Origin of the sequence: Thermobacillus sp. ZCTH02-B1, assembly GCF_002159085.1 — a bacterium.
Classification (GTDB): domain Bacteria; phylum Bacillota; class Bacilli; order Paenibacillales; family Paenibacillaceae; genus Thermobacillus.
In genome coordinates, this window is record NZ_LZRU01000012.1 from 400106 (window position 1) to 445425 (window position 45320).

The 45320-nt window shown below is 64.3% G+C and carries 38 protein-coding genes, 1 pseudogene and 1 riboswitch (1 of these 40 cut by a window edge); of the genes and pseudogenes, 11 read left to right on the forward strand and 28 right to left on the reverse strand.

What is annotated here, in order from left to right; translation table 11 throughout:
• Positions 1-521, forward strand: partial view of a class I SAM-dependent methyltransferase gene (locus tag A9Z00_RS06770; RefSeq protein ID WP_296975398.1) — the 3' portion only. It extends 253 nt beyond the left edge of the window; the window shows 521 of its 774 coding nt (coding positions 254-774); its start codon lies beyond the left edge, outside the window; the stop codon is at positions 519-521.
• 51 nt (positions 522-572) lie between these two features.
• Here the strand turns inward: A9Z00_RS06770 and A9Z00_RS06775 are convergent, their stop codons facing one another.
• Complete coding sequence (locus A9Z00_RS06775; protein WP_296975399.1) at positions 573-2468, reverse strand: PrkA family serine protein kinase; 1896 nt, start codon at positions 2466-2468, stop codon at positions 573-575.
• A gap of 264 nt (positions 2469-2732) precedes the next feature.
• Here A9Z00_RS06775 and A9Z00_RS06780 point away from each other — a divergent pair, with 264 nt between their 5' ends.
• Positions 2733-3560 (forward strand): DUF2161 domain-containing phosphodiesterase, encoded by an 828-nt coding sequence (locus A9Z00_RS06780; RefSeq protein WP_296975400.1) that lies wholly within the window; start codon positions 2733-2735, stop codon positions 3558-3560.
• 393 nt (positions 3561-3953) lie between these two features.
• Here A9Z00_RS06780 and A9Z00_RS06785 read toward each other — a convergent pair whose 3' ends face one another.
• The 3 genes from A9Z00_RS06785 to serC form a co-directional block, all read right to left on the reverse strand.
• A complete protein-coding gene (locus A9Z00_RS06785; protein ID WP_296975455.1) occupies positions 3954-4202 on the reverse strand; it encodes an AbrB/MazE/SpoVT family DNA-binding domain-containing protein in 249 nt (82 codons plus the stop codon).
• A 152-nt stretch (positions 4203-4354) separates the two neighbouring features.
• Entirely contained in the window at positions 4355-4819 is a 465-nt protein-coding gene (gene trmL, locus A9Z00_RS06790; RefSeq protein ID WP_296975401.1) for a tRNA (uridine(34)/cytosine(34)/5-carboxymethylaminomethyluridine(34)-2'-O)-methyltransferase TrmL, read from the reverse strand.
• A 228-nt stretch (positions 4820-5047) separates the two neighbouring features.
• Entirely contained in the window at positions 5048-6136 is a 1089-nt protein-coding gene (serC, locus tag A9Z00_RS06795; RefSeq protein ID WP_296975402.1) for a 3-phosphoserine/phosphohydroxythreonine transaminase, read from the reverse strand.
• 132 nt (positions 6137-6268) lie between these two features.
• On the opposite strand from serC, the gene thpR reads away from it, so the two are divergent.
• Positions 6269-6835, forward strand: coding sequence for an RNA 2',3'-cyclic phosphodiesterase (gene thpR, locus A9Z00_RS06800; RefSeq protein ID WP_296975403.1), 567 nt, complete (start codon positions 6269-6271; stop codon positions 6833-6835).
• Between the two features lie 129 nt (positions 6836-6964).
• Here the strand turns inward: thpR and glnA are convergent, their stop codons facing one another.
• The 19 genes from glnA to metA all read right to left on the reverse strand — a co-directional run bounded on the left by glnA (position 6965) and on the right by metA (position 30580).
• Positions 6965-8389 (reverse strand): type I glutamate--ammonia ligase, encoded by a 1425-nt coding sequence (gene glnA, locus A9Z00_RS06805; RefSeq protein ID WP_296975404.1) that lies wholly within the window; start codon positions 8387-8389, stop codon positions 6965-6967.
• 331 nt (positions 8390-8720) lie between these two features.
• Positions 8721-9782: a 3-deoxy-7-phosphoheptulonate synthase gene (aroF, locus tag A9Z00_RS06810; RefSeq protein ID WP_296975405.1), complete on the reverse strand. Its 1062-nt coding sequence runs from the start codon at positions 9780-9782 to the stop codon at positions 8721-8723.
• A 153-nt stretch (positions 9783-9935) separates the two neighbouring features.
• Complete coding sequence (locus A9Z00_RS06815; protein ID WP_296975406.1) at positions 9936-10886, reverse strand: 4-hydroxy-3-methylbut-2-enyl diphosphate reductase; 951 nt, start codon at positions 10884-10886, stop codon at positions 9936-9938.
• Between the two features lie 26 nt (positions 10887-10912).
• Positions 10913-12412 carry a sensor histidine kinase gene (locus A9Z00_RS06820; RefSeq protein WP_296975407.1) on the reverse strand — a complete coding sequence of 500 codons (1500 nt, stop codon included), beginning with the start codon at positions 12410-12412 and terminating at the stop codon, positions 10913-10915.
• Positions 12412-13104 carry a response regulator transcription factor gene (locus A9Z00_RS06825; RefSeq protein ID WP_296975408.1) on the reverse strand — a complete coding sequence of 231 codons (693 nt, stop codon included), beginning with the start codon at positions 13102-13104 and terminating at the stop codon, positions 12412-12414. Before A9Z00_RS06825 ends, A9Z00_RS06820 begins: the two co-directional genes overlap by 1 nt.
• A gap of 113 nt (positions 13105-13217) precedes the next feature.
• A complete protein-coding gene (locus tag A9Z00_RS06830; RefSeq protein WP_296975409.1) occupies positions 13218-14987 on the reverse strand; it encodes a S1C family serine protease in 1770 nt (589 codons plus the stop codon).
• Between the two features lie 252 nt (positions 14988-15239).
• Positions 15240-15659: a YugN-like family protein gene (locus A9Z00_RS06835; protein WP_296975410.1), complete on the reverse strand. Its 420-nt coding sequence runs from the start codon at positions 15657-15659 to the stop codon at positions 15240-15242.
• 297 nt (positions 15660-15956) lie between these two features.
• Entirely contained in the window at positions 15957-16628 is a 672-nt protein-coding gene (locus A9Z00_RS06840; protein WP_296975411.1) for a response regulator, read from the reverse strand.
• Positions 16612-17661: a HAMP domain-containing sensor histidine kinase gene (locus tag A9Z00_RS06845; protein WP_296975412.1), complete on the reverse strand. Its 1050-nt coding sequence runs from the start codon at positions 17659-17661 to the stop codon at positions 16612-16614. Before A9Z00_RS06845 ends, A9Z00_RS06840 begins: the two co-directional genes overlap by 17 nt.
• Positions 17662-17668: 7 nt before the next feature.
• Positions 17669-18736, reverse strand: coding sequence for a cell wall-active antibiotics response protein LiaF (liaF, locus tag A9Z00_RS06850; RefSeq protein ID WP_296975413.1), 1068 nt, complete (start codon positions 18734-18736; stop codon positions 17669-17671).
• 178 nt (positions 18737-18914) lie between these two features.
• A complete protein-coding gene (locus A9Z00_RS06855; RefSeq protein WP_296975414.1) occupies positions 18915-20348 on the reverse strand; it encodes a methyl-accepting chemotaxis protein in 1434 nt (477 codons plus the stop codon).
• A gap of 175 nt (positions 20349-20523) precedes the next feature.
• Positions 20524-21063 carry an RNA polymerase sigma factor gene (locus A9Z00_RS06860; RefSeq protein ID WP_296975415.1) on the reverse strand — a complete coding sequence of 180 codons (540 nt, stop codon included), beginning with the start codon at positions 21061-21063 and terminating at the stop codon, positions 20524-20526.
• 194 nt (positions 21064-21257) lie between these two features.
• Complete coding sequence (locus A9Z00_RS06865) at positions 21258-21833, reverse strand: 3D domain-containing protein (protein ID WP_296975416.1); 576 nt, start codon at positions 21831-21833, stop codon at positions 21258-21260.
• A gap of 75 nt (positions 21834-21908) precedes the next feature.
• The gene (thrS, locus tag A9Z00_RS06870) at positions 21909-23846 is read right to left on the reverse strand and encodes a threonine--tRNA ligase (RefSeq protein ID WP_296975417.1); all 1938 of its coding nucleotides are present in this window, start codon (positions 23844-23846) and stop codon (positions 21909-21911) included.
• Between the two features lie 454 nt (positions 23847-24300).
• The gene (gene ytxC / locus A9Z00_RS06875) at positions 24301-25389 is read right to left on the reverse strand and encodes a putative sporulation protein YtxC (protein ID WP_296975418.1); all 1089 of its coding nucleotides are present in this window, start codon (positions 25387-25389) and stop codon (positions 24301-24303) included.
• Positions 25390-25537: 148 nt separating this feature from the next.
• Positions 25538-26671 carry a cyclic dehypoxanthinyl futalosine synthase gene (gene mqnC, locus A9Z00_RS06880; RefSeq protein ID WP_296975419.1) on the reverse strand — a complete coding sequence of 378 codons (1134 nt, stop codon included), beginning with the start codon at positions 26669-26671 and terminating at the stop codon, positions 25538-25540.
• Between the two features lie 294 nt (positions 26672-26965).
• Positions 26966-28222, reverse strand: a complete 1257-nt coding sequence (locus A9Z00_RS06885) for a MalY/PatB family protein (protein WP_296975420.1) — start codon at positions 28220-28222, stop codon at positions 26966-26968.
• A gap of 190 nt (positions 28223-28412) precedes the next feature.
• Positions 28413-29573: a PLP-dependent transferase gene (locus tag A9Z00_RS06890; RefSeq protein WP_296975421.1), complete on the reverse strand. Its 1161-nt coding sequence runs from the start codon at positions 29571-29573 to the stop codon at positions 28413-28415.
• An 89-nt stretch (positions 29574-29662) separates the two neighbouring features.
• A complete protein-coding gene (gene metA, locus A9Z00_RS06895; protein ID WP_296975422.1) occupies positions 29663-30580 on the reverse strand; it encodes a homoserine O-acetyltransferase MetA in 918 nt (305 codons plus the stop codon).
• 110 nt (positions 30581-30690) lie between these two features.
• Positions 30691-30800: riboswitch (SAM riboswitch) on the reverse strand.
• 574 nt (positions 30801-31374) lie between these two features.
• Here metA and corA point away from each other — a divergent pair.
• Complete coding sequence (corA, locus tag A9Z00_RS06900; RefSeq protein ID WP_296975423.1) at positions 31375-32307, forward strand: magnesium/cobalt transporter CorA; 933 nt, start codon at positions 31375-31377, stop codon at positions 32305-32307.
• Between the two features lie 76 nt (positions 32308-32383).
• On the opposite strand, the gene A9Z00_RS06905 is transcribed toward corA, so the two are convergent.
• Positions 32384-33688: an MFS transporter gene (locus tag A9Z00_RS06905; protein WP_296975424.1), complete on the reverse strand. Its 1305-nt coding sequence runs from the start codon at positions 33686-33688 to the stop codon at positions 32384-32386.
• A gap of 243 nt (positions 33689-33931) precedes the next feature.
• Between A9Z00_RS06905 and A9Z00_RS06910 the strand changes: the two genes are divergently transcribed.
• The 4 genes from A9Z00_RS06910 to A9Z00_RS06925 all read left to right on the forward strand — a co-directional run bounded on the left by A9Z00_RS06910 (position 33932) and on the right by A9Z00_RS06925 (position 36980).
• Entirely contained in the window at positions 33932-34834 is a 903-nt protein-coding gene (locus A9Z00_RS06910; protein ID WP_296975425.1) for a LysR family transcriptional regulator, read from the forward strand.
• 40 nt (positions 34835-34874) lie between these two features.
• The gene (locus A9Z00_RS06915; protein WP_296975426.1) at positions 34875-35684 is read left to right on the forward strand and encodes a histidinol-phosphatase; all 810 of its coding nucleotides are present in this window, start codon (positions 34875-34877) and stop codon (positions 35682-35684) included.
• Positions 35685-35983: 299 nt separating this feature from the next.
• The gene (locus tag A9Z00_RS06920; protein WP_296975427.1) at positions 35984-36592 is read left to right on the forward strand and encodes a hypothetical protein; all 609 of its coding nucleotides are present in this window, start codon (positions 35984-35986) and stop codon (positions 36590-36592) included.
• Between the two features lie 79 nt (positions 36593-36671).
• Positions 36672-36980, forward strand: coding sequence for a winged helix-turn-helix transcriptional regulator (locus A9Z00_RS06925; RefSeq protein ID WP_296975428.1), 309 nt, complete (start codon positions 36672-36674; stop codon positions 36978-36980).
• 65 nt (positions 36981-37045) lie between these two features.
• On the opposite strand, the gene sdhB is transcribed toward A9Z00_RS06925, so the two are convergent.
• From sdhB to A9Z00_RS06940, 3 genes are read right to left on the reverse strand one after another with little or no spacing between them, the layout of a single operon-like run.
• Positions 37046-37810, reverse strand: a complete 765-nt coding sequence (sdhB, locus tag A9Z00_RS06930; RefSeq protein WP_296975429.1) for a succinate dehydrogenase iron-sulfur subunit — start codon at positions 37808-37810, stop codon at positions 37046-37048.
• Between the two features lie 6 nt (positions 37811-37816).
• Positions 37817-39574 carry a succinate dehydrogenase flavoprotein subunit gene (sdhA, locus tag A9Z00_RS06935; RefSeq protein WP_296975430.1) on the reverse strand — a complete coding sequence of 586 codons (1758 nt, stop codon included), beginning with the start codon at positions 39572-39574 and terminating at the stop codon, positions 37817-37819.
• Between the two features lie 24 nt (positions 39575-39598).
• Positions 39599-40267: a succinate dehydrogenase cytochrome b558 subunit gene (locus tag A9Z00_RS06940; protein ID WP_296975431.1), complete on the reverse strand. Its 669-nt coding sequence runs from the start codon at positions 40265-40267 to the stop codon at positions 39599-39601.
• 288 nt (positions 40268-40555) lie between these two features.
• Here A9Z00_RS06940 and A9Z00_RS06945 point away from each other — a divergent pair, with 288 nt between their 5' ends.
• Positions 40556-41470, forward strand: coding sequence for a LysR family transcriptional regulator (locus A9Z00_RS06945; protein WP_296975432.1), 915 nt, complete (start codon positions 40556-40558; stop codon positions 41468-41470).
• Here the strand turns inward: A9Z00_RS06945 and A9Z00_RS06950 are convergent.
• Positions 41460-42791: a TrkH family potassium uptake protein gene (locus A9Z00_RS06950; protein WP_296975433.1), complete on the reverse strand. Its 1332-nt coding sequence runs from the start codon at positions 42789-42791 to the stop codon at positions 41460-41462. The genes A9Z00_RS06945 and A9Z00_RS06950 overlap by 11 nt on opposite strands.
• Positions 42792-42975: 184 nt before the next feature.
• Between A9Z00_RS06950 and A9Z00_RS06955 the strand changes: the two genes are divergently transcribed.
• A complete protein-coding gene (locus A9Z00_RS06955; RefSeq protein ID WP_296975434.1) occupies positions 42976-44904 on the forward strand; it encodes a CPBP family intramembrane glutamic endopeptidase in 1929 nt (642 codons plus the stop codon).
• Between the two features lie 162 nt (positions 44905-45066).
• Positions 45067-45320: pseudogene (locus A9Z00_RS06960) on the forward strand (IS1380 family transposase); the annotation flags it as partial.

Sequence of the window (45320 nt, forward strand, 5' to 3'; positions counted from 1 at the left end):
AGCGGGCGGGGATCGGCAACCTCGCGTTCGCGGAAGGGAACGCGGAGCGGCTCCCTTTCGCGGACGGCTCGTTCGATCTCGTTATGTCGCGGTTCGCGTTTCACCATTTTCCCGATCCGGCCGCGGTGCTGAGGGAGATGGGGCGGGTATGCCGGGAGGCCGGAACGGTGGCCGTCGTCGACATCGTTGCGCCGGACGATCCCGAACTGAAACGTTCGTACAACCGGTACGAGCGGCTGCGGGACCCGTCGCACGCGGAGGCGCTGGGCAGGGCGGAGCTTGCGGCGCTGTTCCGCGAAGCGGGGCTTGCCGTGGAGATCGCGGAAGGGATCGACGTGCCGGTCGACTTCGACCGCTGGATCCGCCTGACCGGGACGGACGAGCGAACGGCGGAGGAGATCCGCTTCGACCTGGAGGCGGAGCTTGCGGGCGGTCCGCCGACCGGCATGCGGCCGTTCGTGCAGGACGGCCGGCTGCACTTCACCCACGCCTACTGCAAGGTGATCGCCCGCAAAACATGAACGAATCCCCGCCGGGCCCCGTTCGAAGCCCGCGGGGATTCGCCGCTTCCGTCACCGATTCAGCAGGCTGCCGACGTAGCGCAGCAGCTCGTTCGCGCAGATCGGGCAATAGCCGTGCTCGTCGATCAGCCGCTTCGTCACCTCGTTGATCCGCTTGAGCTGCGTCTCGTCCGGCGTCTTCGTCGTCGTCGTGATCTTCACGATGTCCTTCAGATCGGCGAACAGCTTTTTCTCGATCGCCTCGCGCAGCCGCTCGTGGCTCTTGTAGTCGAACTTCTTGCCGCGGCGCGAATACGACGACATGCGGATCAGGATCTCCTCGCGGAACGCCTTCTTCGCGTTCTCCGAGATGCCGATCTGCTCCTCGATCGACCGCATCAGCCGCTCGTCGGGGTCGAGCTCCTCGCCGGTGAGCGGATCCTTGATCTTCGTCCAGTTGCAGTACGCCTCGATGTTGTCGAGATAGTTCTCGAACAGCGTCTTCGCCGATTCCTCGAACGAATAGACGAACGCCTTCTGCACTTCCTTCTTCGCGAGATTGTCGTATTCCTGACGGGCGATCGAGAGGAAGTTCAGATACCGCTCGCGCTCCTCCTTCGTGAGCGAGGGATTCTGGTCGATCCCCTCCTTGAGCGCCCGCAGCACATCGAGGGCGTTGATGCAGGCGAGATCCTGCCGGATGAGCGCGCTCGAGATCCGGTTGATGACGTGGCGCGGGTCGATGCCCGACATTCCTTCCTCGAGATATTCCTCCTGCAGTTCCTTGAGATCGGCTTCCTTGAAACCTTCGACCTCTTCCCCGTCGTACATCCGCATCTTCTTGACGAGGTCCATCCCCTGCTTCTTCGATTCCTTCAGCCGGGTGAGAATCGTGAAGATTGCGGCGGCGCGCAGCGTGTGCGGAGCGATGTGGATGTCCTTCATGTCGCTCTGGGCGATCAGCTTCGCGTAGATCTTCTCCTCCTCCGACACCTTCAGGTTGTACGGAATCGGCATCACGATCATGCGAGACTGAAGCGCCTCGTTCTTCTTGTTCGCGATGAACGCCTTGTATTCCGCCTCGTTCGTATGGGCGATGATCAGCTCGTCGGCCGAAATGAGCGCGAACCGGCCCGCCTTGAAGTTCCCTTCCTGCGTCAGCGAGAGCAGGTGCCACAGGAATTTCTCGTCGCACTTGAGCATCTCCTGGAACTCCATGATGCCCCGGTTCGCCTTGTTCAGCTCGCCATCGAACCGGTACGCGCGCGGGTCCGACTCCGAACCGTATTCCGTGATCGTGGAGAAGTCGATGCTCCCGGTCAGATCCGCGATGTCCTGCGACTTCGGGTCGGACGGGCTGAACGTGCCGATGCCGACGCGGTTCTCCTCCGAAATGATCACCCGCTCGACCAGGACTTTCTCGATGTCGCCGTTGTACTCGGTCTTCAGCCGCATCGCGCACGAGGGGCACAGGTTGCCCTCGATCCGGACGCCCAGCTCCTTCTCGACCTCCGGCCGAAGCTCGTGCGGGATCAGGTGAAGCGGCTCCTCGTGCATCGGACAGCCCTTGATCGCGTAGACGGCGCCTTTGTCCGTCTTCGAGAACTGCTCGAGCCCGCGCTTCAGCATTGTCACGATCGTCGACTTGCCGCCGCTCACCGGCCCCATCAGGAGCAGGATCCGCTTGCGCACGTCAAGCCGCTTCGCGGCGGAGTGGAAATACTCCTCGACCAGCCGCTCGAGCGCCCGGTCCAATCCGAAAAGTTCCTTTTCAAAAAACTTGTATCGCTTGCGGCCATTGACTTCTTCCACGCCGTGGGAGATCAGCATTTCGTAGACCCGCGCGTGCGCCGTCATGGCCGGCGACGGATCCTTGCGCAGCAGTTCGATGTAATCGCGGAACGTCCCGGTCCATTTCAGCTTCTCTTCCTCTGCTTTGTATTCCGCGATCCGCTTGAAAATATCCACAGCCGCACCTCCTCCCGACAATCGCCTTTCCGCCGATTCCGTGCCGCCGCGGAAGTCACTTTTCGGATTCGGGCCCGCCCCGCCTGCGGTGCGCCGCCCGTCACCACGCTGAAGTAGTACATAGATATGCATGGCCGCAGCCGAAATTGCTCCATATTTCCTTCGTCGATGATCCGCGATGCGCCCGGTTTCCCCCGCACCGCGCGCGCCTCTGGTATAATGCGGAGAAGATGAATGCGACGTGCGGGAAGGGAGCGGGCTTCGGTGGCCGTCCGACACGAGACCGAACTGTACGCGCCGGTGCGGGCCTTTTTCGAGGCGAGGGGGTATGAAGTCAGGGGCGAGGTGCTGAACTGCGATCTGGTCGCCGTGCGGAAGGGTGCGGACGGCGAGGAGGAGACCGTGATCGTCGAGCTGAAGCGTTCGTTCAACCTCGAGCTGCTGCTGCAGGGCATCGAGCGCCAGCGGCTGGGCGCCGCGGTCGTCCTCGCCGTCGAGCGGAACCGGAAAAAATCCGGCTCGGCCGGCCGGCGGTTGAGCGACCTGGCCGAGCTGTGCCGCCGGCTCGGGCTGGGGCTCATGACCGTCACCTTCTACAAGACGAAGGCGCCGCTGGTCGAGTGGCTCGCCGAGCCGGGCGAACCGCCGATCCGGGGCTTCCGCCGCAAGCGGAGCGAGCGGCTGAAGCGCGAATTCGCCGCGCGGAGCGGCGACTACAACGTCGGCGGCAGCGCGCGGCGCAAGCTGGTGACGGCGTACCGCGAGCAGGCGCTGCGCTGCGCGTGGGCGCTGGCCTCGGAAGGCGGCGAGGCGGCGCCCCGGCGCGTGCGCGAGCTCGCGGCCTGCGCCCGGGCCGGCGACATCCTGCGCGACAACCATTACGGCTGGTTCGACCGTCCGGCGAGGGGTGTGTACCGGCTGACCGACGAAGGGCGAAGGGCGCTCGACGAATACGCGGACGTCCTGAAGGCGTGGGAGAAACCGTTGACGGATGCGCCCGGCTCGCCGGCACCGACGGCCGGGCCCGGCTCCCCGAAGCCGGAGCGCGGACGCCGCCGCGGCGCGTCCGCCGTCCCGCCGTCGGACGCGTAACAGGATGTTCACAGGCGGACTCGTTTTCATTTGCCCGGCGATCGGGTATAATAAGGAAAGCTTGTTGGAGGTGTCCGCGATGAGTACCGCTTTCTGGATTGTGATGATCGTCATGCTGCTCATGATCGTGCCGATCCTGACGGCCGGATACAACGACGACAAGACGAAGGGACTTTGATGCCACCAGAACGGCGCGCGAAAGCTCCCCGGACGACGCGGGGAGCTTTCTGTTTGGCCCGGAGCACCCGCCGCCAAAGACGCCCCGAAGGAAACGCCGCGGATAAGCGATGGTTGCTCCCCCGTATCCCCGACCCCGCCGGCTCAGCCAAAAACAAAAAGCTCCCCGATCGCTCGGGAAGCTTTTCACGTGTGCAAACCTGCATCCTGCCGCCGTTATTTGCGGAGCGCGATCAATTCGCCGACGCAGTTCGCGCAGAGATGGCGTTCCTTGTACTCCCGGACCTGCTCCATCGAACCGCAGAACACGCAGCGCGGCCGATAGCGCTCCAGGATGATGTGGTCGCCCTGCACCAGGATCTCCACCGGATCGCCCTCGTTCATCTGATATCTTTTGCGCAGCGATTTGGGAAGGACGATGCGTCCCAGCTGGTCAACCTTGCGCACAACGCCTGCAGGTTTCACATGGATCACCTCTCCCGTTTCCATATCCGTCTCTCTTTTTTTGTACGTCTTTTTGTACGTCTGAAAACCTTGCATCATGTAAGACTTTCGATCCCGAAGCGGCTTTTCCTTCTCAAGCCAAAATTTTGCTTAATATCATGCAACGAATGTGTCTACCTCAACGCTGGAAATCCGAGCTGCCGGAGCGCCTCGTACAGGATGATCGCGACCGCGTTCGACAGGTTGAGCGAGCGCACCTTGTCCGAGATCGGGATGCGCATGCACCGCTCGGGATTCGCGTCGAGCAGCTCCTGCGGCAGCCCCTTCGTCTCCTTCCCGAACACGAAGAAATCGCCGTCGCGGAACTCGAAGTCGGTGTAAGGCTTGACGGCCCGCGTGCTGGTGTAGAAGAACCGCCCGTCCGGATACTTTCGGAGCACATCTTCGAACGAATCGTGGTGCTCCACATGCACCGCGGGCCAGTAATCGAGCCCGGCCCGCTTCAGCGCCGCGTCATCCGTGCGGAAGCCGAGCGGATGCACGAGATGCAGGTGGGCGCCGGTAGCGGCGCAGGAGCGGGCGATGTTGCCGGTATTGGCCGGAATCTCCGGTTCCACGAGCACGATGTGAAGCGGCATGGGTTCCTCCTTCCCTCGTTCATCAGGCCGAACGGCGGGCGATTGTTGCACGGAATGGACTTCGCGATGACGCTTCCCTGCCCCTACGCAGCATCGGATGCAAACCGGCCGGTCCGCCGGAGGAGCCGGCGACGGCGTGCATGCGCGCGAAGCCGCCCTCGCTCCGGTCGGGAGCCGAGGGCGGCCGTGCCTTCACGATGGAACTGTCAAATGGCCGATGACCCGGGATCAGCCGTGGCGGCGGCGGAAATCGGCCATGAATTCGGCGAGCGCGCGGCAGCTTTCGAGCGGCACCGCGTTGTAGGCCGAAGCCCGGAGCCCGCCGACGCTGCGGTGGCCCTTCAGGCCGACGAACCCTTCCTTCTCCGATTCCTTCACGAACAGCGGTTCCAGCTCCTCGTTCGCGATCCGGAACGTGATGTTCATCGGCGACCGGAAGTCCGGATGGGCGAACCCGACATAGAACCCGCCGCTCCTGTCGATCTCGTCGTAGATCAGCGCCGCCTTCTCGGCGTTCTCCTTCTCGATGGCGGCCACGCCGCCCTTCGCCTTGATCCATTTCAGCACGAGGCCCATCATGTAGACGGAGAACGTGGGCGGCGTGTTGTAGAGCGACCGGTCCTTCACGTGCGTCTCATAGCGCAGCATCGTCGGCACATGCTCCGGCGCGCGCCCGACGAGATCGTCGCGGATGATGACGACGGTGACGCCGGACGGGCCGAGGTTCTTCTGCGCGCCCGCATAGATGATGCCGAACTTCGACACATCGATCGGCCGGCTCATGATGTCGCTCGACATGTCGGCGACGAGCGGCACGTCGCCCGTGTCGGGGAACGACTTGAACTGCGTGCCCTGAATCGTCTCGTTCGACGTGATATGCACGTACGCCGCCCGTTCGGGGATCGCGAGATCGGACACGTCCGGCATGCGGCGGAATTCGTCCGGCTTCGACGTGGCCGCGACGACCGCCTCGCCGACGATCTTCGCTTCCTTGAGCGCCTTCGTCGACCAGCTTCCGGTCTCGATGTAGGCGGCGACCGTGCCGGCCGTCAGCAGGTTGAGCGGCACCATCGCGAACTGCGTGCTGGCGCCCCCCTGGAGAAACAGGACGTGATAGCGGTCGGGAATATTCAGCAGCTCGCGCATCAACGATTGGGTCTCATCGTTGATCCGCTCGTATGCGGCGCTGCGGTGCGACATCTCCATGACGGACATTCCCGCGCCGCCGCAATTGACGAACTCTTCCTGCGCCTGCCGCAGCACTTCCAGCGGAAGGGCCGCCGGACCGGCGTTGAAATTGTGCCTGCGATCGTTCACCGGTTCCTCTCCTGCCCTCGTCTATGATAGGTTATCATAACAAAGAAGGCAGAAGCGCATCAAGTGACGGAAACGGGAAAACTGCGCGCGCCGTCGGCGTTTTTGCGTTTCCGGAGCGGGGAGGTATCGCTGGTGGGCGATGAGCTTCGTCTGTTCATCGGGCTGGCCGTGCCGGAGGACGTCCGGCGCGAGCTGCTCGGAAGGCTGGAGGAATGGCGGAGGCGGTTTCCGTTCGCCCGGTGGGCGCATCCGGCCGATTGGCACATCACGCTCCATTTCATCGGCGAGACGGACGCGGATCGGGTTCCGGCGGTCATCCGCGCGTTGGACGAGGCGGCGGCCGGCGCCCGTCCGTTTGAGGTGCGGCTGCGCGGCCTCGGCACCTTCGGACCGCCGGCCCGGCCGTCCGTGCTGCACGTGCTGCCGGACGGGCGACACGAGCCGCTCCGCGCCCTGCATGCGGCGCTCGGCGCCGCGCTCGCGCGGGAGATCGGCTTCATGCCGGACCGTCGGCCCTACCGGCCGCATCTGACGCTCGCGCGGCGGTATGCGGGCGCGGCGCCGTGGGACCCGGCGGAGGCGGCGGCGGAGACGTTCGGCGTGGCCTGGACCGCGATGGACCTGTGCCTGTTCCGCAGCCGTCTCGGCAGCGCCCCGATGTATGCGGTCATCCATCGCGCGCCGTTCGCGGGCCGATAGGCGGCCTAGCGGAAGAGCGCCCCGGAAATCCGCCATCCTTCGGCGGTTTCCGGGGCGCTCCCGTCGAGCGAAGCGGCAGGGCGCGGTCCGCGGTCCTTCCCGCGGCTCCGCGCCTCCGATCCGGAGCGATCAGCCGTCGAAATACAGGCTGAATTCGTGCGGATGCGTACGGACGGCCACGTCCCGCGCTTCGGCGCGCTTGAACGCAATATAGTTTTCGATGAAGCCTTCGGAGAACACGCCGCCGGCCGTCAGGAACCCGTGGTCCGCTTCCAGCGCATCGAGCGCTTCGTCGAGCGAGCCCGGAACGCTGCGGATTTCGCGCTTCTCTTCCTCGCTCAACTCGTAGATGTTCTTGTCAAGCGGACCGTAGCCCAGCGCGCGCGGGTCGATCTTCCGCTGGATGCCGTCCAGGCCGGCCATCAGCATGCCGGCGAACGCGAGGTACGGGTTCGCCGTCGAGTCCGGCGTGCGGAATTCGATCCGGGCGCCCTTCGGCGTGACCGCCGCAACCGGGATCCGGATGGCCGCGGAGCGGTTGCCCTTCGAGAACACGAGGTTAACCGGCGCCTCGTAACCCGGGACGAGCCGCTTGTAGGAGTTCGTCGACGGGTTCGTCAGCGCGATCAGCGCCGGCGCGTGATACAGGATGCCGCCGATGTAATACAGCGCGATGTCGCTCAGGTTCGCGTACCCGCCTTCCTGATAGAAGAGCGGCGTGTCGCCTTTGAAGATCGACTGGTGCGTGTGCATGCCGCTGCCGTTGTCGCCGAACAGCGGCTTCGGCATGAACGTCGCGACCTTGCCGTATTTGCGGGCCGTGTTGTGCACGATGTATTTGTATTTCATCAGGTTGTCGGCCGTCTTCGTCAGCGTGTCGAAGCGGAAGTTGATTTCGGCCTGACCGGCCGTCGCGACTTCATGGTGATGCCGCTCGACCTTCAGGCCCGCTTCCTGCAGCAGCCGCACCATCTCGGAGCGGATGTCCTGCTGCGAGTCGACCGGCGGAACCGGAACGTAGCCGCCCTTGATGCGGACCTTGAAGGCCAGGTTGCCGCCGTCTTCCCTGCGCCCCGAGTTCCAGAAGCCTTCCACGGAGTCGACTTCGTAGAACGACGTGTTCATGCCGCTGGCGTAGCGCACATCGTCGAAGATGAAGAATTCCGATTCCGGCGCGAAATAGGCCGCCGTGCCGATGCCCGTGCTCTTCAGGTACGCTTCGGCCTTCTGCGCGATGCTGCGCGGGTCGCGGTCGTAACGTTCGCCTTCCGGCGTGTAGATGTTGCAGAGGACGATCAGCGTCGGATGCTCGGTGAACGGATCGACGTAGGCCGTGTCCGGATCCGGCAGCATGACCATGTCCGATTCTTCGATGCCGCGGAAGCCCGGGATCGAGGAGCCATCGAACGCGACGCCGTTCACGAACGTTTCCTCGCTGACCTGTTCCACCGGCACCGTGACGTGGTGCGCGCGGCCCGCGAGGTCCGTGAAGCGAAAATCGACATACTGAATGTTTTTCGCCTTGATGACCTCAAAAACGTGTTGCGCAGGCATGGTTTTTCCTCCATTCCCGAACGATTCGGATAGATTGAACGCCGAACGTTCAACTTTTCGAATGATCTGACGTTATTATAGAACCTGCGGTCCCGCCTCGTCAATAGTTATGTCATGTATTTTTTCGCTAATATGTTATATTGTCTTACACACGATTGAAGATTGCCCGACAATTCAATCGGCCTCCTGCCGCGGGCCGCGCCGAACGTTCGATCTTCCCCCGCGTCCGTCCATGCCCCCGCGCACCCCCGGAACCGCCTCCGAACCCATGAAGAAAGCCCCGGATCCGGGCTGGTAACCCGAATCGGGGCTTCCGACTGGACGGGCGGCATTATTTCTTCCACTCGCGGAACGCCTCGGCCGGCGCCTTCGGCGTGTCAAACCGCTTGCCGGCGAGCGGGGCGAGCTTCTCCAGTTCCTTCATCAGCTCGGCGAACTGATCCGGGAAGAGCGACTGGACGCCGTCGCCCGTCATCGAATTGTCCGGGTCGGTGTGCATCTCGATGATCAGGCCGTCCGCGCCCGCCGCGACCGCCGCCTTCGCCATCGGCGCGACCAGCTCCCGCCGGCCGGTGCCGTGGCTCGGGTCGGCGATGATCGGCAGGTGGCTGAGCGTCTTGAGCGACGGAATCGCGGCCAGGTCGAGCGTGTTCCGCGTGTAGGGCTCGAACGTCCGGATGCCGCGCTCGCACAGGATGACGTCGGGATTGCCGCCGGCGAGAATGTATTCCGCCGCGTTCAGGAACTCGTCGTAGGTCGCGCTGAACCCGCGCTTGAGCAGCACCGGCTTCCGGATCGTGCCGAGCTTGCGGAGCAGATCGAAATTCTGCATGTTGCGCGCGCCGACCTGCAGGATGTCGGCATATTCGGCGCAGATTTCGACGTATTCGGGCGTCATGACTTCCGTGACCGTGAGCAGGCCGTGCTTGCGGGCGGCCTCGGCCATCATGACGAGCCCCTCCACGCCGATGCCCTGGAAGCTGTACGGTCCGGTCCGCGGCTTGAACGCGCCGCCGCGCAGCACCTGGCCGCCCGCCGCCTTGACGAGGCGGGCGATCTCGTCGATCTGATCCGGCGACTCGACGGCGCACGGACCGCCCATCACGACCAGCTCGTCGCCGCCGATCCTGACGCCCTTGATCTCGATGACCGTGTCGTCCGGATGGAATTCGCGACTCGCGAGCTTGTAGGACTTCGAGATCTTGATCACGTCCTCCACGCCGCGCATCGAGCGGAGATGCTCCGCCAGGGAAGGATCGGCCTTGCCGATGATGCCGATGACCGTCCGCTGCGTTCCCTTCGATACGTGCGGCTGCACGCCGGCTTTCTCGATGTACCGGACGATCTCCTCGATGCGTTCGTCGGTGATGTCCGGCTTCGTGACGACGATCATGCTGTCGACCCCTTTCGCACTTCATCGCTTATACGCTTTTAAGCTTTTATGCTTTTAACCGTTAAAGTAAATATAGTGCATGACGCGCGATTCGTCAAGGCGAAAAAACAAAAAAAGAGCCGCACCGGCGCGGCGCCGGGCAAGCCCGCTTCGTTATTCCTCCGACCGGCTGCGCACCGTCGGCAGCAGCTTCGCCGGGTTCACCGTGCGCCGGATCTCCCAGGTCTCGGGCCGGTCGGGGTCGTACTGTTCGAGATATTCGATGACTTCCCGCGTGATCGGCGTCGGCGTCGAAGCGCCCGAGGTGACGGCCACCCGCCGCACCCCTTCCAGCCACTCGCGCCGGATCTCGGTCACGTCCGCGACGCGATACGCCTTGACGCCGGCGATCTCCTCCGCCACCTGCGCGAGCCGGTTCGAGTTGTTGCTGCGCGGGTCGCCGACGACGATGCACAGATCGGCGCCCTTCGCCTGCTCGGCCACGGCCTCCTGGCGCAGCTGCGTGGCGAGGCAAATCTCGTTGTGCACCTCGGCGCCGGGGAAACGCTTGAGCAGCTTGGCCACGAGATCGCGGACGTCCCATTGCGACATCGTCGTCTGGTTCGTGATCACGATTTTGTCCGACCGCACGTCCAGCCGCCCGATGTCCGCCTCCGTCTCGACCAGGTGGACGCGGTCCGGCGCGATGCCGATGGCGCCCTCCGGTTCCGGATGCCCTTTCTTGCCGATGTAGATGATCTCGTAGCCTTCCGCCGTCTTGTCGCGGATCAGGTCGTGCGTCTTCGTCACGTCCGGGCAGGTCGCATCGACGACCGTCAGCCCCTTCTCCCGCGCCCTCCGCCGCACTTCCGGGGATACGCCGTGGGCCGTGAAGATGACCGTGCCCCGGTCGATCTTCTCCAGAATCTCGAGCCGGTTCTCGCCATCCAGCGTAATGATGCCTTCCCGCTCGAACGCCTCCGTCACGTGCCGGTTGTGCACGATCATGCCGAGGATATGGATCGGCCGCGGCAGATCCGGATTCCGCGCCGCCTGCAGCGCCAGCACCATCGCGTCGACGACGCCGTAGCAGTAACCGCGGGGCGTGATTTTGATGACTTCCATGAAACGTTCACCGCCTTCCGGCCGGCTCATCCGTTCGTCCGGCCCGCTTCATCCATTATAGCGGAATCCGTCTCCCGGGAAAACAGAACCGGCAGCCAGATCGTGAACGTCGTGCCTCCCCCTTCCCGCGTGCGCACTTCCACCGATCCGCGGTGCTCGTCGAGGATCCATTTCGCAATCGCGAGCCCCAGCCCGGTGCCGGACGTCCTGCCGCGCGACACGTCCGCCCGGTAGAACCGCTCGAAGATGTGCGGCACTTCGTCGCCGCTCATGCCGATGCCGGTGTCGGCGATGACCAGGCCGACCTGACCGGCCTCGCGCTTCGCCTCCAGCTTAACGTACCCCTCCGGCGTGTATTTGAACGCGTTCTCGATGAAAATGAACAGCAACTGGCGGAGGTAATCGGCGTTGCCGAGCACCTTCACGCCTTCGAGCGGGGACAGATCGCCCACGCGGAAATCCGCCTTCCGCGGCAGGTGCACCGCGTTCCGCGCCACTTCCTCCACAATCGGCTGCAGCTCGACCTCGGCCTTCTCCATCACGTACCCGGCGTCGGCCCGCGCGAGGGAGAGCAGATCGGAGACAAGCCGGCTCATCCGCTCCGCCTCCTCCGCGATGTCGCGCATCGCCTCGAACGAGAGGGCCGCGCGCTCGGCGTCGAGCACGATGCCGCCCGGCGCGGCGCCGCCGTCGGCCGCGGCGGATTTCCACATCCGCTCGAGCAGATCGATGTTGCCGCGGATCGTCGTCAGCGGCGTCCGGAGCTCGTGCGAGGCGTCCGAGACGAAGCGGCGCTGCGCCTTGTACGCCTCCTCGAGATCGTTGTACGCCCGCTCGAGGCGGGCGAGCATGCCGTTCAGCGTATCCGTCAGCCGCCCCAGCTCGTCGTTCGGCCCGCGACGCGCGATGCGCACGCTGAGGTTTTCGCCGCTTTCGATCCGGTTCGTCGCCCGGATGACCTCCTCGATCGGGCGGAGCGCCTTGTCCGCGATGAACAGTCCGATCGTGAACGCAATCAGGATGACGGCGAGCGACGTGATGATCAGGATCGTCCGGAGCCCTTCCAGGAAGGAGTCCTCCGCCTGCGTGTTCGCGATGACCTGCAGCAGGCCGACCAGTTCCCCGTTCGGCAGCAGGATCGGGTACTGGTACGCCAGGAAATTGTAGCCGTGCGCCTGAAAGCGCGTATACCCCGCCTTCGGCGATTCCTCCGGCTTCGGATACGGAAAATGCACCTCCGTCCCGTCCACCGTCAGCGCCGAAGAGCGAATTTGCCCGTTCGTGTAGTTGACGAGCTGGACATAGATGCCCTCGTAGCCGAGGCGGCCGGTCAAATTCAGGCGCAGGTCGCGGAACACGTTGTACGAGACGTGCACATTGAGCTGATTGAACTGGCTCCTGAGCTGCTCCCGCGTGTTGTCGTAGGTATTGTAATGGACGAACAGATAAATGCCGACCCCGAGCACCATCATCGTGAACGCCAGCAGTCCGGAATACCACAGCGTCAGCCGCAGCCGGATCGACATCAACCGCTCTCTCCCTTGAGCACGTAGCCGGTGCCGCGCACCGTCTGGATCAGCCGCTTCTCGCCGCCTTCCTCCAGCTTCTGGCGCAGCATCGCGATGTATACCTCCAGCACGTTCGACTCGCCGCTGAAGTCGTAGCCCCAGATTTTCTCCATGATCATCTCGCGGGTGAGCACGCGCCGCGGATTCGACATGAACAGATGGAGCAGGTCGAACTCCTTGCTCGTCAGCTCGAACGTCCGACCGCCGCGGCTCGCCTCGCGGGAATCGAGATCCAGCACGAGGTCCTCGAACACGAGCCGGTTGCCCGACGTCTCGCCGGAGGCATGCTTGCGGCGCAGCAGGGCCCGGACGCGGGCGAGCAGCTCCTCCAGCGCGAACGGCTTCACCAGATAGTCGTCGGCGCCGAGGTCGAGCCCCTTGACGCGATCCTTCACCTCATCCTTCGCCGTCAGCATCAGGATCGGCACGTTGCTGCCGCTCTTCCGGATGCGCTCGCACACTTCCCAGCCGTCCAGGTTCGGCATCATGACGTCCAGCACGACGAGATCGGGTTCATGCTCCAGTATTTTCTGCAGCCCTTCCCGCCCGTCGTGCGCCGTCGTCACGTCGTAACCTTCGAACGTCAGGCTGCGCCTGAGCAGGGAAGTGATCTTCTCGTCGTCGTCCACCACCAGGATTTTTGCCCTCATGCGCATTCCCCCCGTCCGGGCCTTCGAACATGCGAGAAGCGCAGACCGGCCGCGAAACCGGCTGCGCTTGCCGCAACGTCTGACCTACCGTATTCGATCCGCCCGACGCCCCGTCATTCGACGTTGTAGTCGTTCTTGTCGCCGATCGTCACCGTGATCTGGATCTGGCGGCCGCCGCGGATGACGTCGAGCACCGCCTGATCGCCCACTTTCTTATTCTGGATCGCCTTGATCAATTCCTCTTTCGTGTCGTACTTCTTGCCGTCCATGCCGACGATGACGTCGTACTGGCGCAGGTCCGCCTTGTAGGCCGGCGAGTTGTAGAGGATGTTCACGACGACCGAGCCCTTCGTGTCATCCAGGCCGAGCTGACGGGCCGCGGTCTCGGTGACGTCCGCCAGCGTCGCGCCGATGAACGGCTGCGGCACCGGCTTGTTCTCCTTCAGCACGTCCAGCACCTCGAGGATCGTGCTGGTCGGGATCGCGAAGCCGATGCCCTGGGCCGTCGTGGACACCGCCGTGTTCATGCCGATGACCTCGCCGTTCAGGTTGAGGAGCGGGCCGCCGGAGTTGCCCGGGTTGATCGACGCGTCCGTCTGCAGCAGGTGCTGATACTGCCGCGTGCCGTTCGGATCCTGGATCGTGATCGGCCGCTCCTTCGCGCTGAGCACGCCGACCGTCACCGTATGGTCGAAGCCGTTCGGATTGCCGATCGCGACGACCCACTCGCCGACCGCGATCGCGTCCGAATCGCCGAGCTTGAGCGTCGGGAAATCCTTGTCGCCGTTGATCTTGAGCACCGCGAGGTCGAGATCGTAGCTGGAGCCGAGCAGTTCCGCCTCGAACGGCTCCTCGTAACCGAGCACCGTGACCATGATTTTGTCCGCGCCGCCCACCACGTGCTGATTCGTCAGGATGTAGCCTGCCTTGTCGAAGAAGAACCCGGAGCCGAGGCCGCTCGGGACCAGCCGCTGGCTTCCTCCGTCATCCGACGGCATGCGGTAATAGTCGCCGAAGAACTGCCGGAAGAACGGATCGTCGAACAGGCTGCCGCCCGAACGCGCGCGCGACCGCACGTACGTCTCGATCTTCACGACGGCGGGAGACGCGCGCTCGACGATCTGCGCGATGTTGTTCGGCCGGACGATGTCGATCGCGTTCGACACCGTCGACGCCGTCGTCGTGCCGCCGGACGATCCACCCGAACCGCCTTCCGTCGAATCGTCCGTTTCGGACGGGGTCAACGGCCCCTGCGATGCCATTCCGCCGGAACCGCCCGTGAACAGGTTCATCACGTCGGCCGCGAACATGAGGGTGCCGGTCAGCAGCACGCCCGCAAGAAACGCGGCCACGGGCGCCGTCCACGAACGGCGCGGTTTCTCCCGCACCGTCCACGTCCGCACCGGCGCAACCGGCCGATGCGGCGCGGCGGACGCGATCCGCTCCGATGAAGCAAACTCGCTCCGGCCCGGCTGCCGCGCAACGGACGACTCCCCGTCCGCCCCCGGACGGAACGGCCCGTACGAGTAGTAATAGACGGGTCTTGCGGACGCATTCGGAGCATCCGCCGAAGCGCCTTCCGCCGATCCGGCCGCGGAGCCCGAAGCGCCGTGCGCGGCATTCGCGGATTCCGCCCCGCCGTCCTGCGGGCCCGCGAATCCGCCTGCGCCGGCCGCCGCATCCGCGGAACCGCCCGTCGTGCCCGCGAAGCCGTCCGCACCTCCCGCGTAACCGCCGGCGCCTGCCGCGCCTGCGGCGAAGCCGTTCATCCGCGCGTCATCCCGGCCGTCCAGGAGATCCTGACGTTCCCGCTCCTCGCCGTCGTTCTCTCCGGGACGCCGGTCATACGCGTCATAAGGCCGATTCTGGTTCCTGTCGTCCATCGCAGCCTCTCCTCCTTGCTCATGTCGGAATACGATCCACGATCATTGTCGTCCCCGCGATATCAAGCATGCCATCCCGAGATTAATTCAATCTTAAAGCAGGTTTAAACACAAATAAAATCCATTTCCGCGGCGGAACCGACGGCGGGAAAACCGCAATAAAAAAGAGAATCCCGCTTGCTGCCGGGACTCTCCGACGGTCCAGCCGTCCATCCGTGCAGTCTGACTTTCTGGCAGCGCGCACAAACCCCGTCAGTTCCGGAGCAGCGCCGATTCGGCGACCCTGAGCATTTCCTCCGCCCGCTTCGCCCATTCCGGCGCGATCCGGGCGTCCGGATCCTTCGGCGCCGCGAACTGGTCGATCAGCCCGGCGGACAGCCGCATGCCGGCGCCCGTGTCCACGCCGTCCTGATGGACATGCCGCAGCGCGTACGGCTTGCCGAAACGGATGACCGCGTCGTTCTCCTCTTCCTCGGCGTCGATATGTCCGTGCGTCGCGACGAACGGCAGCCTGAGCCACATCTCCCGCTTCTCGCCGTCCAGCACGCGGTCGAAGCATCCGCCGTCGTACTCCCAGCCCCCGCCGAGGACAAAGCCGAGATCGCCCAGCACGCCGCGCGCTTCGACGAACTTGAATTCCCGGTTTTCGAGCTGCGATTCCAGCGGCAACATGGCCTGCGACCGACCCCTTCAGGCATGAAATGGCATAAGATCAGCATGCCCGTCATCGCCGGAAAATATGCGGGCGGTCCTCGCCGGCCGGCGGAAATCGCGCCTCGCCACGCCGGGCGCGCCGGACGGCCGCCGGGAGCCGGAAGCGGGCGGTCAGCCGCCGGGCCCCCCGGTGCAGGATCGATGCCGGACGCGGAGCCCCGAAGCCGCGCCCGGAACAACGCCGGCAGGACCGATCCCGTACCGGAGATGCCGAACCCCGATGCCGCGCCCGGTCCCGGGCCCGCTCCGGTTCCGCTACCGATCCGCGGGCTTCACCAGCCCGTTGCGGTGGGCGTACACGGCGAGCTGCGTCCGGTCTTCGAGCCCGCACTTCATGAGCAGATTGCTGACGTGCGTCTTGACCGTCTTGATGCTGATGTGCAGCTCCTCCGCGATCTCCTTGTTCGAACGGCCTTCGGCGATCAGGAGCAGCACTTCCTTCTCCCGTTCGGTCAGGCCGTCGCCCGCCTCCTGGGCGGCACGCTGCCGCAAGCCGCGCGTCAGCGCCTGCGAGACGTCGCTCATCATGACCGGCTTGCCGCGGGCGGCGCCGTTCAGCGCGTAGATCAGCTCCTCCGCGGAGACGGTCTTCAGCACGTAGCTCGTCGCGCCGGCTTCGATGGCCGCGAGCACCTTGTCATCCTCCAGGAAGCTCGTCAGCACGACGACCCGGATGTCCGGCCATCGCGCCAGGATCGCGCGCGTCGCCTCGACGCCGTCCATGCCGGGCATCATCAGATCCATCAGGATGATGTGCGGCAGCCTGTCCGGCTCCAGCGACTCCAGCACCCGCAGCGCCTCCTCGCCGCTGCCCGCCTCCGCGCACACTTCGAATTTCGGCTCCAGCATCAGATACGTCTTGAGCCCGGTCCGGACCATGTCGTGGTCGTCCACGATCATGATGCGGCATTCAGCCGTTGCGTCCATTTCCGCCGTCCTCCCCCTCCGCAAATTTCGGTATCGTCACGCGGATGCGCGTGCCGGCGCCGGCCTTGCTGATGATTTCCGTGTCGCCGCCGAGCTTCTGCGCCCGCTCCCGCATCGTCGACAGGCCGTAAGAGCCCGCCTTCACCTGATCGGCCCGGAACCCCGCGCCGTCGTCCTGCAGGATGACCACATGCTGCCGTTCGTTCTCCGTCGCGTGCAGCAGCACCCGCTGAGCCGACGCGTGCTTCACGATGTTCGCCATCGCCTCCTGGATGATCAGGAAGAGCTGATGTTCCTTCGCCTCCGAGAGCGGCGTCTCGATGTCCCACCGGAGCTCGCCCTGCAGCCCGTTCTGCCGGCAGTAGTCCGGAAACCACTTCTCGAGCGCCTCCTTCAGCGAGCGTCCCTCGAGCTCGAGCGGGCGGAGCTGCGCGATCAGCCCGCGCATCTGCCGCTGCGCCGTGTTTGACATCCGAATGAGCTGCTGCATCACTTCCTCCGCCCGCCCGCGGTCGATCTCGAGCAATTTCGGCAGCGACGAGGCCGACACGTGGATCGCGAAGAGCTGCTGGCTGACCGTGTCGTGCAGGTCGCGCGCCAGCCGCTTGCGTTCCTCGAGCACGGCCGCCTCGTTCGACGCCGCCTCCCGCATCACCTGCTCCTCGCCCAGGCGCTGCAGAAGCTGCAGCCGCTCTCCGAGCTTCGCCGCCATCTCGTTGAAATCCCGGTAGATCGGCGCGAACGAGCGCGCGCCTTCCTCCGGAATGCGGACGGACAGGTTGCCGTTCACCGCCTGCTTGATTGCAAAGTGCAGGGCATCGACGCGCCGCTGGATCCGCCGCGCCGCCCAGTAGCCGACGCCGATGTTCACGAGCACGAAAACGGCCGCAGCCGCCGAGCGCCAGTCGCCCGGCGGCAGCACCGCTTCCGAATAGACCGTGCCGACGGCCGCGATGGCCGTCGACAGCGCCGAGGTCCCGAGCACGATGAAGATGAGCTCCCACTTGCTGCTTCGCCGAATCCGCTCGATCACTGGTTCTTCATCCCACTTTCACAATGCGGACGTCACCGATGAACGAGCTCACGTTGAGCCGCACCTTCTTGTCCGCCTCGTGGTAATACGGCGTCTCGAACTTCACGTTCTTCAGGAATCCGCCCTCGTGCCGGTCGATCACCTTCGTGTCCCCGATGAACGAGCTCGAGGAGACGCTGATGCCGAGATCGCGGTCGTTCGGGACGAACACCTTGACGTCGCCGATGAACGAGGAGATGTTGAGGCGCGTCTCGCCGGGCGGGATCTGGGCCTTCGTCAGATCGATCACCATGTCGCCGATGAACAGCGAGATGTCCATCGGCCGGAGCTCCCAGTAGTCGCCGCCGATGTGGATATCGCCGATGAACCCGCTGCGGTTCTCGACGCCCTGCCCCGGCGTCCGGCCCGGCCGGCGGTCGTCCGTCGGCCGGCCGCCTTCGCCGGCGCCGTTCCAACCGCCGGAATCGTGCCATCCGCCCGGGCCGCTCCATCCCTGAGACGCGCCGCCCGGACCTTCCGCGCCCGGCCATCCCGACGGACCATAGGAGCCGCCCGCTCCGCCGGATTCCCCCGCGCCGCGCCCGGGCTGCCCGCCCGCGCCGGACGGACCGGCTCCGCCGTCCGGACCGAACGGGTCCGGATGGAGTGGCGGAGGCGGAGGCGGAACCGGACGCTCGCCGGGATACGGCCCGTCGGTTCTCGGCGGATAGGAATGCCAGCCGTTGTCGGTCCGTGCTTGTCCGCCCTTGCGGAAGATCAGGACGAGCCCCCAGTAGATCAGGATGATCGGCCATCCGTATCGGAACACTTCGCCGAGCGTCAGGTCGGTGAAGCCGAGGTTGCGAGCCTGGAAGAAGAGACCCAGCCCCAGCAGGAACAGCCCCCACCACCAGCCGCCGCGCTGCATCAGGCCGTGGACGCCGACCGCGATGAGCACGAGCGGCCAGAACGTCGACGCGATCATGCCGATATCGATGTCGAATGCCACGAGGCCCAGCTGGCGAAGCAGGAACATCCCGCCGACCGCGAGCAGGATCAGCCCGCCGAGTACCCTGCCGAAGGATCTCGAATTCATGTCCATCTCTCCATGCGCTGTTTTGGTACGTCCAGTATACATGGAACGCCGGCAGGCCGGGAAGGACCCCGCGAATGAGCGGCGGCTCGGTCCGGAGACCGAGCCGTCTTACAAATGTTGGAACCGGCTGTCAGATGCCGTGGATGGTTCCGCCGCTTTCCGGCCGATCCGCACCGGATCAGCCGCCGGCCGCCTTCGGCCGGGACTTTGGCGCCTGCTCCATGCCGATGTCGATGCCGATGACGCCGGCCGGCTTGCCGCTGTCGTCCCGTATCGGCATCGAGATCGTGAGGCACGGACGCTTCGTGATGGCGGATATATAAATATCGGAAATATACGCGCCGCCCTCCATCGCCCGCTTCCACCATTCCCGGCTTCGCGCGTTGAGCAGCCCGGCTTCCGGGAAGGAGAAAATGAACGAGCCGTCCGACCGGTTCGACCAGATCGCCTCGATTTCCGGCTTCGCTTCGATGAGCTGCTTCAGCGTCGCCGCGTGAGCCTTCTCGTCCAGCGAGCGGATCTGCGGCATGCCGGCGACCGACTTCAGCCATTCGACCATCGGCTCGACCGGAAGCCCGTCGGAGTCGAATTCGCGGAGCAGGCCGACCTCCTGGATCGCCGCGCTGAGCGACCGCGAATTCTTGCCGAGATCTTCCCGCACCCGGTCCAGCTTCGCGATCTGCCGGCGCTGCTCGGCGGTCAGTTCCAGCGTCTCGTCGACGCTCCGGATCGTCATCCCCATCGCCTCCACCGCTTCTTTCAGCATCGCCGTCACTTCCGCCGTCAGCCCGGACTGCTGCGCGCTCGCCTCCGCCGCGGAGGAGACGAGCGGATCGAGCTGGATGATGCGGGCATAAATGTCGTCCATCCAGGCCTTCGTCTGCGCCATCTCGGCAATGCCGCGCTGCACCGCCGCCTTCTCCGCCTGCACCGACTGAATGACCTGCCGCGCGCCCGCCTCGATCTCCCCGACGATGCCGCCGGAGCGCCGCAGCGCTTCATGGCTCTGGTCCGCCAGCTTGCGGATCTCCTGCGCCACGACGGCGAACCCGCGGCCGTACTCGCCCGCGTGCGCCGCCTCGATCGAGGCGTTGAGCGCCAGCAGCGACGTCTGCGCCACGACCTCCTGGAGGAAGGCGTTGATCTCGCCGATGCGCGACATATGGCTGATCAGTTCGTCGATCCGCTGCTCCATCGTCCGGTTGTGCCGCCCGAGGTCGTTCATCACCTCGTCGGTGTTCACCAGCGACCGGCAGACGTCGATGACGACCTGCTTCACTTCCCCGCTTCTCTCGCTCGTTCGGAGCATGCCGTGCTTGATTTCCTCGGCCCGGGCCTCCACCGTCTGGAGCGCGGCGAATGTCTCCTCGATCAGCTCCACCGCGCGGCGCCCCAGCCCGCGCAGCCGTTCTTCCTGCGCTTTGGAGCGGTCGGCGATCTCCGCCAGTTCCCGGGCGGCCAGATCGACTTCCTCCACCGCGGCCTGCATCCGGTCGGAGATGACCAGCGATTCATGGATGAGCTGCGACACCTTGTCTTCGTGATCCGAAGCCCGGAAGGCCGAAGCCGGCTCCCGATCAGCGCGGTTCCACCAGCGTCGGATTGGGCTCATCTCGATCGCTCCCGTTCCATCCTCGAGATTTGTGTAAATTTTTATAACATTATAGTCGAATTATGGAGAAAAATAAAGAGGAACTGCCACAATTGTGTCAGATCCTCTTTCACAAAATTTGCACTTATATGACACGCTTCGGTTCCCTTTCATGTATGCGATTCCAAGATTCGCCCTAAACCGAGCCGCCTTTGCTTCGCAAATCCAGGTCCGCGAGCCGCGCTTTCTTCAGCCTTTCGCGCGCCCGGTGGATCTTCGCCTTCACCGTTCCGACCGGCATCGACATGGCGTTCGCGATTTCCTGGTCCTTCAGGCCGTAATAGTACTTGTACAGGAACAGGGTGCGCGCCGCGGGCTCGAGCTGGCCCAGAAGCTCCGAGATTTCCATCATGAGTTCCTCCGTCCGCGCTTCCCGGTCGCCGGCGGCCCGCAGAAAATCCCCGTCCCAGGACCGCGTCCGCGCCGCCGACCGGTTCACGTTGACCGCGACATTGCGCGTAATCACCTTGGCCCAGGCGGTCAGCTTGTCCGATTCACGCAGCGAGGCACGCTTGGTCAGCATTTTGACCCAGGCCTCCTGGACAACGTCCAGCACGTCGCATTTGTTGTACACGTTCGCGTAGGCGACGCGGATCATCTGGTTGTAAAGTTCGATCAGTTCCGCTTCCTTGCGCGGATCCAGAAAGCCCGAGAGCTGCACGCCTTTCCCGTCCATGGACCTGCACCGTCCAATTTCGAACAAATGGTTACAAACCCCTTGCCACCCACCATCCATCTTATCATGTTGCCACGGAGATGACGAGTACCGCGGGAACCATTGTTTGCCGTCGAAAAAAAACAAATCCCGCCGCGGGGAGGCGACGGGATGTATCGCGCCGGTATCGTGAACGGTCGCGCGGATGGGCAGGGTCACGCTTTGCGTCGGGCGACGGGCAGCCATTTCCCGGTCTCCACCGCGCGTCCCAGTTCGGCGAGCCGCGCTTCGGTGAGTTTGCCGTCACCCCGCACGAGCACGTCGACCTTGACGGTTCTTTTGCCCCATTCGCGGTAGACCTGACCGGGCGTCTCGAAGTAGAGATCGATGCGGTTGCCCTTGATCGCCTTGCCGGTGTCGGCGACGACGCCGTAACCGTAGCCGGGAATGTACAGCAGGGTGCCGATCGGAAAAACCTTCGGGTCGGCGGCGATCGTCGAGACGATGCCGCGCCTTACCCTCACGCCGGAATAGGTGATCCCGTATCCGCGGTCGCCCGGCCGCTTGCCCGTCGATTCCACACCGGCCGTGTAGCCGGTCGCCGTCACGACGACGGATTCGATCGGGCCGGTCTTCGCGTCCTCCGCACCGGCCGCCGGACCGCCGGAAGCTTCCGGCGCGGCCGTCGCGGATCCGGCCGGGCCGCAGACCGCGGCGACGGCGATGAAGGCCGCCGCCGCAAGCCGAAAGGCCGCCGGAAGGCGGCGACATATGCCAGAGTCCGTCGACATCGAGTCGAATCTCCTCCTTGCATGTCGGAGGATGCCCCGGACCCCGCGGTTTTATGCATGGCGGACATTACGGCTTCATACCTGGCGGGTGCGGATTTCCTCAAGCAACAGCCCGATCATCAAGTGGACGGGCCGGGCGCCGATGTCCCCTTCGCCGCGCTTCCGCACGGAGACGGTCTCGCTCTTCGCCTCTTTCTCGCCGACGATGAACATGTACGGGATTTTCTCGAGCTGCGCCTGGCGGATTTTGTAGCCCATTTTCTCGTTGCGCAGATCCGCTTCGGCGCGGATGCCCGCTTCCCGGAACCGTTCGGCCGTCCGCTTCGCGTAGTCGTCGAACTGCTGCGACACCGGGATGACGCGCGCCTGGATCGGCGACAGCCAGAGCGGCAGCGCCCCCGCGAAGTTCTCGAGCAGGAACGCGGTCATCCGCTCCATCGTGCTGATGATGCCGCGGTGAATGACGACCGGCCGGTGCTTCTGCCCGTCCTCGCCGATGTACTCGAGCTGGAACCGCTCCGGCAGCAGGAAGTCAAGCTGCGCGGTCGACAGCGTCTCCTCCTTGCCGAGCGCCGTCTTGATCTGCACGTCCAGCTTCGGCCCGTAGAAGGCCGCCTCGCCCTCCGCCTCGAAATACGGCAGGCCGAGCTCCTCGACGACCTCCTTCAGCATGCGCTGCGAGTTCTCCCACATCTCGTCGTCCGGATAGTATTTCTCCGTGTCCTTCGGATCGCGGTACGACAGCCGGAACCGGTATTCCTTGATCCCGAAATCCCGGTAGACCTGCTGGATGAGCTGCACGACGCGGGTGAACTCCTCCTTGATCTGGTCGGGACGGCAGAAGATGTGTGCGTCGTTCAGCGTCATCGCGCGGACGCGGTGCAGGCCGGTCAGCGCGCCCGACAGCTCGTAGCGGTGCATCGTGCCGAGCTCGGCGATCCGGATCGGCAGATCGCGGTAGCTGCGCAGCTCGCTCTTGTACACCATCATGTGGTGCGGGCAGTTCATCGGGCGCAGCACGAGCTCTTCGTTGTCGAGCTTCATCGTCGGGAACATGTTCTCCTGGTAGTGCTCCCAGTGGCCGGAAATCTTGTACAGCTCGACGTTCGCCAGCACCGGCGTATAGACGTGCTGATAGCCGAGCCGCTCCTCGAGATCGACGATGTACCGCTCCAGCGTGCGCCGGAGCTTCGCGCCGTTCGGCAGCCAGAGCGGCAGCCCCTGGCCGACCTCCTTCGAGAACGTGAAGAATCCGAGCTCGCGGCCGAGCTTGCGGTGGTCGCGCTTCTTGGCCTCCTCGAGCAGATGGAGATACTCGTCGAGCTGGGATTTCTTCGGGAACGCGGTGCCGTAGATGCGCTGGAGCATCTTGTTCCGGGAATCGCCCCGCCAGTACGCGCCCGCGACGCTGAGCAGCTTGAACGCCTTGATCCGCCCGGTCGACGGCAGGTGCGGCCCGCGGCACAGGTCGAAGAACTCTCCCTGGTCGTAGATCGTGATGACCGCGTCCTCCGGCAGTTCGCGGATCAGCTCGAGCTTGTACGGATCGCCGAGCTCCTCGTAGATCCGGATCGCCTCCTCGCGGCTGACGACGCGGCGCCGGATCGGCAGATCCTCGGCGACGATCTTGGCCATCTCCTTCTCGATGCTCTCCAGATCGTCCGAGGAAATCGGACGGTCCAGATCGACGTCGTAATAGAAGCCGTCCTCGATGACCGGCCCGACGCCGAGCTTGACGTTCTTCGCGCCGTACAGCCGCTTGAGCGCCTGCGCCATCAGGTGCGCCGTGCTGTGGCGCATGATCTCGACTCCTTCCGGCGCGTCGAGCGTGATGATCTCGAGCGACGCGTCCTCCTCGATCGGCGCGTAGACGTCGACGAGCCGTCCGTTCACCTTGCCCGCGACGGCATTCTTCCTGAGTCCGGGGCTGATCGAGCCCGCGATTTCCTCGACGGTCGTTCCCGCGGCGTACTCCCTGACCGCGCCGTCCGGGAACGTGATGCGAATCGACATGACCGGCAACCTCCCTCCGATAAATAAAAAACGCCCGCCCCGAAAGGGACGAGCGCACATCATGCCCGTGGTTCCACCCTTCTTCGCGAACGACACCCCCTCGGCCGCATGCGGCCGGCGGCCGTTCGCCTCGAACATCCCGTAACGGAGATGACCCGGTGCGGCTTACTGGGGCCGGGCCCGTTCAACCGCACGGCTGATGAAGGGGTATTCCCGCCTGGCGCCGGGAGGGAATTGCAGCCCGAGTTCCCTCTCTCTGTGCCGTGCCGTACGACGGGAACATGTCTTCGTCGTCGCCGTTGGCCATATGGTGGTTACGCCGATCATTATATACCCGTCGTTCGGCACGGTCAAGGGAGCGCGTTTCCGCGCGATGGCCGGCCGGAAGCGTGTGCGGCTGGCAGGCGGCCGCCGTGCTCCGCTTGCGGCGGGAAGATCCATGCCGTCGAAGCGTTCAGTTCGGAACGGCGCCGGTCAGCGGGCGGCAGGAGCGGCAGCCCGCGCACAGCGTCACCCGCCCGGCGAAGATCGCACCGATCGTCCGCACGACCGGCAGCTCGGAATCGCGGGCGTGCAGCGTGATCTCCCGGGGCGATATCGCGAGCAGGCAGCTGACGACCATGTCCTCGACGTTCAGATCCTCATCGAGGATGCCGGCAAATTCGGGAGCGATCATCCCGCTTCCCGCGGGCTCCATGGGACGGAACGCCTCGTCGTACAGCGCGAAGCCGCCGTCGGCCTTGAGCACCAGATGCACGCCGGGCACCCGCGGCTGCTGCCGGCATACGAATTCGTTGAGCAGCCCGACGAATTCCCGGTATTGGCGGTCCGACACGAACTCGCCAACCGCGGCTTCCGTCGTTTCGGCCAGCTCTTCCCAATACTTGTCCAGCCGGAACGTGATGTAGCCCTCAAGATGGAGCGAAGGCCGCTCCTGCAGGTAGGCGAGCAGCTCCTCCGCAATGTGCCGCTTGCGCCGCTCGCGGCCCGGGCATTCGGAGATGCGGACGGCCCCGCCTCCTTCGGGCGCGGCTTCCGTACCGCCCGTTCCGCCGCCTTCGGCATGCACGGGAGAAGCGCCGGCCGCCGGCGCCTCCGTTCCGTCCCCGCCGGCTGCCGGATGCGGGCCGTCTTCATTCCGCCCCGTTCCGGCGCATGCGTCCGCGGTCGAATCGCCGCCCGCCGGCCCCCCGTCCCGCCGGTCCGGCCGTCCGCCGAGCATCCGCTCGCACAGCTCCGCGATCCGCTCCGCGTCGTCTTCGTCGCACGGATAATATCGTTGGATCATGATCCGGATCAGTTCCGGTTCGACCGCGTTCAGCACGTACTCGGCCATCCCTTCGGCGGCGCGTCTGTGGATCGCGAGCCGCAGGCCGTCGTCCGGAGCCGACCCGGCGCATCGGTAGACGATCAGGCCGAGCGGCGGGACGGTCTCGAGGCGTCCGTCGATCCCGAGATCCGCCAGGGATTCGGCCAGACACCGGGCCAGCTCGGACAGCTTGTCTTCGGACGCGGCGGACAACCTGACCTCGAAGATTTCCATGGGCCCACTCCTTTCCCCGCTGACAGTATATGGCCGCCGTTCGACGGATATACGAAGAAAGGAGCGGCTCGGCATGCAGGATGCGGAAAAATCGGGCCCCGCGCACCGGGAAACCGGGCGCGGGGCCTGCATGCCGCGCAAGGAATGATCAGTTCTGCATGACGAAGTCGCGGGTGACGCCTTCGGATTCGCGGAACACCTTCAGAATCTCGTACCGCGTGTTGCGCTGGGCCGGAATTTTGCCCGTCTGGCGAATCAGATCGAGAATGAGGGCGATGTTCACCTTGTGCGTCGTGCCGGCCGCCGAGACGACGTTCTCCTCGATCATCGTGCTGCCGAAGTCGTTCGCGCCGAAGCGGAGCGTGAGCTTCCCGATCTCCGGTCCCATCGTCACCCAGGACGCCTGGAAGTTCTTGATGTTGTCGAGGGCGATGCGGCTGATCGCGAGCGTCTTCAGGTATTCTTCGGGCGACGCCTTCTCCCGCTTCAGCCTCGTGTTGTCCGGCTGGAACGTCCACGGGATGAAGGCGAGGAAGCCCTCCGATTTGTAGCCGTTCCGGATGCATTCGTCCTGCGCTTCGCGCACGCGCAGGAGGTGCAGCGCGCGCTCCTCCATCGACTCGCCGAACCCGATGACCATCGTGGCCGTCGTGTTCATGCCGAGCCGATGGGCCGTCTTCATCACTTCCATCCATTCGGTCCACGAACCCTTGAGCCGGCTGATCCGAAGCCTCGTCCGGTCGTCGAGGATCTCCGCCCCGCCGCCGGGAATCGAATCGAGGCCGGCGTCGCGCAGCTGCCGGATCACCTCTTCGAGCGGCAGGCCCGAGACCTGCTGCATCTTGCGGATCTCCGCCGGCGAGAACGAATGCATCGTGATGCCGGGAAACCGCTTCTTGATCTCGCGCAGCAGATCCAGATAGTACGAGAACGGCAGATCCGGATGGGTGCCGCCCTGCATCAAAATCTCGGTTCCGCCGACGTCCACCGTCTCCTGGATCTTCCGGAAGATCGTCTCGTTCGGCAGCACGTACCCTTCCGGCGACCCCGGCGGCCGGTAGAACGCGCAGAACCGGCAATAGGTGTCGCAGATGTTGGAATAGTTGATGTTCCGGCCGACGACGAACGTCACGATCGGTTCCGGATGGAACCGCTTCATGATCGCGTCCGCCGCGGCGCCCATTTTCTCGATCTCGTCGCTCTCGAACAGCGTCACGATCTCCTCGAGGCCGAGTCTTTCGCCCTTCAGCGCCTTGTCCAGTATGCGGTCCACCTGGCTCATTTCCCGGACCCTCCCATTCCGGCCGGCCGATCTGGCCGCATGCGTTGTCCTTCCCATCATAACACAAACGGGTCTGTCGCGTCGACCGACAGACCCGGTGGGATTTGGCGCAATAATGAACCAAAATGTCTGATCCGACGGGAACAATGGCCGGATTTGGCGCAACATTTCACCGGATTCTCCGGTTCGCCGCCGGAAAGGATCGACCCGATGCACATTCGCACCAGCATGTCCGTGATGTTCCGATTCTTCGCCGTCCTGGCGCAGCAAGGCGCCAAACGGACCGCCGCTCGCCTACTTTGCGTCCAGGCGTCGCCGCGCCGCCGCGGCGAACCGCCCGAGCGCCTCGAGCAGCACCGCGCGCGGACAACCGAAATTGATGCGCAGCCAGCCCGCGCCCTGCCGGCCGAACACCGAGCCTTCGCTGAATGCGACGCGCGCTTCCTCGTACATCAGCTTCTTCAGCTCGGCCGGATCTTCCGAAATCGCGCGGCAGTCGACCCACGCGAGATAGGTCGCCTCCGGCACCATGACCCGGAGCTCCGGCAGCCGCTCCTTCAGATACATCACGAGCGCATCCCGGTTCTCCCGCAGATAGACGAGCAGCTGCTCGAGCCACGGCTCGCCGTGCCGGTAGCTCGCCTCCATGCCGATCACGCCGAAGCAATTGTCCATGTGGATCGAGAGTCCGAACCGCGCGGTGCGCATGTACCGCCTGCGCAGCTCGGCGTTCGGCACGATCGCCGCCGCGGCCTGCAGCCCGGCCAGATTGAACGTCTTGCTCGGCGCGATGCAGGTGACGGAGCGCTCCGCGTACTCCGGTCCGAGGGCCGCGAACGGCACGTGCCTGTGCGGGGGAAAGACGAGATCGTGGTGGATCTCGTCGGACACGACGATGACGCCGTGCCTCAGGCAGATGTCGCCGACCCGCCTGAGCTCGTCCGCGGTCCACACCCGGCCGCCGGGGTTGTGCGGGCTGCACAGCAGCATCAGCTTCGCCGTCTTCGCCTGCTCCTCGAGCAAGTCGAAGTCCATCCGATAGACGCCGTCCTCGATGCGCAGCGGGTTCTCCACGACGGTCCGGCCGTTGGCGCGGATCACGTCGTAGAACGGATAGTAGACCGGCGGCTGCAGAATCACGCCGTCGCCCGGCTCCGTGAACGCGAGGATCGCCGCGGCGAGCGCCGGCACGACGCCGGGCGAGCTGACGAGCCAGTCGCGCTCGATCCTCAAGCCGTGCCGGCGCTCCAGCCAGCCCGTCACCGCCTCGAAGTAGCCGTCGGTCCGGATCGTGTAACCGTAGACGCCGTGCTTCGCCCGCGCGACGATCGCCTCGACGACCTCCCGCGGCGCCTCGAAATCCATGTCCGCGACGAACAGCGGCAACACGTCCTCGCGGCCGAACAGCGCGCCGAGCTGGTCCCATTTCAGCGACGACGTGCCGCGGCGTTCGATGATCCGGTCGAAATCATGGACGTGTCCGCCGCCGGGCCGCCCGCCTTCCGCCGAACCGCTCCGCGCTTCCGCTTTGCTTCGTTGTTCTTCCGTCATGTTCCGCAGTCCTTTCCGTCATGTCTTGGGTCCGTCATGCCTGTTCATTCGTCCTTCATGCCCGGCATTCCTTCCGCCGGCGTTGCGTCCGCGATGCCCGCCGTCCGTCCGTATGCATCAGTCGGGCTTTGGGCCTCGGACTGCGGCCGTTCCAACTCCCGCCCGGCTCCGATCGCTCAAGACCCGGTTCTCAGGCTCCGATCTCCCGCGCAGCCCGCTCCAGGGCCTGTCCGAGATCCTCGATCAGGTCTTCGCTGTGCTCGATGCCGACCGAGAGTCTCAGCAGCCGGTCGTCGACGCCGACCGCCCGGCGAATCTCCTCCGGAATGTCCGCATGCGTCTGGACGGCCGGATACGTCATGAGCGACTCGACGCCGCCGAGGCTCTCCGCGAATGCGATCAGCTTCACATGACGCAGCACCGGCTCGACGAGCCGCGCGTCCTTCACCCGGAACGAGAAAATGCCCGTGTTCCCCGACGACTGCTTCCGGTGAATATCGTGTCCCGGATGCTGCGGAAGCCCCGGATGGTACACTTCTTCGACGAGCGGATGGCCGAGCAGATATTCGGCGACGCGGAGCGCGTTCTCCTGGTGGCGCTCCATCCGGAGCGCGAGCGTCTTCATGCCGCGCATGAGCAGCCACGAATCCTGTGGCCCGAGCACGGCGCCGATCGAGTTGTGCAGGAACGCCATCCGCTCGGACAGCTCCTTCCCCTTCGTCACGATCAGGCCGGCGAGCACGTCGTTGTGTCCGCCGAGATATTTCGTCGCGCTGTGCACGACGATGTCGGCTCCGAGCTCGATCGGGCGCTGGAAGTAAGGCGTCATCAGCGTGTTGTCGACGATCACGAGCAGCCCGCGGGATTTCGCCCATTCGCTGACCTTCGCCAGGTCGGTGATCATCATGAGCGGATTCGTCGGCGTTTCGATCAGCACCGCCTTCGTGCTGCCCGGGCGCCATTCCGCTTCGAGCGCCGCGATGTCGTTCGTGTCGACGTACGACGCCGTCAGGCCGAAGCGGGACATCACCTGTTCGATGAGCCGGTACGTACCGCCGTACAGATCAAGCGATACCAGCAAGTGGTCTCCCTGCCGGAACAGCGCGAACACCGTCTGAAGCGCCGCCATGCCCGAGCTGCAGGCGAAACCGGCATCTCCGGATTCCAGCTCGGCCGCCGCCTCCTCCAGCACCATGCGGGTCGGGCTCTTCGTCCGCGCATAATCGAATCCCGTGCTTTGACCGAGACCGGGATGGCGGAACGCCGTCGCCTGGTAAATCGGATAGCTGACCGCCCCGGTGACGGAATCCCGGACCGAGCCGATTTGGGCCAAACGACTTTCAATTCTCATCATTCAGGGCTCCTTAATCAAGTATTTGGCTGGAAAAAATCGCCGTGCGGCCGCAGGGCCGGCCCGGACCGCAGCGGCGGTATTCCCGATCACATGCCTGCTCCCAGCTCGTACGGCGTCTGCTGATACACGTAGTAGTTGAGCCAGTTCGAGAACAGCAGATTCGCGTGCGCACGCCACGAGGACAGCGGCGTCCGCGTCGGATCGTCGTTCGGGAAATAGTTTTTCGGCAGGTTGATCCTGAGTCCCTTCGCCTTGTCGCGCTCGTACTCGAATTTCAGGGTCAGCGGATCGTACTCCGAATGCCCGGTGACGAAAATCTGCCGCCCGTCCTTCGAGGCGACGATGTAGATGCCGGATTCGTCGGACACCGACAGAATCTCGAGGTCGCCGACCTTCTCGATGTCCTCCCGCCGCACTTCCGTATGGCGCGACTGCGGCACGTAGAACAGCTCGTCGAACCCGCGCAGCAGCGGCACGTTCTTCTTCGTCACGTAGTGCGGGAAGACGCCGAACATTTTCTCGGGCAGCGGATGTTTCGGAATGCCGTAGTGGTGATACAGCCCCGCCTGGGCCCCCCAGCAGATGTGGAACGTCGAGGTGACGTGCCGGCGGGACCAGGTCATGATCTCCTTCAATTCTTCCCAGTAGTCGACTTCCTCGAACGGCAGATGCTCAACCGGAGCGCCGGTGATGATCAGGCCGTCGAAAAACTGGGACGAAATGTCGTCGAACGTCTTGTAGAACGTCGCGAGATGCTCCGCGGGCGTGTTCTTGGACACGTGCGACTTCGGATGCAGCAGCACCACCTCGACCTGCAACGGCGTGTTGCCGATCAGGCGAAGCAGCTGCGTCTCCGTCGTCTCCTTCGTCGGCATCAGGTTCAGGATGGCGATCCGGAGCGGACGGATGTCCTGATGGAATGCTCTCGTTTCATCCATGAAGAAAATATTCTCTTCTTCCAGAATTTCTTTTGCCGGCAGATTGTCGGGCACCTTGATCGGCATTGCAGGTCACTCCTTCGTCTTTCGACCACTGCTTACGGGAGCGTCTCGGCGGCAAACGTAAGGCCCTTTCCCGATCGAGAAAGGGCCGAATGTTTGACAGTCACCCGCCTTCCTCATCTCTCGGAAAACATTACATTTTCCGCAAGAATTAGCACCGTGCGGACAGCCGCCGGTTGCCGGGCTTCATCGGGCTCGTCCCTCCGCCTGCTCTTGATAAGAAAGTGGTCTGCGGTTGTATTCGGTTGTGTTTACCTAATACTTTAGCGTATTCCGGGGGCGGCGTCAAGAAAAGCTTTCGGCGGGAGCGCGAACCGACGGCGCGCGACCGGACGGCGCAAAACGGGCATTGCGTGAAGCCGGGCGGCGGGGGAACCGTGGAGCGCGAACCGGGGCAGGCGCGAGCCCGGCAAAGGCGCAAACCCGGCGGTGCGTGAAGCAGGCGGGGCCGGGGCGCGGGCCCGCCCCCGGGCCGCGCCCGGCCGGCGGAATGCCGCTTGTAAGCGCGGGTGGCGGGGAGTATACTAGACAGGGACTGACATTCCGGACGGACCGTCCGGAACGACATCACGCGCGAAGGAGGCGGAATCGGCAGGATGGGCAGTGAGGGACCGGACATACGACTTGATCCATATCCTTCTTGTGCCGCCGGATCCGAATCCGCGGCGCGGGACGGTCGTCCGGGCGCGTCGGCACCGGCCGCGGTCTGACGGACGTTCCGCGCGCTTCCGGCGGCGGGCGGTGCGCCCCGGGGCCGCCGCCATACTCCGCAATTCCCGCGGAAAGGAGCGAGCGGAATGAAAACGCGACTGGTGCGCAAAGGCGTCTTCACGCCGGTCGAAGACGTCGCCGCGGCGGTGAACCCGCCGGACGAAGGCTTCTACTGGATCGATGCCGACGTCGACGAGCTGGCGATCCTGCAGCCGCTGTTCGGCCTGCACGACCTCGAGGTCGAGGACTGCCTCAGCGAGGAGGAGCAGCGGCCGAAGCTGGAAGTGCACGAGGGGCATTATTTCATCGTCTTCAACAGCATCCGCTTCGACGACGAGGAGATCTTCCTGCGGGCGCTGAACATTTTCCTCGGGCGGCACTACATCATCACCGTCACGCGGCAGAAGATCAACGAGCTGCGCGCGGTCAAGCCGATCCTGCTCGAGGAAGAGGTCGACCGGCCGGACGTGTTCCTCTACCACCTGATCGACCGGGTCGTGGACAACTATTTCCTCGTCGGCGACCGGATCGAGACGCGGATCGACCAGCTCGAAGAAGACATCCTGATGCACACGAAGAAGAGCCATCTCCAGGAGATCATCAGCCTGCGAAGCGAGATCCTGTGGCTGCGCAAGGCGCTCATCCCGCAGCGGGACGTGCTGGGCGCGCTCCACAAGCGGGATCTGAAGCTGATCGACAACCAGCTGCAACACTACTTCGGCGACATTTACGAGAACGCGGTGAAGATCACCGAAGCGTTCGACACGTACCGCGATCTGATCGGCAACCTGCGCGAAGCGTATCAATCGAGCCTCGCCGGCAGGGCGAACGAGATCATGCGCGTCTTCACGGCGCTTACGACGATCTTCATGCCGCTCACGTTCATCACGGGCATCTACGGGATGAACGTCGAACTGCCGGGCGCGCATTACCGGTACGCGGCGTACGCGCTGCTGTGCCTGATGCTCGTCGTCGGCATCGGCATGTTCTATCTGTTCCGGAAGAAGAACTGGCTGTAAGCGGCCGTAGGGCTTGCGGGACCCGGAAACCGGCGTCCGCGCAAGCCCTTTTCGTTTCATCCCGCAGCGAGGAACATTACACCGCCGAACCTGCCGTCGCACCCGTCCCGCCGCCGTTCTCCCCGGCCAGCGCCTCCTTGTACCCCTTCGCGAGATCGACCGTCATGAGGAGCAGGATGCCGATGACGAAGAACGCGAGCACGGCCAGGATGCCGAGCCGGATCGAACCCGTCAGCGCGCCGACCAGCCCGAACAGGAACGGGCCGGCGCTGGCCGAGAACTTGCTCGAGAGGCTCAGGAATCCGAAGAATTCGGCCCGCCGGGACGGCGGCGTCATGTTCGCGTAGATCGAGCGCGCGAGCGCCTGGCTGCCGCCCTGCACGAGCCCGACCATCGCGGCGAGCGCGTAGAAATGGACCTCCGTCGTCATGAAATACCCCAGGACCACGATCAGCACGTAAATGTACAGCGACAGGTACAGCGCCCGCTTCGAGCCGAGGCGAACCGCGAGCCGGCCGAACAGGATCGTGGCCGGCCAGCCGATGAACTGCGTGATCAGCAGCGCGATGATGAGATGGGTCGTGCCGATGCCGATCGTCGCCCCGTAGATCGTCGCCATGACGATGATCGTGTTGATCCCGTCGTTGAAGAACCAGTAGGAGAGCATGTATTTCGCGAGCTCCGGGTATTGCCGGATCCGGCGCAGCGTCGACCAATTGCGCGCGAAGCCCGTGCGGATGACCGACGGCAGCGTCGCCGTGCGGTTCGCCGGCCGGTCCTTCACCGCGCGCAGCAGCGGAATCGCGAACGCGATCCACCAAACGCCGACGGTGACGAACACCGCCCGGGTGGCCGTCGCCTTGTCCGGAAAGCCGAACACGGACCAGCCTTCGATCATCGCGATGTTGACCGCGAGCAGAATTCCCCCGCCCAGATAGCCGGCCGCGAATCCCCGCGCGCTGACGACGTCCCGGTCGCGCTCCGGCACGAGATCCGGCAGCAGCGCGTCATAGAACGTGTTCCCGCCCGAAAATCCGATCGTGCCGAGGATGACGAGCAGCGACGCGAGCAGCCAGTCTCCCTCGCCGATGAAGAAGGACGCGAGGCACGACAAGGCGCCGAGGAACGTGAACAGGGACAGGAAGCGGACCTTCGATCCGCGGTAATCCGCGATCGCGCCGAAGACGGGCGACAGCACCGCGACGCACAGCATCGCGATCGTCTGCGTGTACCCCCAGTAGGAAGCCGCGACCCCTTCGGCGAGGCCCGCTCCGGCAACGCTTTCATAAAAGACCGGCATGACGGCCGCCATCATGGTGGTGGCAAAGGCGGAGTTGGCCCAGTCGTACGTCACCCAGGCCCGGATTTGAAGCTGGTTCATGGGATCCCCTTTCCCGCGGCCGAATCCTGAGCCGGGCCGCGATTTGTCTACATTTCGACGCGCATGCCGCCAATCCTGCCGGACGCCCAGGCGGAAAGATGCGGCGCCCGGGAGCGAAAAACCCCGGTTCCGATTCTCCGGCAAAAATTGCCCGCGGTCCGGCGATCCCCTATAATAAAAAAATGCGGGCGTCATCGCCTGATCCGTCATGAAAAGGCCAAGCAGCAAAGGGGGGAGAACCGCTTGAACATCAGCCAGCTCGAGACGTTGGTCACGATCTCCAAAACGATGAGCTTCCGCAAGGCGGGCGAGCTGCTCAACCTGACGCAGCCGGCCGTATCGGCCCAGATCAGGAGCCTCGAGGACGAATTCAAGACGGTCCTGATCGACCGCAGCCAGCCCGTCACCCTGACCGACCAGGGAAAGGTGTTCCTCGAGCATGCCGAACGGATCCTCGCCATTGTCGAGGAACTGAAGCAGCGGCTGGCCGACCTTAACGAGACGCCGCAGGGCAACATCGTGCTTGGCACCACCTCGTCCATCGCGATACAGATTCTCCCCCGCGTCCTGTCCTATTTCCAGAACCAGTACCCGCTCATCAAGACCACGATCTACTCGATGCCTTCGGCGCAGGTCATGGCGAACGTCGAGAACGGCACGATCGACATCGGCATCACGTACCTGGCCGAGGAAAATCCGAACCTCGTCACCTCGGTCCTCTACTACGACACGTTCGAGCTCGTCGTCTCGCCGAGCCATCCGCTGGCGGACCTGAAATACACGACGGTGGACAAACTGAAGGACGTTCCGTTCGTGATGCTCACGCCGGACACCCTGATCCGCCGGTTCGTCGACCGGATGTTCCGCAAGTACAACATCGAGCCGCGCATCGTCATGGAGCTGTCCTCGAGCGAAGAAGTGAAGCGGATGGCCGAGATCAACATGGGCGCGGCCATCGTATCCAGGCTCTCGGTCCAGGAGGAGCTGAAGCGCGGCACGCTTCGGCTCATCAAGGTAAGCGAGCTCGAGAAGACCCATCCCGTCGGCGTCGTGTACAAGGCGGGACGGTACCTGAGCTCGGCCATGCGGCAATTCCTGAGCGACCTGAAGGGAATGCCGGAGGATCAATTCATCGGCAGCGAATGACTGCGGCTTGAATCCCGATCACGAAGGAGGAGACCGGGCATTGCGTTTCGACCTGCACACGCACCACAGCCGCTGCGGCCATGCGGAGGGCGAAATCGAGGATTACATCCGCGCGGCCATCGACGCCGGCATGGACGTCATCGGCATATCCGACCATTCGCCGTATTTTGCCCACGCGGAGGACCATCCGAACCCGCGCGTCGCGATGGCGCGCAGCGAGTTCGCCGCCTACGTCGAGGAAGTGCTGCGCCTGAAGGAGAAGTATCGGGGCAGGATCGAAGTGCTGCTCGGCGTCGAATCCGATTTCTTCCCCGAGTTCGCGGACATCTATCGCAAAGCCTACGAGCCCTATCCGTTCGACTACATCATCGGTTCCGTCCATTTCACGCGCGGCGTCAGCATCTTCAACAAGAACCGGTGGAAAGGGCTCCCGATGGAGCGGAAAATCGAGGAGAAGGTCCATTATTACGAAATGATCGCCCTGTCCGCGGAGTCCGGCATGTTCCAGATCCTCGGCCACATTGACGCCATGAAGGGGAACTATCCCGAATTCTCCGAGATTCCGGCCCATGATGCGATCGATGAAGCGCTGAAGACGATCGCGCGGTGCGGCGTCGCGATCGAGGTGAACACGTCGGGCGGCACAAAGCTGTGCGGCGGCTGGTATCCGTCGGACGACATCCTCGAGCGAGCCTTGTACTTCGGCGTCGACGTGACGTTCGGCTCCGATTCGCACACCCCGCGCCGGATCGCCGAAGACTGGGATCGCGTCCGGAAGCGGCTGAAGGAGATCGGCTTCAAGGAATGGGTGTTCTTCCGCCGGAAGGAACGCGTCGCCGTGCCGCTTTGATCCCCCGGGGCCGCCGGCGGAAAAAAAAAGGAGACCTGCCGCGATCGGCCGGTCCCAAAGAAAGATATATATTGAAAAGGGGGTCTTGCCATTATCATAACCCCCGAATGTAAAAGGTCCGTAACAGGATCTTTTCATTTTTGTAACAAACGTGTAAGATCATGCGCCGCCGGATTCCCTCCGACCGAAGTCCGGTTCCGGAACCTTCCCGCGGTCCGGTCCGAATCCGTACCCGGGGCCGTTAACCGCCGTTCCGCCATCCCCTAGAATGGGAAAAAAACGGACGCGGTGATGAAACCATGCCCCATGTATACATCCTGCTCACGGATACCGGAACGCTGTTTTCCCGCACCATCCGCTGCTGGACCCGGAGACCCCTCAATCACGCATCGATTGCGCTCGATCCCGATCTTGGGGAAGTATACAGCTTCGGACGGCTGCGTCCGCATCATCCGTTCAGGGCCGGATTCGTCCGCGAACGGGTCTGGGGCAGCCTGATCCGCGACCCGGAGCGCCATACGCCCTGCGCGATCTACCGCTGCCGGCTCGGCCGCACCGCCTGCTCCCGGCTGCTCGCCGAACTTGAACGATTCCGCCTTGAGGCGCCCCGCTACCGCTACAACCTGGCCGGCCTGCTGGCGCTCGCCGCCGGCATCGAGTGGCGCCGGCCGTACCGCTACTTCTGTTCGCAGTTCGTCGCGCACCTGTTCGTCGCGGCGGGCGCGCCGCTCGTCCGCAAGCCGCCGGCGCTGACGACGCCGTGCGACCTTGAAGCGTCGCCGCGGCTCGAGCTCGTCTACCGGGGCGACCTGCGCGCCTACTGCCTCGAAAGGGGCATGCCGCCCGGCGACACGGCCGTCACGACCGCGCCGTCCCCGATCGCCCGCATGCTGCGCTCCGCGCCGTAACCGCGGCACATGCGCCGGATTCCCTTACGTTTTGCAGGCAGAAGTGATACAATAGAACTTGCAAAGCGGGGTGAATCCGGTGGATTACTCTCGGATGTGTCCGAAATACGAGTCGGCCGCCGAGATTCTCGGCAAGAAATGGACCGGCCTCATCATCTACGTGCTGCTCGGCGGTCCGAAGCGGTTCAAGGAAATCAAGGAACTGATACCGGACATGAGCGACAAGATGCTGACGGACCGCATGAAGGAGCTCGAGGCGCTGAACATCGTCAAGCGCAGCGTCTATCCCGAAATGCCCGTGCGGATCGAATACGAGCTGACGCCCAAGGGCAAAGCTCTTGAGCCGGTCATCCAGTCGATCCAGCGGTGGAGCCACGAATGGATGTAACGAGGCGGGTAAAATGCGGAACGCCCGGATATTTCCGGGCGTTCTTTTTCGTTTCGTCGCGCGTGTCAAGTGTCGAGCCATTTCCGGAACATGTATTTCGTCACTTCGCGGTTGATCGCCGCGATCGAGGTCGTCAGCGGAATGCCCTTCGGGCAGACGCGGACGCAGTTCTGCGAGTTGCCGCAGCCCTCGATGCCGCCGTCCTGCATGAGCGCCTCGAGCCGTTCCTCCTTGTTCATCTCGCCCGTCGGATGGGCGTTGAACAGGCGCACCTGCGAGATCGCCGCGGGGCCGATGAACGTCGAGCGTTCGTTGACGTTCGGGCACGCTTCGAGGCAGACGCCGCACGTCATGCAGCGCGACAGCTCGTAGGCCCATTGCCGCTTCGACTCCGGCATGCGCGGACCGGGACCGAGGTCGTAGGTGCCGTCGATCGGAATCCACGCCTTCACGCGCTTCAGGGCATCGAACATCCGCGAGCGGTCGACGACGAGGTCGCGCACGACCGGGAAGGTGCGCATCGGCTCGAGCCGGATCGGCTGCTCGAGCTTGTCGATGAGCGCGGTGCACGCCTGGCGCGGCTTGCCGTTGATCACCATCGAGCAGGCGCCGCACACTTCCTCGAGGCAGTTCGATTCCCAGACGACCGGCGTCGTCTTCTTGCCTTCGGCATTGACCGGGTTGCGCTGGATCTCCATCAGCGCGCTGATCACGTTCATGTTCGGCCGGTACGGGATGTCGAACGTCTCCGTATACGGCTTCGAATCCGGCCGGTCCTGCCGGGTGATGATGAATCGGACCGTCTTCTGTGCCGCCGTCGCAGTCGCCATCGTTCGTCACGCTCCCTTCTTCTTGTCGGTGGTGTAGTCGCGTTTCCGAGGCGGAATGAGGGAAGCGTCGACGGGCTCGTAGTCGATCTTCGGACCGTCCGGCGTCCAGTGGGCCATCGTCGTCTTCATGAACTTCTCGTCATTCCGTTCGGGGAATTCCGGCTTGTAGTGCGCACCGCGGCTTTCGTCGCGGAGCAGTGCGCCGACCGTCATCGCCTCGGCCAGCTCGAGCATGTTCCACAGCTGGCGGGTGAAGGCGACGCCCGCGTTGTTCCAGCGCGAGGTGTCGTTGATGTTGATGCGCTTGTAGCGCTCCTTCAGCTCCTTGATCTTGTTGATCGTCTCGCGCAGCTTGTCGTTGTAGCGGACGACCGTCATGTTGTTCGTCATCCACTCGCCGAGTTCCTTGTGGAGCGCATAGGCGTTCTCGTCGCCGTCCATCTTCAGGATCGACTCGTACTTCTCCTGCTGCTTTTTCAGCTCGCGGTCGAAGAGGGACGACGGGAGATCCTCCGCCGCCTTGCTCAGGCCGCGGATGTACTCGACCGCCTTCGGCCCGGCCACCATGCCGCCGTAGATCGCCGACAGCAGCGAGTTCGCGCCGAGCCGGTTCGCGCCGTGATACTGGAAGTCGCACTCGCCGCACGCGAACAGGCCGGGAATGTTCGTCATGTGGTTGTAGTCGACCCACAGCCCGCCCATCGAGTAGTGGACGGCCGGGAAAATCTTCATCGGGATTTTGCGCGGGTCTTCCCCCATGAACTTCTCGTAAATCTCGAGGATGCCGCCGAGCTTGACGTCCAGCTTCTTCGGGTCGATGTGCGACACGTCGAGATAGACCATGTTCTCGCCGTTGATGCCGAGCTTCAGGTCGACGCAGACGTGGAAGATCTCGCGCGTCGCGATGTCCCGCGGCACGAGGTTGCCGTAGGCCGGATACTTCTCCTCGAGGAAATACCACGGCTTGCCGTCCTTGTACGTCCAGATCCGGCCGCCTTCGCCGCGCGCCGATTCGGACATGAGCCGCAGCTTGTCGTCGCCCGGAATCGCGGTCGGGTGAATCTGGATGAACTCGCCGTTCGCGTAGATCGCGCCCTGCTGGTAGACGGCGCTCGCGGCCGAACCGGTGTTGATGACCGAGTTCGTCGACTTGCCGAAGATCATCCCCGGACCGCCCGTCGCGAGGATGACGGCGTCCGAGCGGAAGACGCGGATCTCCATCGAGCGCAGGTCCTGCGCCACGATGCCGCGGCAGCGCCGCTCGTCATCCAGCACCGCGCCGAGGAATTCCCAGTTCTCGTATTTCGTGACGAGGCCGGCGACCTCCCAGCGGCGCACCTGTTCGTCCAGCGCGTACAGGAGCTGCTGGCCGGTCGTCGCGCCGGCATAGGCCGTCCGGTGGTGCTTCGTGCCGCCGAACCGGCGGAAGTCCAGCAGCCCTTCCGGCGTGCGGTTGAACATGACGCCCATCCGGTCCATCAGGTAGATGATGCCCGGCGCCGCCTCGCACATCGCCTTGACCGGAGGCTGGTGGGCGAGGAAGTCGCCGCCGTAGATCGTGTCATCGAAATGTTCCCACGGCGAATCGCCTTCGCCCTTCGTGTTGACCGCGCCGTTGATGCCGCCCTGCGCGCACACGGAGTGGGAACGTTTGACCGGCACCAGCGAGAAAAGCTCGACGTGCACGCCCGCCTCGGCCGCCTTGATGGTCGCCATCAGGCCGGCGAGCCCGCCGCCGACGACGATGATGTTGTTCTTGGCCATGACTCGATCGCTCCTTGTCTGTCGTTATCCGATGGCGGTCTGATGGAGGGCAGCCGCCGTCTCCGCGAACGCTTCCGAACGGAAGGCGATCAACGCGGCGAGGAACAAACCGGCCACGATGACGAACACGCCCATCCAGAAGTACGACGAAATGCGCTGCGCCCGCGGCCCCACCGTGATGCCCCAGCTGACGCAGAAGGCCCACAACCCGTTCGCGAAGTGGAACGCCGAGGCCAGCACCCCGATCGTGTAGAACGTGAACGCCAGGCCGTTCGTCGCAATGTCGTGCATGACCCGTCCGAAATCATGGTGCGTGATGTTGCCGAAGAACAGCTGGATCCGCGTCTCGTAGACGTGCCATGCGACGAAGATCAGCGTGATCACGCCGCTGATCCGCTGCAGGGCGAACGCCCAGTTGCGTCCGTAGCCGAACCGTCCGGTGTTGATGTTCGACTGGTACGCGACATACAGGCCGTACACGCCGTGGAAGACGAGGGGCGCCCAGATCAGGACGAATTCCAGCACGGGCAGGATCGGCAGGTTGTTGATGAAGTTGACCGCCCGCTGGAAGCGCTCGGGACCGCCCTCCGCCGCCTGGAAGTTCGTCAGCGCATGGGAGACGAAGAACAGGCAGAGCGGAATCACCCCCAGCAGCGAGTGCAGCCTGCGCGTGTAGAACGAATTGGTTCTCATGGCGTAAGCGTTCTCCTTTCCGGACATGCTTCCCAAGCCATACCCATTGTATCCCCGGGTCCGGGGAGCGTCAACGGACGGCGCGCGCCGCATCGCAGCCCGCCCGTGGTCACCGTTTTGCCACAATCTATCCTACCCGCATTTCGCTTATAATGGAATTGCCGATTATTTATAAGCTATAATAACTTGTATGCATAACGAGGGATGCGACTCCAGTCGCCCGCCGCTCCGTTCCACGGGTATCTTTTTTTATTAAAAAAGGAAGTGAAACATCGGGAGGTGCGGACCATGCTGGACGAGCTGCTGGTGTTCGCGGCCGTCGTCGAGCACTCCAGCCTGAACCGGGCGTCCTCCGCGCTCAATCTGTCGCAGCCGGCCCTGTCGCGCAAGATCGCGAAGCTCGAGGCGGAGCTCGGCGTGCAGTTGTTCCGCCGGACGGGCAAAAGGCTCGAGCTGACGCGCATCGGGCAGACGACCTACGAGTACGCGGTCGAGGTGCGGCAGCGGCATTTCCGCTACCTGCAGACGATCAGCGGGCAGCGCGAGGGCGGCAAGACGACCGTCATGATCGGCGCCAGCCTGACGACGCTGCAGACGACGCTGCCGGAGCTGATCCGGATGATGACCGCCGCCCATCCGGAGGCGGATATCAAGGCCGTGACGGGCAAGACGCACGAGATCGTCTCGCTCGTCCGCGAGCGCAAGGCGGACTTCGGTCTCGTCGCCTCGAGGATCGAGGAGGACGCCCAGATCCGCTGCGTGCCGCTGTTCGACGACCATCTGGAGCTCGTGCTGCCGCGCGGCCTGTACGTCTCCGACGCGGCGCCGGGCATGGGGCTTCGCATCGCCGACCTGGACGGCATGCCGATGATCCTGTTCGCGCAGGGCACATGGTACCGGACGATGATCGACCGTTTGTTCGACAAGTACGGCTTGAAGCCGGACGTGCGAATGGAGATCGACTCGTTCGAGGCGATCCTCCGGCTCATGCATCCGTGCCGGGCCGGCGCGCTGCTGCCCCGCTCGTATCTGCGCGAGCAGCTGCTCAAGGACAACGATTTGATCGCGGTATCGGTGCCCGAGCTGGAGGAGACGAAGCGGACGACCTCGCTCGTCCATCCCGAGCCCGGCGTCATGAGCCCGTCGATCCGGTTGTGGATCGACGAAATCGCGGCATATTTCAACCGCATGGTCAACCGATGATGATTCTGCCCTCGGGATAGCGGAACAATTCCTTTTCGTCCTTCGGCCGGAGCGCGTAGGCGAAGGTGAGCGGTCCGATCCGCCCGGCAAACATCGTCAGGCTGAGCAGGAGCTTCCCGAAATCGGTAAGCTGCGGCGTAATGCCCGTCGACAGCCCGCACGTGCCGAACGCGGACACCGTCTCGAACAGGATCGGCAGGAACGCCTGATCCTCGGCCGCAAGAAGCGCCATCGTGACGGTGATGACGAACGCGAGCGAGAGCATCGTGATCGTGAGCGCCTTGAAGATGCGCTCGCGCGGGAGCCGGAAGCGGAACAGGACGACCTCGTCCTTGCCGCGCATCATCGCGATGACGGCGCCGACCAGCGTCGCGAACGTCGTCACTTTGATGCCGCCGCCCGTCGAGCCCGGCGCGGCGCCGATGAACATGAGCAGGATGAGGAAGAACTGTGTCGCCTGCCGAAGCGAGCCGATGTCGAGCGTGCTCACCCCGCCCGAACGGGGCACGGCCGACTGGAACAGCGACGCCCAGATCTTGCCGCCCCAGCCGAGCGGGCCGAGCGCGTTCGCGTATTCGAAGGCGAAGATGACGACGGCTCCGATGCCGAACAACACCCCGCTCGTCGCGAGCACGACCTTCGAATGCAGCGACAGCCGCCGGCGTTTCCGGCATTCCAGGAGATCCGACAGGACGATGAAGCCGAGCCCGCCGAGCGTGATCAATAGAATGGCCGTGATGTTCACAACCGGGTCCGCGACGTAGGGCGCATAGCTCCGGAAGCCGCCGAACAGGTCGAAGCCCGCGCTGTTGAACAGGGACACGGCGTGGAAGAGGCCCATGTACGCCGCCCGGCCGGGCGGCATTTCGGCGGCGAACCGTGCCGTCAGCACGGCCGTTCCCGCCGCCTCGATCGTCAGCGAATACAGGATGACGCGCCGGATGAGCCGGACGATGCCCTCCATGGTCGACTGATTCATCGCTTCCTGCAGGACGAGCCGCTCGCGCAGCGTGATGCGCCGCTTGAAGACGAGCGCGAACAGCGTCGCCATCGTCATGAAGCCGAGCCCGCCGACCTGGATCAGCAGCAGGATGATGAGCTGGCCCGCCGCGTTGAAGCGGGTGCCCGTGTCGACGACGGCGAGCCCGGTCACGCAGACGGCGGACACGGCGGTGAACAGCGCGTCAACGAAGCGCAGCGGTTCGCCGTTCACGGTGACGGCGGGCAGCGACAGCAGGCCGGCGCCGAGCAGGATGATCGTGATGTATCCAATCGCGAGCACGCGGGGCGGAGACCAGGCGGCGGCAAGTTTCGCTCTCATGCGGGAACGTTCACTCCGTTCGACCGGCCCGAATGGCAAGGATTGGCCGGATGGTACGATTATAGCCCTTCGGTCCGGGTTTGACCAGTCGACGTTTCGACACCGATTTGGATGATTTTCGTATGATATGGTACGCTACGGATAGTTTGCGTATCTGCCCATCCGAAACGAACGAGGTGTTGGCATGCGACAGGCGTTTGCGCGGCCGGACCGGCGCCTGCTCCTCTGGTCCGGCGGCGTCGGTTTGCTGCTCTATCTGATTTTCCAGCTCCTCCCCGAAATAAGCGACGTCATCCGCGATCCCGAATCCTACCGGCATATCGCGGAGGCGGAGGCCGAAGCGGCCGCCGTCCGGTTCGCGGAGGCGCATTTCGGCGGAACGTACGAGCCCGAGGGAACCGTGCACCAGATCCGGGAGCGGCTGTACGGGTACCTGTCCCGGGAGAAGCTGATCAAAGACTACGACGATCGGTTCGGTCCGCAATATCCGGTGGAATACTGGCAGGTGGAATTGAAGGGCGACGACGGATCATCGCTGTTCGTGCGCGTGCACATGCGGACGGGCGACATCGTCGGCTGGAACGAAGTGTCGGACGGCGGACGCGGCATGGAGTTCGGCGCGGCCTCCCTGGCGGCGCGCGCCTTCGCGATCGAGCGCGGGTACGCGGAAAGCGATCTGCGGCTGCGCGGTCTGCCGGAGGACGGCGGGATCGTGTTCGATGTCGCGGACCATGAGATCGGCGAAGCAAGGCTTGCGCTCCATATCCGGGTTGCGCAGGCGGACGACGGCGCCATCCGCGTCGTCTCGTTCACGCCGGAATTCGAATTGCCGGAGGCGCACATCCGGTATGTGGACCGGCAGGACCGGATCGCGCTCATACTGACCTACGCCGGAGCCTTCGGGATCTCGTTCGTGCTGTTCGTGATCGCCATTGTGTACGCGGTGTTGCTGCGACGCCGGACGTCGTTCCGGCGCGGCCTGCTGCTGAGCGGCATTTACCTGGCCTTCTACATCGTTCAGGATATCAGCATGTTCGACGGGATCCGCGCCTCGATCGGCGAGGTCGAGAACGCCGGTCTGGCCACGGTGTTCATGACCGTGTTCCAGATCCTGTTCACGATCGGCATCGCCCTGTCGGTCTGGTTCGCCTTCGTCGCCGGCGACGGGCTGTGGCGGTCGATGGGTGCGAACAAATGGCGGCGGCGGGGAGAGCCGGGATTCGGCGACGACGTATGGCAGGGCATGAAGATCGGTTACGGTGCGGCGTTCGCGCTGCTCGGGCTGCAGGCGCTCATTTTCCTCGTCATGCGGCTGGGCTTCGGAATCTGGTCGTCCGCCGACGTCACCCAGTCTCTGCTCAATTTCCGCTGGGTCTGGGCGTTCCCGCTGCTCGCCTGGTGCGCGGCCATCTCCGAAGAAGCGATGTACCGGCTGTTCGGCGTCGGCCTGTTCCGGCGGTGGTTCCGGAACACGGCGGCGGCCGCGGTCATACCGACCGTCGTCTGGGCGCTCGGCCATGTCGCCTATCCGATCTATCCGTGGAGCACGCGGCTGATCGAGCTGACGATCATCGGCCTGCTGTTCTGCTGGCTGTTCGTCCGGTACGGCTTCGCGGCCGCGCTGTTCACACACGCGGTGTTCGACCTCGTCCTGATGGCGACATCGCTCATGCTCCTCGGCGGAGCCGGCAACATCCTGCTCGGGATCTTCTACATCGTGCACCCGGTCGGCGTGGCCTGGCTGATCCGCTGGTGGGACCGTCGCCGGCCGCCGAAGCCGCGCCTCGTACCGGCCTTCGCTCCCGCGGGTGCCGGAACGCCGGGCTTCGCCGCTCCGGGCGGTGAGACTGCGGGCGGTTCCGCAGCGGGCATCGAAGCGGCGGACGGCGAATCGGCAGACCGCACGGCGGCAGACGATGCGACCGCGGGCGGTTCCGCAGCGGGAGGCGATGCGGCAGGCGGCGCGAGCGCTGGCAGTTCGGAAGCGGGCGGCGCTGACGCGACGTCTCCCGCCCCGATGGCGCCCGCCGCTCCGATGGACGGAGCTTCGGCGTCCGGCGGATCGAAGGACGGCGGCGATTCGCCGGGCGACGCAGGTTCCGCAGACCGATAAGCGAAGCAATGGCCGCCATTTTGTCGAAAACCTCGATATCATTGAAAATAAACCTGAATTTCGAAAGTAAAACTCTTTTAAAAACATAAAAAGGGCTCCTGTTCTTTGGTAGAATGGTGTTTGACGAAAAAAACTCCAGCCAAAGAAAGGAGCACCTTTAAGGTGAAGTCTACCACACCCGTCAGCAAAATCAAGACAGAATTTTCCCTGCGACATGCGACCAGTTTCGGAGGCGCCAAAATCTTTCTGGAATACCTCGAGAAAATCAAGCTCGCCAAGGCGCTGCAGGGGCTATCGTTTGCGAAGGCAAACAACTCGTTGTTTCCCCTCCACCGCATCCTGCTGTATCTCATTGTCGGCTGGGTGCTCGGCTGCCAGCGGCTCTTTCATTTTCGCAAGTTGCAATATGATCCGCT

Bases quoted from the DNA above. Each gene is read 5' to 3' on its own strand.
- trmL (WP_296975401.1), bottom strand. From the start codon at position 4,819: ATGCCGCTTCACATCGTGCTCGTGGAACCGGAGATTCCGGCCAATACC.
- glnA (WP_296975404.1), bottom strand. From the start codon at position 8,389: ATGCCTGCGCAACACGTTTTTGAGGTCATCAAGGCGAAAAACATTCAG.
- aroF (WP_296975405.1), bottom strand. From the start codon at position 9,782: ATGATCGTCGTCACGAAGCCGGACATCACCGACGAACGCATCGAGGAG.
- A9Z00_RS06815 (WP_296975406.1), bottom strand. From the start codon at position 10,886: ATGGAAGTCATCAAAATCACGCCCCGCGGTTACTGCTACGGCGTCGTC.
- A9Z00_RS06820 (WP_296975407.1), bottom strand. From the start codon at position 12,412: ATGTCGATCCGGCTGCGGCTGACGCTGTGGTATTCCGGACTGCTGGCG.
- A9Z00_RS06825 (WP_296975408.1), bottom strand. From the start codon at position 13,104: ATGAGGGCAAAAATCCTGGTGGTGGACGACGACGAGAAGATCACTTCC.
- A9Z00_RS06830 (WP_296975409.1), bottom strand. From the start codon at position 14,987: ATGGACGACAGGAACCAGAATCGGCCTTATGACGCGTATGACCGGCGT.
- A9Z00_RS06835 (WP_296975410.1), bottom strand. From the start codon at position 15,659: ATGTTGCCGCTGGAATCGCAGCTCGAAAACCGGGAATTCAAGTTCGTC.
- A9Z00_RS06840 (WP_296975411.1), bottom strand. From the start codon at position 16,628: ATGGACGCAACGGCTGAATGCCGCATCATGATCGTGGACGACCACGAC.
- liaF (WP_296975413.1), bottom strand. From the start codon at position 18,736: ATGAATTCGAGATCCTTCGGCAGGGTACTCGGCGGGCTGATCCTGCTC.
- A9Z00_RS06855 (WP_296975414.1), bottom strand. From the start codon at position 20,348: ATGAGCCCAATCCGACGCTGGTGGAACCGCGCTGATCGGGAGCCGGCT.
- A9Z00_RS06860 (WP_296975415.1), bottom strand. From the start codon at position 21,063: ATGGACGGGAAAGGCGTGCAGCTCTCGGGCTTTCTGGATCCGCGCAAG.
- A9Z00_RS06865 (WP_296975416.1), bottom strand. From the start codon at position 21,833: ATGTCGACGGACTCTGGCATATGTCGCCGCCTTCCGGCGGCCTTTCGG.
- thrS (WP_296975417.1), bottom strand. From the start codon at position 23,846: ATGTCGATTCGCATCACGTTCCCGGACGGCGCGGTCAGGGAGTACGCC.
- ytxC (WP_296975418.1), bottom strand. From the start codon at position 25,389: ATGGAAATCTTCGAGGTCAGGTTGTCCGCCGCGTCCGAAGACAAGCTG.
- mqnC (WP_296975419.1), bottom strand. From the start codon at position 26,671: ATGAGCCAGGTGGACCGCATACTGGACAAGGCGCTGAAGGGCGAAAGA.
- A9Z00_RS06885 (WP_296975420.1), bottom strand. From the start codon at position 28,222: ATGACGGAAGAACAACGAAGCAAAGCGGAAGCGCGGAGCGGTTCGGCG.
- A9Z00_RS06890 (WP_296975421.1), bottom strand. From the start codon at position 29,573: ATGAGAATTGAAAGTCGTTTGGCCCAAATCGGCTCGGTCCGGGATTCC.
- metA (WP_296975422.1), bottom strand. From the start codon at position 30,580: ATGCCGATCAAGGTGCCCGACAATCTGCCGGCAAAAGAAATTCTGGAA.
- corA (WP_296975423.1), top strand. From the start codon at position 31,375: ATGAAAACGCGACTGGTGCGCAAAGGCGTCTTCACGCCGGTCGAAGAC.
- A9Z00_RS06905 (WP_296975424.1), bottom strand. From the start codon at position 33,688: ATGAACCAGCTTCAAATCCGGGCCTGGGTGACGTACGACTGGGCCAAC.
- A9Z00_RS06920 (WP_296975427.1), top strand. From the start codon at position 35,984: ATGCCCCATGTATACATCCTGCTCACGGATACCGGAACGCTGTTTTCC.
- sdhB (WP_296975429.1), bottom strand. From the start codon at position 37,810: ATGGCGACTGCGACGGCGGCACAGAAGACGGTCCGATTCATCATCACC.
- sdhA (WP_296975430.1), bottom strand. From the start codon at position 39,574: ATGGCCAAGAACAACATCATCGTCGTCGGCGGCGGGCTCGCCGGCCTG.
- A9Z00_RS06940 (WP_296975431.1), bottom strand. From the start codon at position 40,267: ATGAGAACCAATTCGTTCTACACGCGCAGGCTGCACTCGCTGCTGGGG.
- A9Z00_RS06945 (WP_296975432.1), top strand. From the start codon at position 40,556: ATGCTGGACGAGCTGCTGGTGTTCGCGGCCGTCGTCGAGCACTCCAGC.
- A9Z00_RS06950 (WP_296975433.1), bottom strand. From the start codon at position 42,791: ATGAGAGCGAAACTTGCCGCCGCCTGGTCTCCGCCCCGCGTGCTCGCG.
- A9Z00_RS06955 (WP_296975434.1), top strand. From the start codon at position 42,976: ATGCGACAGGCGTTTGCGCGGCCGGACCGGCGCCTGCTCCTCTGGTCC.